The sequence below is a fragment of the Streptomyces sp. NPDC088910 genome (assembly GCF_044749865.1).
Lineage (GTDB): Bacteria > Actinomycetota > Actinomycetes > Streptomycetales > Streptomycetaceae > Actinacidiphila.
Window position 1 is genome coordinate 114,386 of record NZ_JBIVIV010000001.1, and the last position, 57,671, is coordinate 172,056.

The window sequence follows — 57,671 nt, forward strand, 5'->3', positions numbered from 1 at the left end:
GCGTCGTCCGCGACCTCCGCGTCCTCCCGGTCCTGCGCGCCGGTGTCGGCCCTGCGCGCGGTGAACGCGAGGTAGAAGCCGATCATCGTGCTCAGCGCGAAGGCGAGGAAGAGCGCCGTGGTGCCCGCGGGCTCCTTGGACCACAGGCCGTACACGATGGCCGAGGCCAGGATGAAGACGGCCAGGCCGAGGAACATCTTGCCTTGGACCCTCACTGACCGGACTCCTTACGGTCGTGGTGCAGGTCGCCACTGACGCCCGAGAGCGCCTGGTCGGGACCCCGGTTGACGAGCGAGTCGATCGCCGAGATCTCCGGGTGGTGCAGGTCGAACGCCGGGGATTCGGAGCGGATGCGCGGCAGCGTGGTGAAGTTGTGCCGCGGCGGCGGGCACGAGGTGGCCCACTCCAGCGAACGGCCGTAGCCCCACGGGTCGTCGACTTCGACCTTCTTGCCGTACTTGGCGGTCTTCCACACGTTGTAGAGGAACGGCAGTATCGACAGACCGAGCAGGAACGAGCTGATGGTGGAGATGGTGTTCAGCGTGGTGAACCCGTCCGCCGCCAGGTAGTCCGCGTACCGGCGCGGCATGCCCTCGGCGCCCAGCCAGTGCTGGACGAGGAAGGTGCCGTGGAAGCCGAAGAACAGCGTCCAGAAGGTGATCTTGCCGAGCCGCTCGTCCAGCATCTTGCCGGTCATCTTGGGCCACCAGAAGTGGAAGCCCGCGAACATCGCGAACACGACGGTGCCGAACACCACGTAGTGGAAGTGCGCGACCACGAAGTACGAGTCCGAGACGTGGAAGTCCAGCGGCGGCGCCGCCAGGATGACACCGGTCAGACCACCGAAGGCGAAGGTGATCAGGAAGCCGATGGACCACAGCATCGGGGTCTCGAAACTCAGTGACCCCTTCCACATCGTGCCGATCCAGTTGAAGAACTTCACACCGGTCGGCACCGCGATCAGGAAGGTCATGAACGAGAAGAACGGCAGCAGCACCCCGCCGGTGACGTACATGTGGTGCGCCCACACGGTCACGGACAGACCGGCGATGGAGATCGTCGCGGCCACCAGGCCGATGTAGCCGAACATCGGCTTGCGGCTGAAGACCGGGATGACCTCGGAGATGATGCCGAAGAAGGGCAACGCGATGATGTACACCTCTGGATGGCCGAAGAACCAGAAGAGGTGTTGCCAGAGCAACGCGCCGCCGTTGGCGGCGTCGAACACATGCGCCCCGAATTTCCGGTCGGCCTCCAGGGCGAGCAGCGCGGCGGCGAGCACCGGGAAGGCCAGCAGGACGAGGACACCGGTCAGCAGCACGTTCCAGCAGAAGATCGGCATGCGGAACATCGTCATACCGGGTGCGCGCATGCAGATGATCGTGGTGATGAAGTTGACCGCGCCGAGGATGGTGCCGAAGCCGGACAGGGCCAGGCCCATGATCCACATGTCGGCGCCGATGCCCGGCGAGCGGACCGCGTCCGACAGCGGCGAGTACGCGAACCAGCCGAAGTCGGCCGCGCCCTGCGGGGTCACGAAGCCGCCGACCGCGATGAGCGAGCCGAACAGGTAGAGCCAGTAGGCGAACATGTTCAGCCGCGGGAACGCGACATCGGGGGCGCCGATCTGCAGCGGCATGATCCAGTTCGCGAAGCCCGCGAAGAGCGGGGTCGCGAACATCAGCAGCATCACGGTGCCGTGCATCGTGAACGCCTGGTTGAACTGCTCGTTCGACAGGTACTGGTTGCCCGGCCGGGCCAGCTCCGCGCGCATCAGCAGCGCGAGCACGCCGCCGATGAGGAAGAAGGCGAACGACGTGATGAGGTACATCGAGCCGATCGTCTTGTGGTCCGTGGTGCTCATCCACGTGACGATGACCGAGCCGGGCTTGCGCCGACGTGCCGGGATCTCGTCCGCGTAGGAGTCGTCCGCCGCGGCGGCGCCCTGCGGTTCGTTCAGAATGCTCATGTGGTCTTGGGCTCCGAGTTCTTCGCGTTGCCCGTGGTGGCGATGCCCGCCGGGATGTACCCGGTCTGGCCCTTCGCCGCCAGGTCCTTGAGGTGCTGCTTGTACTCCTCGGGCGAAACGACCTTCACGTTGAAGAGCATCCGGGAGTGGTCCACACCGCAAAGCTCGGCGCACTTGCCAAGGAAGGTGCCCTCCTTGCTCGGAGTCACCTCGAAGACGTTGGTGTGGCCGGGGATGACGTCCATCTTCATCAGGAACGGAACGATCCAGAAGGAGTGGATGACATCACGCGAGGTGAGGACGAACCGCACGCTCTCTCCCTTGGGGAGCCAGAGCGTCGGACCGGGGTTGCCGGTGTCCGGGTTCCTGCTGGCCGGCGTGCCCACGTCGTAGACGCCCTCGGCGCCGGGGGGCAGCAGCAGCTTGTTCGCGGGGATCTCGGACAGTTCCTTCGGCACGCCCGTGGGGGTCGCCGGGTTGCCGTCCACGTCCTCGACGTAGTTGAAGCCCCAGCTCCATTGGAAGCCGACCACGTTGATCACGTGCTGCGGCTTCTTGGAGGTGTCCAGGATCTTCGACTCGTCACGGGCGGTGAAGTAGAACAGCACCGCGATGACGATGATCGGGACGATCGTGTACAGGGCCTCAAGGGGCATGTTGTAGCGCGTCTGCGCGGGGACCTCGACCTTGGTCCGGCTGCGCCGGTGGAAGATCACGCTCCACAGGATCAGGCCCCAGACAAGGCAGCCGGTCACCAGCGCGGCGGCCCAGGAGCCCTGCCAGAGCGCGAGGATCCGGGGTGCCTGTTCCGTGGCAGGACTGGGCATGCCGAGGCGGGGATAGTCCTTGTACGAGCAACCAGTGGCGGTCGCAAGGACCAGGCCCGCGGCCAGCGCCCGCGGCAGCCATCGCCGCACCGGGCGCCGCGACGAGGGGGTACCTCCCACGCCGTTCTGGCCGTGGGGGAGGTCGGAGCCGTTGGGACTCACGTAGCGCCTTCCCGAGAGTCTCGCCCGAGCGTCCGGGTGCCCGGCCGCCTGCTGGTCGGTCGGTCCGTGCACGGGCAATTAGGTGTGGATGTTTATGCGGACCAAACCCTACTGGACGCTATTTGAGGTCACGCGGGGAGGGGGTACAACGCGCCGGGGCACACCCCGAAGGGATGGAATCCCGCACTCCGGGGGCCTTCTGACAGTGCGCCCGGCCGGTCGGCGCGGGCGGGTTGTAGCGTGCTGAGGTGTCCTATTTCGATATGGCTTCGGCCGCTCCGCTGCACCCTGTCGCCCGGCAGGCGCTGCTCGCCGCCCTCGACGAGGGGTGGGCCGACCCCGCGCGGCTGTACCGCGAGGGGCGCCGGGCGCGGCTGCTGCTCGACGCGGCCCGCGAGGCCGCGGCGGACGCGGTCGGCTGCCGCCCCGACGAACTGGTCTTCACTCCTTCGGGGACACGCGCGGTGCACACGGGTGTGTCCGGCGCCATGGCGGGCCGCCGTCGGACGGGCCGTCAGGTGGTGGTCTCGGCCGTCGAGCACTCGTCGGTGCTGCACGCGGCGGAGGCGTACGAACGGGTGACGGTGGGCGTCGACCGGTCGGGGCGGGTGGCCGCCGCGGACTTCGCGGCGGCGCTGCGCGCGGACACCGCGCTGGCCTGCCTCCAGTCCGCCAACCACGAGGTGGGTACGGTGCAGCCGGTCGCGGAGGCGGCGGCGCTGTGCCGGGCGGCCGGGGTGCCGCTGCTGGTGGACGCGGCGCAGTCGCTGGGCTGGGGGCGGGTCGAGGGCGAGTGGTCGCTGCTGACGGCGAGCGCGCACAAGTGGGGCGGGCCGTCCGGGGTCGGGCTGCTCGTGGTCCGCAAGGGCACCCGCTTCGCGCCTCAGGGGCCTGCGGACGAACGGGAGTCGGGGCGCGCGCCCGGCTTCGAGAACCTGCCCGCGATCGTCGCCGCCGCCGCGTCGCTGCGGGCGGTGCGCGAGGAGGCGGCGCGGGAGGCCGTCCGGCTGACGGCGTTGGTGGACCTGATCAGGTCGCGCGTGCCGCGGGTCGTGCCGGACGTGGAGGTGGTCGGCCACGGCACGCTGCGGCTGCCGCACCTGGTCACCTTCTCCTGTCTGTACGTCGACGGCGAGGCGCTGTTGACCGGTCTCGACCGGGCCGGTTTCTCGGTGTCGTCCGGATCGTCGTGCACGTCGAGCACGTTGACGCCCAGCCATGTGCTCAAGGCGATGGGTGTGCTCTCCGAGGGGAACGTACGGGTGTCGCTGCCGCCGGGGACCGCCGCGGAGGACGTCGAGCGCTTCCTCGCGGTGCTGCCGGGGGTCGTGGCCGAGGTCCGCTCGGCGCTGGGCGCGCCGTCGGCCGCGTCGGCCGGGCCCGGCCGACAGGGCGGGCGGGAGCCGCGGGAGTCCGCTCTGGTCGTGGACTCGCTCGGCAAGCTCTGCCCGATCCCGGTCATCGACCTCGCGCGGGTCATCGACGACGTGCCGGTCGGCGGCCTCGTCACCGTGCTGTCCGACGACGAGGCCGCCCGGCTCGACATCCCCGCGTGGTGCGAGATGCGGGCCCACGACTATCTGGGGGAGCGCCCGGCGGAGCGCGGCACCGCGTACACGGTGCGGCGCAGGGCCTGACGGGCGCTCATCCGGGAGCGTTCAGCGCGCGCCGAGGTGCGTGCGGACCTCTTCGGCGGCGGTGTCGCCGTACGCCTTGCTGAAGCGCTGCATGAAGTGGCCGCGGCGCAGCTCGTACTCCTGGGTGCCGACGGTCTCGATGACGAGGGTCGCCAGCATGCAGCCGACCTGCGCGGCGCGTTCGAGGCTGACGCCCCAGGCGAGCCCGGACAGGAAGCCGGCGCGGAAGCCGTCGCCGACGCCGGTGGGGTCGGCCTTGGTCTGCTCCTCGGCGCAGCCGACCTGGACGGGCTCCTCGCCCTTGCGGTCGATCCGGACGCCGTGGGAGCCGAGGGTGGTGACGCGGGTGCCGACCCGGTCCAGGATCTCCTCGTCGCTCCAGCCGGTCTTGGCCTCGATGAGGCCCTTCTCGTACTCGTTGCTGAAGAGGTACGCGGCGCCTTCGAGCAGGACGCGGATGTCGTCGCCGTCCATCCGCGCGATCTGCTGGGAGAAGTCGGCGGCGAAGGGGATGCCGCGGGTCCTGCACTCCTCGGTGTGCCGGATCATCGCCTCGGGGTCGTCGGCGCCGATCGAGACCAGGTCGAGGCCGCCGACGCGGTCGGCGACGGCCTGGAGCTCGATCAGCCGGGCCTCGCTCATGGCGCCGGTGTAGAAGGAGCCGATCTGGTTGTGGTCGGCGTCGGTGGTGCAGATGAAGCGGGCGGTGTGCAGCACCTCGGAGATCCGTACGGACGAGGTGTCCACGCCGTGCCGCTGGAGCCAGGCGCGGTACTCGGCGAAGTCGTTGCCCGCCGCGCCGACCAGGATCGGCGAGGTGCCGAGCTGGCCCATGCCGAAGCAGATGTTGGCGGCGACCCCGCCGCGCCGCACGTCGAGACCGTCCACGAGGAAGGACAGTGAGACCGTGTGGAGCTGGTCGGCGACGAGCTGATCGGCGAAACGGCCGGGGAAGGTCATCAGATGATCAGTGGCGATGGATCCGGTTACGGCGATACGCACGGCGGCAGGCTCCTGCGGGGGATCGACGAGAAGAGCAGGCGTCCCACGCTACCGGGTGCGCCGTAGCAGTCGGACACGGCGAAACTACCCGATAGTAGGGCTTTCTCGATGGTCCGCCCGTGCCTAGGGTCGAGGTATGAGGTCTACCCCCGCCGCACCCGTGCCGTCCTCCGCTTCCGCCCTTTCGGCCACGCCTCCGGTGTCCGCGTCGTTCCCGCTCGCCGAGCCCGAGTCGCTCGACCAGTTGCTCGGCGACTGCCGCCGGATGGCCGCGCACTGGCACACCCCGGCCGCCAAGGCCCAGGCCGTGGTCGCCCCCGCCAGCCTGCGCGGCATCGTCGTCCCGCCCGCGTCCGCGCACGTGGTGCGCGGTATGGCCGAGTTCGGCGACTAGGGCCTGTCCGGCGTATCACGAACGGCCCCTTCGGCGGGGCCCGCGTCGCCGTTCCCCCGGACGGCGCAACGGGCCCGGCGGAACCGGAATCCGGCCCGCCGCGTCAGATCCGCATCTGACGTACGGAGCCGAAGGAGCACGCGGTGAGCACCGAACGCGACGACGACAACGCGGACCCGACGACGGAAGAGCCCCGCCCCGAGCGGTCCGCGCCCCGGCCACGGCTGTTGGTGGCGGCGGTGGCCGCCGCCGTCCTGCTGGCCGGTGGCGGCGGGGCGTACTGGGCGGCGACCGCGAACGAGGGCGGTCACCCGAAGGCCGGGCCGGCCCCGCTGCGGCTGAACGACGCCCCCGGCGAAGGCTCGGGCAGCGCGGACGGCGGCGGCGCGGACAACGGGACGAGCAGCGGTCCGGCGAGCGGCGGCACGTACACGCTGACCGGCTCGCTGCCCAAGGGCCCCGACTCCGCCGCGGTCTACCGCGGGGAGGGTCCGGTCGTCGCGGCCGACGCGGAACGGCTGGCGAAGCTGCTCGGGATGAGCGGCCCGGCCACCGCGCAGGGCGACTCGTGGCGGGTGGGGCCGGGCGACGGCGCGGGGCCGACGCTGCTGGTCACCAAGGCCGCGCCGGGCACCTGGTCGTACAGCCGGTACGGCGCGACCACCGTCAACCCGGCGGAACCTGCCTATCCCCCGCGGCCGGTGAACCCCGGCGGCCCGGAGAAGAGCGGACCGGGGACCGGCACCGACACCGGCACGGGCTCCAGCGATTCGAGCAACGCCGGCAGTCCCGGCAGTCCCGGCACGAACGGACCGGTGTCCTCCGCCCCCGCGAGCGGTACGACCTCGACGCAGGCGCCGACGCCCGAGCCGCCGGTGTCCGAGCAGCGCGCGAAGGCGGTGGCCGCGCCCGTACTGGCCGGTCTCGGCCTGTCGGGCGCCACGGTCGACGCGCACGAGACGGCGGGCGCGCTCCGCGCGGTGACGGCCGACCCGGTCGTGGACGGCCTGCCCACGCACAACTGGAGCACCGGCCTCGACGTCGGCTCCGACGGGCTGATCACGCTGGCGCACGGCCGCCTCTCGGCGCTCGACAAGGGCGACAGCTATCCGGTGGTGAGCGCCGCGCAGGCGCTGAAGGACCTCAACGGGCAGGTGATGCACCCCGATCACGGGATCGCCGCCTGTCCGGCGAAGTCGGCGCCCGCGCCGAAGCCGAGCGCCCTGCCGACCACGCCCGGCGAGGACAGGACGCTCCCCCACACGCTGCCGTGCGTGCCGGGCAACGGCCATCCGATGGACGTGCGCGGCGCCGAGTTCGGTCTGTCGCTCGACTACGTGTCCGGCGCCCAGGTGCTGGTGCCGTCCTGGCTCTTCGAGGTCGCGCAGCCCGGTGTGAGCCGGTCGAGCGTGGAGGCGCAGCCCGCGGTGGACCCGGCGTACATCCAGCGTGACGCGACCGGTACCGCCGTGCCGCCCTCCGGCGTGCCGGAGCAGCCGAGCGGGCCCGCCCAGCGGCACCACACGGTCGGTCTGAGCACGTACCACGCGGACGGCGGCACGCTGTCGCTGACCTTCTACGGCGGGGTGTGCAGCACGTACAGCGCGAAGGCCGCGGAGTCGGCGGACGAGGTGCGGGTGACGGTGACCGCGGCCGACAAGGGCGGCACGTGCGTCACGCTCGCCAAGGAGTTCACCGAGAAGGTGAGGCTGGACAAGCCGCTCGGCGGCCGTACGGTCGTGGACACCTCCAGCGGGCACCCGCTGAAGGCGCGCTGAGCGCACCGCGTACGCCGGGCACACGTGAAGGCGGCGGCACCCCCTCGCAGGGGTGCCGCCGCCTTCGTGCTCCGGTGCGGCCGGGCGTGGGCCCGGCCGCGGACCGGTTAGCTGAACGAGTCGCCGCAGGCGCAGGAGCCGGTGGCGTTCGGGTTGTCGATCGTGAAGCCCTGCTTCTCGATGGTGTCGACGAAGTCGATCGAGGCGCCGCCCAGGTACGGGGCGCTCATCCGGTCGGTGACGACCTTGACGCCGCCGAAGTCCTTGACCACGTCGCCGTCGAGCGAGCGCTCGTCGAAGAAGAGCTGGTAGCGCAGTCCCGAGCAGCCACCGGGCTGGACGGCGACGCGCAGAGCGAGGTCCTCACGGCCCTCCTGCTCCAGCAGGGTCTTCACCTTGATGGCGGCAGCGTCGGACAGGAGGATGCCGTCCGTCGTGGTGGTCTCGTCCTGAACCGTCATGTGCTTCTCTCCCGGGTTGTACGGACTGCTGGCTACCGACTGCTAACCGGCAACCGCGCGGATTCATTCCGTGCGTGTCGAGGTCCGCTACGACTTATTCCCCTCCATGCTCGCACACCGCGGCGGCGGCGAGGGAGGGCGCGGGGAGCGGCGAGAGCGAATGCGTCACATTGACGAAACCGGCATCGTCAATCTGACACGAACGGGCTATCATAGATAACGTCAAGTAGACGAAAAGGTCTGCGCTGCAAAGAAAGGGCTACGGGCCCGTGACCACGACGCAACCGCTGGACGTACAGCCCACGCCTCTCGCACTCCTCCTGCTCGGCCGGGAGTCCGACCCCCGCAGCGAGCGCGGAGTCGAGTGCCCCGGGGACCTGCCCGCACCGTCCGACCCGGACCTGGTGGAGCGCGCCCGCGCCGCCAAGGCCCGCCTCGCCGACAAGGTCTTCATCCTCGGCCACCACTACCAGCGCGACGAGGTGATCGAGTTCGCGGACGTCACCGGCGACTCCTTCAAGCTCGCGCGGGACGCCGCCGCCAGGCCGGAGGCCGAGTACATCGTCTTCTGCGGTGTGCACTTCATGGCCGAGTCGGCCGACATCCTCACCTCGGAGCGGCAGCAGGTCATCCTGCCCGACCTCGCCGCGGGCTGCTCGATGGCCGACATGGCCAGCGCCGAGCAGGTCGCGGAGTGCTGGGACGTGCTCGCCGAGGCGGGCGTCGCCGACGTCACCGTGCCGGTGTCGTACATGAACTCCTCCGCCGACATCAAGTCCTTCACCGGCCGCCACGGCGGCACCATCTGCACCTCGTCCAACGCCCGGCGCGCGCTGGAGTGGGCCTTCTCGCGGGGCGAGAAGGTGCTCTTCCTCCCCGACCAGCACCTCGGCCGCAACACCGCCGTACGCGACATGGGCTTCTCGCTGGACGACTGCGTCGTCTACAACCCGCACAAGCCGAACGGCGGTCTGACCGTCGAGCAGCTCCGCGCGGCCAAGATGATCCTGTGGCGCGGCCACTGCTCGGTGCACGGTCGCTTCTCGCTGGAGTCGGTCGAGGACGTCCGCGCCCGGATACCCGGCGTCAACGTCCTGGTGCACCCCGAGTGCAAGCACGAGGTGGTCGCGGCGGCGGACTACGTCGGCTCGACCGAGCACATCATCACGATGCTGGACGAGGCCCCCGCCGGTTCCGCGTGGGCGCTGGGCACCGAGCTGAACCTGGTGCGCAGGCTCGCCAACTCCCACCCCGACAAGCAGATCGTCTTCCTCGACAAGACCGTCTGCTTCTGCTCGACGATGAACCGGATCGACCTGCCGCACCTGGTGTGGACACTGGAGTCGCTGGCCGACGGCAAGCTCGTCAACCGCATCCAGGTCGACGCGGAGACCGAGCACTTCGCGAAGCTGGCACTGGAGCAGATGCTGGCCCTGCCGTAACGCGCGGCGCGATGATGGACGCGTGATCCTTCGACCGGTACGTGACGACGAGGAGGACGCCGAAGTCGTGCGGGTGATCTCGTCCGCCGCCTTCGGCGCCTCGCACGTGCTGAAGGGCGAGGCGCCGCAAGGGCCGTTACCGGTCGCGGAGATCGCCAGACAGCACAGCACCACCCGGCACCTGGCGCGCAGCGACCCCGGCGGCTGCTGGCTGATCGAGGACGGGACGGCGGGCCCGGTCGGGGTCGCGCTGTCCACCCGGCGCGAGGGCACCTGGGGCCTGTCGCTGCTGGCCGTGGTGCCCGGCGCGCAGGGCAAGGGCGTCGGAAAGGCGCTGCTCGCGCGGGCGTTGGTGCACGGCAGGGCGTGCCTGCGCGGCATCATCTGCGGCTCGCGGCACCCGGTGGCGGCCCGTACGTACCGCAGGGCCGGTTTCACGCTGCACCCCGCGATGCGGCTCACGGGCCCGGTGGACGCGGCCGGTCTCAAGCCGCCGGACGGCGCGGTGCACGAGGGCACCGCCCGCCACCGCGACCTGCTGGACTCCCTCGACCGCAGGACCCGGGGCGGCGCGCACGGCGCCGACCACGAGGAACTGCTGCGCCACCACCGGCTGTTCGTGGTCGACGACCTCGCGGGCAGCGGCTACTGCTACCTGCGCGGCGGCAGCGTCGAGCTGATCGCCGCCACCTCGCGGCGTCTTGCCTCCCGCCTCCTGACCGCCGCGCTGCTGAGCGTCCCCGAGGGCGAGACCGCCCGCGTCGACCGGCTGACCGCCGAGCAGGACTGGGCCCTGGACGTCGGGATCGCCGCCGGCCTGGAGATCGCCAACGCCGGATTCGTCTGCCTGCGCGGCATGCGCCCGCCGATGCCGTACATCCCCTCGGAGACCTTCCTCTGAGGAGTCTGACGAGGCGGCTCCGCTGCGGGCGGGCGGTGGCGGGGCGGGTGGTGGCGGGGCGGACGACGGGCCCGGCAGGGGGGCGCGGTCAGCGGGGGTGGGGGCGGACCAGGCCCGACTCGTAGGCGGCGACGACCAGTTGGGCGCGGTCGCGGGCGGCGAGCTTGGCCATGGTGTGGTTGATGTGGGTCTTGACGGTGAGCGGGCTGACGCCGAGGCGCGCCGCGATGGCCGCGTTGGACAGCCCGCCCGCCACCTCGATCAGCACCTCCCGCTCCCGGACGGTCAGCGCGTCGAGACCGGCGACCGTACGGACCCCGGCGTCGATCTGCTGCGACACGAAACGCGCGATCAGGCTCTTGGTCGCGGACGGCGACAGCAGCGCGTCCCCCGCCGCCACCGTCCTGATGCCGCCGAGCAGTTCCTCGGGCTCCGCGCCCTTGCCGAGGAAGCCCGCGGCCCCCGCGAGGATCGCCTGCACCACGTACTCGTCGGCCTCGAAGGTGGTCAGCACCAGCACCGCGACCCCGGTCAGCTCCGGGTCGGCGGTGATCTCGCGGGTGGCGGCGAGGCCGTCGGTACGGGGCATCCGGATGTCCATCAGCACCACGTCGGGGCTTGCGGTCCTGGCCAGTTCGACCGCCTCCGCGCCGTCGGTGGCCTCCCCGACCACCTCCATGTCGGGCTCGGACTCCACCAGGACGCGCAGCGCGCCGCGCAGCAGGGCCTGGTCGTCGGCGAGGACGACGCGCAGCGGTCCCCGCGCGCGCTCGTCGGCGAGGCGGCCGGTGCCGATCATCCGGCGCTCCCCTGGGCGCGCGGCGGGACGGCCGGGGCGGCGGCCGGGTGCGGGGGCGTGGAGAGCGGGAGCCGGACCCAGACGCGGAAGCCGCCGCCGGGGCGGGCGCCGGTGCGGCACATGCCGCCGAGGGCGCTGGCCCGTTCGTGCATGCCGAGCAGGCCGTGGCCGCCGGGGGCGCCGTCGTGCGGATCGGCGGGACACAGCGGGCCGCCGTCCCCGGTACCGCCCGCGCCGCCCGCACCGCCCGCGCCGCCCGTACTGCCCGTGCCGCCTGCACCGCTGCCGCGCCGGGGCCCCGGCAGCGCGCCGGAGGGCAGCAGCGAGGCGGCCTCGCCGGGCGCGCCGTCGTCGTCCACCACGACTTCGAGCACGCCCGGCTCACGGCGGATGCGGACGACGGCGCCCGCGCCGGGGCCCGCGTGCTTCTGCACGTTCGTGAGGGACTCCTGGATCACGCGGTACGCGGTGAGGTCGACGCTGGCGGGCAGCGGCGGCACGGCCGGGTCGTCCGCCGCGCTCCCGCCCCGTTCCCCCGGCCCGGCACGCGCGTCCTCGCGCACCTCGTGGCCGTCGACCGCGCATTCGACGGTGACGCGCAGCCCGGCGCGCAGGAAGCCGTCGAGGAGCTGATCGAGGACGGCGAGGCCCGGCGCCGGTTCCATCGGCGCCTCGGGCTCTCCCGACTGGCGCAACAGGCCGACGGTGGCGCGCAGTTCGTGCAGGGCGGACCGGCTCGCCTCGCGGACGTGCGCGAGGGCCTGTTTGGCCTGGTCGGGCCTGCTGTCCATGACGTGCGCGGCGACCCCGGCCTGCACATTGACCAGGGCGATGTGGTGGGCGACCACGTCGTGCAGCTCGCGGGCGATCCGCATCCGTTCCTCCGCCACCCGCCGCCTGGCCTCCTCCTCGCGGCTGCGTTCCGCGCGCAGCGCCCGTTCCTCGACGGCGGCGACGTACGCGCGGCGGCTGCGGGCCGCGTCACCGGCCGCCGCGGCCATGCCCGTCCAGGCGAAGACGCCGAAGTTGGACTGCCCGTACCAGGGCCCCGGACCGCAGGACATGGCCAGCGCGGTCAGTCCGACGCTGACCAGCAGGCCGGTCACCCAGGTGGTGTGCCGGTCGGTGCGGGCGGCGACGGTGCACAGGGCGAGGGCCACCGCGAAGATCACCGGGATCCGGCCGTCCACCGGGCGCAGCGCGATGAAGACCGCGGAGAGCACACAGGTGAAGACCAGCACCGCCCACGGGACGCGGCGGCGCAGGACGAGCGACCCGCAGGCCAGCGCCGCGAGCGCGGTGTCGACCAGGCCGAGCCGGTACGTCTGGATCCCGGCCACCGTGCCGGCCAGGATCACCGCGAAGACGAGGGCGGCGAGACCCGCGTCAGCCGTCCCCTGATGCGCCCGCAGCCAACGGCTGGGGCCCACGAGAGGATTCCTCGGCGGAAGCGGATACTGCACGGTAGGCAACGGTACGGGAAGCCCGGCGCGCCCCGTACCCGCCCGGTGCCCCGCCCTCAGCCCGGGATCAGTCCGTCGTCGTTGAGCAGTTCACGGACCTCTTCGAGGCTCGCGTCCGGCGACGGCAGGATCAGCGTCGACGGCTCCAGGGAGTCGTCGGGCACCGGCTCGCCGAAGCGGCGGACCGCGTCGAGCAGGGCGCCCAGCGTGCGCCGGAAGCCCTCCTCGTCCCCGTTCCTGACCTCGGCGAGCAGCTCGTCGTCCAGCTTGTTCAGCTCGCCGAGATGGCTCTCGTCGAGCCCGACCTGGCCCTCCCCCATGATCCGTACGATCATGACGGCCTCCTCCGTAACCCTGCTGACGTGCCGCCCGGCGGCCGAGCCTGCCTGTCCTGCGTACCCCTGCGGCGCGCGTCCTGTCCACGTCCACCGCAGTCCACATCCACCGCTGGTCACGACCTACCGCCGGTCATGACCTCCTGCCGGTGAGACCTACTGCTTGTCGAACCGCGGGGTGTCCTGCGGCTCGGGCTTGGCGGCCTGACCGCCCTGCCCGCCCTCGATCGCCTGCGGCGCGCTGCCGCCGGCCAGCTCGGCCTTCATCCGCTGGAGCTCCAGCTCGACGTCGCTGCCGCCGGAGAGACGGTCGAGCTCGGACTGGATGTCGTCCTTGGCCAGACCGCTCGGGTCGTCGAGCGCGCCCGAGGCCAGCAGCTCGTCGAGAGCGCCCGCGCGGGCCCTGAGCTGCTCGGTCTTGTCCTCGGCACGCTGGATCGCCATGCCGACGTCGCCCATCTCCTCGGAGATGCCGGAGAACGCCTCGCCGATCTGGGTCTGCGCCTGGGCCGCGGTGTACGTGGCCTTGATGGTCTCCTTCTTCGTGCGGAAGGCGTCCACCTTGGCCTGGAGCCGCTGGGAGGCGAGCGTGAGCTTCTCCTCCTCGCCCTGGAGCGTGGTGTGCTGCGTCTCCAGGTCGGCGACCTGCTGCTGGAGGGCGGCCCGGCGCGACAGCGCCTCGCGGGCCAGGTCCTCACGGCCCAGCGCCAGCGCCTTGCGCCCCTGGTCCTCGTAGGTCGACGACTTCTTCTGCAACTCCGTGAGCTGCAATTCGAGCCGCTTACGGGAGGTGGCGACGTCCGCCACGCCCCGCCGTACCTTCTGCAGCAGTTCGAGCTGCTTCTGGTACGAGTAGTCGAGCGTCTCGCGCGGGTCCTCGGCCCTGTCCAGGGCCTTGTTGGCCTTCGCGCGGAAAATCAGTCCCATCCGCTTCATGACACCGCTCATGGGCCTCGCGCGCCCCCTTCTCCGGCAACTGCTCCAGCATGCCTCAGCACCTCTACAGACCCCAGCCTACGGGCCCCGGTTCCATTACCGCACTGTTCGGGTGCGGATGCGGTCATCCGTAGGGACGATCACGGTTCGGTGACCTCAGGCCCAAGGAGTAGGTGAGGGGCTGGGGCCGGGCCCGGGAACCACGTAACCTGGAGGTGTGTTCCGACGTCGTTCCGAAGATGAGCAGGTCTCGACCACCGCGGTGATCGAGGACCAGGTACGTGACCCGCAGGCTCCCAAGGGTCGCCCCACTCCGAAGCGCAGTGAGGCCCAGAGCCAGCGCCGCAAGGCCGTCACCGCGCCGACCGACCGCAAGGCGGCCACGCGGCAGGCCCGCGACGCCCGCCGCACCGAGATGGCCAAGCAGCGCCAGGCGCTGGCCGGTGGCGACGAGCGGTATCTGCCGGTCAGGGACAAGGGGCCGGTGCGCAAGTTCACCCGCGACTACGTCGACTCGCGGTTCCGGGTGGCCGAGTTCTTCCTGCCGGTCGCGGTCCTGATCCTCGTGATGAGCATCATCGGCTCCCTCCAGAGCCTGTCGCTGCTGCTGTGGCTGGTCGTGATCGTGGCGATCGTGGTCGACTCGTTCGTCACCGCGTTCCGGCTGCGCCAGCAGTTGCGCAAGCGGCTCCCCGACAAGAGCCACAAGGGCGCCGTCGCCTACGGGCTGATGCGCACCCTCCAGATGCGCCGTCTGCGGCTGCCCAAGCCGCAGGTGCAGCGCGGCGACCAGCTCTGAACGGCGGCGGATCCTGAACGACGCGAGGGCGGCCGACGCCGCCGGTTTCGGTCCGCCCGCTCCGGGCGGGGACGACCCGTCCGCCGGGTCCTTCGGCGCGGTGACGCCGTACGGGTCGGCGTATCCGGCCGGCGCGTACGGCTTCGGGACTCCGGCCGCCGGTGTGCCCGTCCCGCCCCCGGTTCCCGCCGCGGAGCCGCCCGGCGCGGGCGGCTTCTCCGGCGGCGCGGGCAACTGGCTGGCCGGGCTCGACGGCCTGCGCAACACCGTCAGGCAGGAGCTGGTCTCGCGCCAGCTCGACGAGCGCCTCACCGCGCACTTCCCGCCCAGCGGCGGCGCCCACGCACGGCACCAGCGGTCGCTGCGCGTGCTGGACATCGGCCCCGGCCAGGGCACCCAGGCGCTGCGGCTGGCCCGCGCGGGCCACATCGTGACCGGTCTGGAGTCCGACCCGGCGATGCTCACCGCCCTGCGGGCCGCGGTCGCCGCCGAGCCGCAGGACGTACGCGACCGGATGGCGCTGCTGCGCGGCGACGGCCGCCAGACCGGCCGCCACTTCGGGCCCGCCTGCTTCGACGTCGTGCTCTGCCACGGCGTGCTCATGTACGTGCCCGACCCCGAGCCGCTGCTCGCCGCGCTCGCCAGGGTGCTGGCCCCCGGCGGCCTGCTCTCGCTGCTGGTGCGGAACGGCGACGCGCTGGCCATGCGGCCGGGGCTGCTCGGCGACTGGTCGGGCGCCCTGGGCGCGGTCGGCGCCACCGGCTACACCAACCGGCTCGGCCTGACCACCCGCGCCGACCGGCGCGAACGCCTCACGGCGACGCTCGCCGGGATCGGTGTGCCCCTCCAGGCGTGGTACGGGGTGCGGGTCTTCACCGACACCGCGCCGGACGGCGCGCGCCCTCCGCAGGACCCGCACGAGCTGGCCCAGCTGCTCGACGCGGAGGAGGCCGCCGGGCGGACCGATCCGTACCGCGCGGTGGCCGCGCTGCTGCACCTGTGCGGCGTGCGCTGCTGACCGCGCCTGCGTGAAGGTTGTCCGCACGGAGGTCCGCGTGGAGGCCCGTACGGAGATCCGCGTTATGGCCGCGGGGAGGTCCGAGTGAGGTCCCGGGTGGGGGCCCGAGTGAGGTCCCGGGTGGGGGCCCGAGTGAGGTCCCGCGGGGAGGCCCGGGCGGAGGGCGGTGTCCCGGCGGGGGCGAGACCCGTTTGGCCGTGCGGGCCGGGTCAGGGGCAGCCGCAAACGTGACAATTCAGGCATGAGTGGATCGCGTACCCCTTGGCACCGCACCCGGTTCCTGCTGCCCGGCGCCGCCGCCGTCTGCGCGACGGCGATGTTGGCCTCCGGTTGCAGCTCCGACTCCGGCTCGGCGGCGAGGTCGGCCCCCGCCACGGTGGCGCCCGCGGCCGACACGTCCTCGTCGGGGAGCAACGACCTCCAGACGTCGTACGAGAACACCGTGAAGAACGTGCTGCCGTCGGTCGTGCAGATCACGACGAACTCCGACCTCGGCTCCGGGGTCGTGTACGACGACAAGGGCGACATCGTCACGAACGCCCATGTGGTCGGCACCGCGAAGAGCTTCCAGGTCAATCTGGCCACCGGCGGCAAGGCGCTGGCCGCGACCCTGGTGGCGACCTACCCGGCCGAGGACCTGGCCGTGATCAGGCTGTCGTCGCCGCCGAGCGGTCTGCACCCGGCGAGCTTCGCGGACTCCTCGAAGGTGGCGGTCGGCCAGATCGTGCTGGCGATGGGCAATCCGCTGGGGCTGTCGAGCAGCGTCACCGAGGGCATCGTGTCGGCGACCGGCCGCACGGTCAGCGAGGGCGCCACGGGCGGCGGGACCGGCGCGACCATCCCCGACATGGTGCAGACCTCGGCGTCCATCAATCCGGGCAACAGCGGCGGCGCGCTGGTGAACCTCGCCAACCAGGTCATCGGCATCCCGACGCTGGCCGCGACCGACCCGCAGCTCGGCAGCGGCTCGGCGCCCGGCATCGGCTTCGCGATCCCGTCCTCGACGGTCACCCGGATCGCCGGCCAGATCATCAAGGACGGCAAGGTCGTGGACTCCGGCCGGGCGGCGCTCGGCATCACCGTGCGCGGCGTCGTGGACAACGGGCTCCAGCCCGCGGGCGCCGCGATCGTCTCGGTGACCAAAGGGGGCGCCGCCGAGAAGGCCGGGCTCAAAACTGGCGACGTGATCACCAAGCTGGGCTCGACGCCGATCACCACGGCGCAGACGCTGACGGAGGCGCTGGCCTCGTACAAGCCGGGCGACAAGGTGCGGGTCGGCTACGAGCAGGACGGGGCGGCGAAGACCGTGGAGGTCACGCTGGGCTCGTTGTGAGCGCGGTACGGCATGACGACGGCGGTGCCGCACCCCGTGCGCGGGTGCGGCACCGCCGTCGTTCCGGACAGGCCCCGAGGTCAGTCCTCGTCGCCGTGCAGGCTCATCGGGCCGTAGATCTTGGTGTCGCCGTCGAAGAGGTGGACCTGGTCGGTGCCGCCTTCCAGCAGTTCCTTCCAGACCTCGCCCACCCAGGACTCCGCGTCGCCCTGTGTGGTGAACTCCTCGGGCTGCACCGCGGGCTGCACCTCGGTGCCGTCGGCCTTCTCGAACCGCCACGTCCACGCCATGTGTGTCTCTCCTCGGTCCCGTCGGTCCACCGTGCCGCCCGCACTCCCGTTCCCGCCGCCGCGAGCTGCGGGGATCACCGGGCGCGTGCCGCCTGCACCGCAGCGTATCGGGAGTCCTCGCCGTATCGGGAGTCTCCGCATGGCGGACCCCGCGCGCCCGGCGCGGCAGGACGCGAGACGATCGTCCCGTGGAACTGACTCTGCTCGGCACCGGCGGCCCCGAGGGGCTGCCGCTGCCCGACTGCCCCTGCGCGGCGTGCGCGCTCGCCGTCGGCGCGGGCGCGCGCGGCGCGACCGCCGTTCTGGTGGACGGTGTGGTGCTGCTCGACCTGACGCCCGGGGTGGCGCTGGCCGCGGCGCGGGCCGGGCACACGCTCGGCGGGCTGCGCTTGGTGCTGCTCTCGCACCCGCACGACGGCCCGGCCGTGGAGATCCCGCCGGGGCTGCCCGCCCCGACCCGCGTCCCCGACGGGCAGCGGCTCGCGCTGATCACCGGGCACCATGTGCAGGCCGTCGCCATGGACGCGCCCGGCACCGGGTACGCCGTCGAGTCCCCCGACGGGCTGCGCGTGCTCTACCTCCCGCCGGGCGGCGCGCCCGCCGGGACGCCGGACGGGCAGGTGCCGTACGACCTCGTCCTGCTCGACGCCGTCGGACGGCCGGACGCCCTCGCCCGGCTGCGCGCCGCGGGCGCCGTCGGGCCGACCACCGACGTGGTCGCCGTCCACCTCGACCACGGGGCGCCGCCGCGGCCGGAGCTGGGCCGACGGCTGGCGGCCCTCGGGGCCCGCGCGGTCCCCGACGGTACGACGCTGACCGTCGGGGACTACCAGGAGGTGCCGGACATCCCGCGCCGGACCCTCGTGCTGGGCGGGGCCCGCTCGGGCAAGTCCGCCGAGGCCGAGCGGCGGCTGGCCGGTTTCCCCGGGGTCCTCTACGTCGCCACCGGGGGGTCTCGCGACGGCGACGACGAGTGGGCCCGCCGGGTGGCCGCCCACCGCGAGCGCCGGCCCGCCTCGTGGCGCACCGAGGAGACCTGCGACCTCGTCCCCCTGCTGACCGCCCCCGGCCCGCCCCTGCTCATCGACTGCCTCGGCCTCTGGCTCACGTCCGTCCTCGACAAGGCCGACGCCTGGGCGCCGGGGGCTTCCCTCGACGAGGTCCGCGGCCGTACCGCCGAGCTCGTCGCCGCCTTTCGCCGCACCCCGCGCACCGTCGTCGCCGTGTCCAACGAAGTCGGCTCCGGCGTCGTCCCCTCCCACCCCTCCGGCCGCCTCTTCCGCGACGAGCTCGGCCGTCTCAACGCCGCCGTCGCCGCCGAATCCGAATCCGTCCTCCTCCTCGTATCCGGCCTCCCCCTCCCCCTCCGCTGACCCCTTCGCCCGGACGGCGAACCGACCTTCTAGCGGCGCGGGGAACGCTCCCGCACGTCACCACCCGCCCCGGCGGGGCAGATCGGTCGTCCCCGGACCACCCGCCGATGGGGGCCGGCCGCGCAGTTCCCCGCGCCCCCCACGGGGCGCACCGTCTCTTGTCCGGGCGCCAGCCACGTGTCTTTAGGGGCGCGGGGAACTGCGCCACCAGCCACCACGCTCCCGCACGACACCACCCACCCCGGCGGGGCAGATCGGATGTATCCCGACCACCGGGCCGGTGGGTGCCGCCCGCGCAGTTCCCCGCGCCCCCCACGAGGCGCACCGTCTTTCGTCCGGGCGCCAGCCACATGTCTTTAGGGGCGCGGGGAACTGCGCCACCAGCCACCACGCTCCCGCACGACACCACCCACCCCGGCGGGGCAATGCGGCCGTCCCCGGACCACCCGCCGATGGTGGGTCGCCCGCGCAGTTCCCCGCGCCCCCCACGAGGCGCACCGTCTCTTGTCCGGGCGCCAGCCACATGTCTTTAGGGGCGCGGGGAACTGCGCCACCAGCCACCACGCTCCCGCACGTCACCACCGGCCCGGCGGGGCAGTTCGGATGTACCCCGACCACCGGGCCGGTGGGTGCCGGCCGCGCAGTTCCCCGCGCCCCTGACGGGGCGCACCGTCCTTCGCGCGGACGGCGAACCGACCTTCTAGCGGCGCGGTGAACCCGTGAGGCCACGCCGGCGAGGCGACCGGTAGGGTTCCACGGGTGAGCGGCATCGACTTGGACGACTTCGGCTCCCTCGTGGAGCGGCCCGACGCTGGGGTTCGACGCGACTCGCAGGAGCGCTGGCAGAAGCTGGTGCGTCCGGCGGGAGGGCTGGGGAAACCGGCCGAGCTGGCGGACTGGCTGGCGGCGGTGCGCGGCGAGGTGCCGACCGGGCCGATCGCGGCGCCGCGCGCGCTGATCTTCGCGGCCGACCACGGCGTGGCCTCGCTGGAGGTGTCGGCGCGGAAGGCCGGTACGGCCACCGAGTTGGTGAAGGCGGTGCTGGACGGCACCGCACCGGCCAGCGTGCTGGCGCGCCAGTACGGCGCGCACGTCGACGTCATCGACATGGCGCTGGACTGCGACCCGTCCGAGCTGCCGGACTACGTGACGGCGCACCGCGTGCGCCGCGGCTCCGGCCGGATCGACATCGAGGACGCGCTGACGCGGGAAGAGGCCGAGCAGGCGTTCCGGGTCGGCATGACCGTCGCGGACGAGCAGGCGGACTCCGGCACGGACCTCGTACTCCTCGGCGACCTGAGCGTCGGCGGCACGACGCCCGCCGCCGTACTGATCGCGGCGCTGTGCGGCACGGACGCCTCCGTCGTCACCGGCCGCGGCTCCGGCATCGACGACCTCGCGTGGATGCGCAAGTGCGCCGCGATCCGTGACGCGCTGCGCCGGGCCCGCCCGGTCCTCGGCGACCAGCTCGCGCTGCTGGCCGCGGTCGGCGGCGCCGACTTCGCCGCGATGACCGGCTTCCTGCTCCAGGCGGCGGTCCGCAAGCTCCCGGTGGTCCTCGACGGAGTCGTCAGCGCCGCGTGCGCGCTGGTCGCCCAGCGGATCGCCTTCCGGGCGCCGGACTGGTGGCTGGCGGGTCACGCCAGCGGCGAGCCGGGCCAGGCGAAGGCGCTGGACCGGATCTCCCTCGAACCGCTGCTCGACCAGGGCGTGCACCTCGGCGGCGCGGCCGGCTCCCTGCTGGCCCTCCCCCTCCTCCAGGCCGCGGCGGCGCTGTCGGCCGAACTCCCGTACCCGGCGGAGAAGCCGGCCCCGGAGCCGGAGAAGGACGCCGAGGACACCGAGGACACCGAGGAAGCCAAGGACCCCGAAGAGGCAGAACCGCAGGCAAAGGCCGAGACAGCGCCGGCGCCGCAGCCGGAAGCCGACCCCGCCTCGTAACCGAAAAGCCCCTCGGCGGAACCGTCCCCGCCGAGGTGCGAGCGGCCCGGCGCGACCCCAAATCGGGCATTACGTCATAAAATCCCCTCCTATGGGAACGGGCAGCACCACCAGCACACAGCCGCGCCCTCACGCGTGTCCGGGACGCGCGGCCACCTTCGCCGTCCGCTACCTGCGCACCGTCGCGTGCGTGAATCTCCTCGGCGCCGTCTGGGTCTCCTTCGGCCAGGACATCCGCCGCCACAACGTCGAGGACTACTTCACCCCGTACCTGCTGAGCGCGGGCTTCACCTCCGGCGCCTTCGCCCTCTTCCTGGCCGTCACCATGCGCCGCCGCAAGCGCGCCGCGTGGATCCTCAACCTCGTGCTGTGCGGGCTGTTCCTGGCCGCGCTGTCGGTCAGCATGGTGTGGCCCGACATCCACCGGCACGCGCAGAACTGGATCTCGCTGGCGCTCACCGCCGCCTTCCTGGCGGCGCTGCTCGTCGGCCGCGGCGAGTTCCGGGCGAAGGGCGACCCCGCCAACCCGCGGGACGCGGCCCTGGTGGCCGCCGCCGGTCTGCCGCTGGCCGCGCTGCTCGGCACCGCGCTGGTCACGGTCACCAACGACGACCAGGGCGCGGGCTTCGGCGACTGCCTCGGCTACGCCGTCCTGCGGCTGGTGTCCCTGGTGCCGGACGACAGCGGCTCGCTGACCATCTCCACGCCCGGCTGGGTGGACGTCGTCATCAACGCCATGAGCGCCCTGCTCTTCCTGCTCGTGCTCTTCGTCGCCTTCCGCTCGCCGCGCGGCCGGGCGCTGCTGTGCCCGGCGGACGAGGAGCGGCTGCGCGGCCTGCTCGACCGGCACGGCGACCGCGACTCGCTCGGCTACTTCGCGCTGCGCCGCGACAAGAGCGTCATCTGGTCGCCCAGCGGCAAGTCGGCCATCGCCTACCGGGTGGTGGGCGGTGTCTCGCTGGCGTCCGGCGACCCGATCGGCGACCCCGAGGCGTGGCCCGGCGCCATCGAGGCGTGGCTGGCGGAGGCGGCGGGGCACGCGTGGGTGCCCGCCGTGATGGGCGCGAGCGAGGAGGCCGGTACGGTCTACGCCCGGCACGGCCTGGACGCGCTGGAGCTGGGCGACGAAGCCATCGTGGACACCGCCGAGTTCACCCTTGAGGGCCGCGCGATGCGGACGGTCCGGCAGGCGTACAACCGGGTCGCGCGCTCCGGCTGCACCGTACGCATCCGCAGGCACGCCGACATCCCGGCCGCGGAGATGGCGGCGCTGCTGGAGCGGGCCGACCGGTGGCGGGACGGCGGCACCGAGCGCGGCTTCTCGATGGCGCTGGGGCGGCTGGGCGACGCGGGCGACGGGCAGTGCGTGATGGTCGAGTGCCACGACGGCGACGGCGTGCCCAGGGCGCTGCTGAGCCTGGTGCCGTGGGGTCCGCGCGGGCTGTCGCTTGACCTGATGCGGCGTGACCGGGGCGCGGACAACGGGCTGATCGAGTACATGGTGATCGAACTCGTCCAGCGGGCGGACGAGGTCGGCGTGGAGCAGATCTCGCTGAACTTCGCGATGTTCCGGTCGGTCTTCGAGCGCGGCTCACGGCTCGGCGCGGGGCCCGTCCTGCGGGTGTGGCGGTCGCTGCTGACGTTCTTCTCGCGCTGGTGGCAGATCGAGTCGTTGTACCGGGCGAACGCCAAATTCCGCCCGATCTGGGAGCCCCGCTATCTGCTCTTCGGCAAGTCCAGCGAACTGCCCCGGATCGGTATCGCGGGCGCCCGCGCCGAGGGTTTCCTCGAAGCGCCCAGAATGCCGTCGCCACTGCGCCGCAGAGAACGGTTCACCGCCAAGTGAGGGGCCCCGCGCGGGCCGCCGGGGGGCCCGGCCCCGCGGAGGCGCGGTGAGCGCGTCCGACAAGGTGCGGGAGTTCGCGCGCGCCGAGTGGGGGCAGATGGCGTACGACGTACGCGACCGGCTCTGGGCGCGCGGGCTGCGGGCGATTCCGCTGACGCTGTGGTCCTGCGTGGGCATCCTCTGCCTCCAGCTCGTCCAGCACGCGCAGGGGCCGAGCGACTGGGTGGACCGGCTCGGCGGCATCTACTGCACCCTGCCGTGGTGGAAGGCGCTGCTGCGCACGCCCCTGTCGCTGTTCATCCCCGATCCGACGCTGCCGATCTGGGGACTTGTCATCCAGGTCGTGGTGGTCTTCGGGATCGCCGAGACGACGCTGGGCGCGCGCCGGACGCTGGCCATCGCGCTGTACACGACGCTGGCCGGCACGACCTTCGCCCGCTACTCGTACTGGGTCGGCCCCGACGGCTTCCTCGGGCTGCCCGTAGTCGAACTCATCGGCCGCGACACCGGGCCCTCCGCCGCGGTCGTCGCGCTCGGGGTGTACGTCGCCTGCCGGTACCACGCCTGGTGGACGGCGGCGGCCGTGGCCATGTCCATGGTCATCGAGGTGCTCGCCCTCGCCAATCTCGCCGGTTACGAGCACCTGACCGCGATCATCGCCGTCCTGCTGCTCTTCGCCGTCGAGACCTGGTGGGCGCGGCGGCGGCGCCGTACCGATTCCTCCGGGGACGGCCCCTCGGGGGACGGCGGCGACGACCACGCCGACCTGGTGCGCTGAGCCCGCGACCACGCTGAACTGGCGCGATAGCCTCACGCGGTGACCGAACCCGAACCCGAACCCGAACCCGAACCCGTGTCCGGGCCCTCGCCCGAGCCTTTGCCCGAGCCCGGCGGCAGGGCGACCGTCGGCGACGCCCTGCGCTTCGCCTTCGGCACGCTCAGCGTGCTGCCGGTGACGGTGACGCGCTGGGACCGGGCGGCGGCGCGCGGCGGGATGCTGGCCGCGCCGCTGGTCGGCGCCGTCGTCGGTCTCGGCGCCGCGCTCGGCGGCGGCGTCCTGACCGCACTCGGCGCGAGCCCGCTGCTCGCCGCCGTCGGGGCGGTCGCCGTGCCCGCCGTCGCCACTCGCGGCCTGCACCTGGACGGGCTCGCCGACACCGCCGACGGTCTCGGCAGCGGGCTGCCCGCCGAGGGGGCGCTGCGCGTCATGAAGCAGTCCGACATCGGGCCCTTCGGCGTCCTCACCCTCGTGCTGGTCCTGCTCGCCCAGACCGCCGCCCTCGCCTCCTGTTACGCGCACGGCTGGCGTTACGGCTGCACCGCCGCCGTGCTGTCCGCCGTCCTCGGCCGCGCCGCCATGACGCTCGCCTGCCGTACGGGTGTACGCGCCGCCCGGCCCGGCGGCCTCGGCGCCGCCGTCGCCTCCGGCGTGTCCCTGCGGGGGGCCTGGTCGGCCGGCGTCCTCTGCTGCGCCCTCGCCTGCGCCGCCGGCCTCCCCTTCGGCGGCCTCACCCCCCTCCGCGCCGGCCTCTCCGCCGCCCTCGCCCTCCTCTGCGCCGAACTCCTCCTCCGCCACGCCGTCCGCCGCCTCGGCGGCACCACCGGCGACGTTTTCGGCGCCCTCTGCGAAACCGCCACCACCACCTCCCTCCTCCTCCTGGCCCTGCGCTGACCCCCTCCGGGCCGTGCGGTGACCCGCGACAGCGTTCCCCGCACCCCTGACCCAGGACGTGCCCCGAAGGGGCGCGAGGAACTGCGCGAGCAACCCCCCACCGGCCGGTGGCCCGGCGACAACCGAACTGCCCCCCGGGGCGTGCGGTGACCCGCGGGAGCATCGTGGCTTGTCGCGCAGTTCCCCGCGCCCCCAAAAAACTCGGCGCACCGCCCTGCGCCACGCGACGCCTCGCCCAGGACGTGCCCCGAAGGGGCGCGGGGAACTGCGCGATCAGCCCCCACCGGCGGGTGATCCGGGGACAACCGAACTGCCCCGCCGAGGCGGGTCATGACCTGCCGAAGCGTCGTGGGTGAGCGCGCGCACGCGGCGGCAGGTGGGGGGCGGGGAGGAGTGGCGGGAGAGGGGTGGGTGGGGGAGCGCGCCGCAGGCGTAGGGTCGGGGATTGGGCAACGGGCGCGTGCCGCCCCGCTGATGTGGCGGAATACGATGCCCCGGGCCGGGCCGGGCCAACCAACCGGCCGCAGCACAGGACCTCGACCGAATAGGACCCCCTCCACCGTGACTGCTCTGACACTCAGTACCTCCTCCGCCGCAGCGTTGCGTGCGGACGCCGTCGTCGTGGGCGTGACCAAAGGGGCCAAGGGCCCCAAGGTCGCACCGGGGGCGGAGGCGGTGGACAAGGCGTTCGACGGAAAGCTGGCCGCCGTACTGGAGACGCTGGGCGCCTCGGGTGCGGACGGCGAGGTGACCAAGCTCCCGGCACCCGCGGGCCTGAAGTCCGCGGTGGTGGTCGCGGTCGGCCTCGGCGACACCCCCGAGGACGGCACCGGCTTCGACGCCGAGGCGCTGCGCAGGGCCGCGGGCGTCGCCGCCCGCGCGCTCGGCGGCGCGAAGAAGGCGGCGTTCGCGCTGCCCGCCGCCGACCCGGCGGACCTGGAAGCGGTCGCCACCGGCGCGCTGCTGGGCGCGTACGCGTTCACCACGTACCAGGCCGAGAACGGCAAGGGCACGCTCGGCGAGGTCGCCGTGACCGGTGCCAAGCCGCGCGACAAGGCGCACAAGGCCGCGGCGGCCCGCGCCGTCGCGGTGGGCGCCGAGGTGAACCGGGCGCGCGACCTGATCAACACCCCGCCCAACGACCTGAACCCGAAGGCGTTCGCCGCCGCCGTACAGGCGGCGGGCAAGGAGCACGGCCTCAAGGTCGAGGTGCTGGACGAGAAGGCGCTGGCCAAGGGCGGCTACGGCGGCATCCTCGGCGTCGGCCAGGGCTCGGCGACGCCGCCGCGGCTGGTCCGGGTGGCGTACACCCACGCCAAGGCGACCCGTACCCTCGCCTTCGTCGGCAAGGGCATCACGTACGACTCGGGCGGCATCTCGCTGAAGCCGCCGGGGCACAACGAGACGATGAAGTGCGACATGAGCGGCGCCGCCGCGGTGTTCGCCGCGGTCGTGGCGACCGCGAAGCTCGGCCTCGAGGTCAATGTGACCGGCTGGCTCGCGCTGGCCGAGAACATGCCGGGCGGCGGCGCCACGCGCCCCGGCGACGTGCTGAAGATGTACAGCGGCACGACGGTGGAGGTGCTGAACACCGATGCCGAGGGCCGTCTGGTGCTGGCCGACGCGCTGGCCCGCGCCTCCGAGGAGGCCCCGGACGCGATCGTCGACGTGGCGACGCTGACCGGCGCGATGGTGCTGGCGCTGGGCGAGGGCCGGTTCGGCATCATGTCGAACGACGACGGCTTCCGTACCCGGATCCACACCGCGGCGCTGGCCGCGGGCGAGGACTCCTGGCCGATGCCGCTCCCCAAGGAGCTGCGCAAGACCTTCGACTCCCCCACCGCCGACATCGCCAACATGGGTGTGCGGCCGGGCGGCGGCCTGATCGCGGGGCTGTTCCTGAAGGAGTTCGTCGGCGAGGGCATCACCTGGGCCCACCTCGACATCGCGGGCCCCGCCTTCCACGAGGGCGCGCCCTTCGGCTACACCCCCAAGGGCGGCACCGGCACCGCGGTCCGCACCCTGCTCAGCCTGGCCCACCAGGCCGCGGACGGCGATCTCCTCTGACCGCCGCGCCGCACCCTGCTCCGAACAGGTGAGATAGGTCACTTACGGCCCCGGACGGCGCGTCCGGGGCCGTATTCGACGGGTCTCACCCCACAGGCCGATGACCCGTCCGCCGCGAACAAGTGCGAAGATGTGGTTCGGCACGACAGGGCCCCCTTTTAGACAAAGCGGCCGAACCAAAGCCGCCGCCCGGTCATGGTGGACCGGCTCCGGCGAACCCATGCATGGAGGACGTGACGTGGCGAACGACGCCAGCACTGTTTTCGACCTAGTGATCCTCGGCGGCGGCAGTGGCGGCTACGCAGCCGCGCTGCGTGCCGCGCAACTGGGACTGGACGTCGCCCTGATCGAGAAGAACAAGCTCGGGGGCACCTGTCTGCACAACGGCTGCATTCCCACCAAGGCGCTGCTGCACGCCGGTGAGATCGCGGACCAGGCTCGCGAGAGCGAGCAGTTCGGCGTGAAGGCCACCTTCGAGGGCATCGACATCGCGGCCGTCCACAAGTACAAGGACGATGTGATCGCGGGCCTGTACAAGGGCCTCCAGGGCCTGGTGGCCTCGCGCAAGGTGACGTACATCGAGGGCGAGGGGAAGCTGTCCTCCCCCACCTCGGTCGATGTGAACGGCCAGCGGATCCAGGGCCGGCACGTCCTGCTCGCGACCGGTTCCGTACCGAAGTCGCTGCCGGGCCTGACCATCGACGGCGACCGGATCATCTCCTCCGACCACGCGCTGGTCCTGGACCGGGTGCCGCAGTCGGCGATCATCCTGGGCGGCGGCGTGATCGGCGTCGAGTTCGCCTCGGCGTGGAAGTCCTTCGGCACCGACGTGACCATCGTCGAGGGTCTGCCGCACCTGGTGCCGGTCGAGGAGGAGAACAGCTCCAAGCTGCTGGAGCGCGCCTTCCGCAAGCGCGGCATCAAGTTCAACCTGGGCACCTTCTTCCAGAGCGCCGAGTACACCGACAGCGGTGTGAAGGTCACCCTGGCGGACGGCAAGACCTTCGAGGCCGAGGTGCTGCTGGTCGCCATCGGCCGCGGCCCGGTCTCGCAGGGCCTGGGGTACGAGGAGCAGGGCGTCGCGATGGACCGCGGCTATGTCCTGGTCGACGAGTACATGCGCACCAACGTGCCGACGATCTCGGCCGTCGGCGACCTGGTCCCGACGCTCCAGCTCGCGCACGTCGGCTTCGCCGAGGGCATCCTCGTGGCGGAGCGGCTGGCCGGTCTCAAGACCGTGCCGATCGACTACGACGGTGTCCCGCGCGTCACGTACTGCCACCCGGAGGTCGCCTCCGTCGGCATCACCGAGGCGAAGGCCAAGGAGCTGTACGGCGCGGACAAGGTCGTCACGCTGAAGTACAACCTGGCGGGCAACGGCAAGAGCAAGATCCTCAAGACGTCCGGCGAGGTCAAGCTCGTCCAGGTGCGCGACGGCGCCGTCGTCGGCGTCCACATGGTCGGTGACCGGATGGGTGAGCAGGTGGGCGAGGCCCAGCTCATCTACAACTGGGAGGCGCTGCCCGCCGAGGTCGCGCAGCTCATCCACGCGCACCCGACCCAGAGCGAGGCGCTCGGCGAGGCCCACCTGGCCCTCGCGGGCAAGCCGCTGCACTCGCACGACTGACCCTCCTCCACGCCACCCCATCCGCACAGATCGTTAGGAGTAACCGCAACCATGGCGGTTTCCGTAACCCTGCCGGCGCTCGGCGAGAGCGTGACCGAGGGCACTGTCACCCGCTGGCTGAAGGCCGAGGGCGAGCGCGTCGAGGCCGACGAGCCGCTGCTCGAGGTCTCGACCGACAAGGTCGACACCGAGATCCCCTCCCCCGCGTCCGGCGTGCTCGCGTCCATCAAGGTCGCCGAGGACGAGACGGTCGAGGTCGGCGCCGAGCTGGCCGTCATCGACGACGGCAGCGGCGGCGGCGCGCCCGCGGCTGCCCCGGCTGCGGCGGCCGAGCCCGAGCCCGCCCAGGCGCCCGCGGCTCCCGAGCCCGCCCAGGCACCTGCGGCTCCCGAGCCCGCTCAGGCGGCTCCGTCCACCGAGCAGGCGGCGCCCGCGCCCGCCCCGACCGCCGAGGCGGCCAGCGGTGGCGGCGGCGCGAGCGGTACCGACGTCGTCCTGCCCGCGCTCGGTGAGTCCGTCACCGAGGGCACCGTGACCCGTTGGCTGAAGGCCGTCGGCGAGAGCGTCGAGGCCGACGAGCCGCTGCTGGAGGTCTCGACCGACAAGGTCGACACCGAGATCCCGTCGCCGGTGGCGGGCACCCTGCTGGAGATCCTGGTCCAGGAGGACGAGACCGCGGAGGTCGGCGCGAAGCTGGCCGTGGTCGGCGCCGCTGGTGCCGCCCCGGCCGCGGCACCCGCGCCCGCGGCCCCGGCTCCCGCCGAGGCACCCGCCCCGACTCCGGCTCCGGCCCCCGCGGCTCCCGCCCCCGCCGCACCGGCTCCCGCACCGGCCGCTCCGGCCGCTCCGGCACCGGCCCCCGCGCCTGTCGCCGCCGCACCGGCTCCCGCGCCCGCCGCGCCCGCGCCCGCCGCTCCGGCTCCGGCGCCCGCTCCGGTGGCCCCGGCCGCCCCGGCTCCCGTCGCCACCAGCGGTGACGACGGCGCCTACGTCACCCCGCTGGTCCGCAAGCTCGCCTCGGAGAGCGGCGTGGACCTCGGCTCGGTGCGCGGCACCGGCGTCGGCGGCCGCATCCGCAAGCAGGACGTCATCTCCGCCGCGGAGGCCGCCAAGGCCGCCGCGTCGAAGCCGGCGCCCGCCGCGGCCCAGAAGGCGGCGCCCTCGGTGTCGCCGCTGCGCGGCCAGACGGTCAAGATGACCCGGATGCGCAAGGTCATCGGCGACAACATGATGAAGGCCCTGCACTCGCAGGCGCAGCTCACCAGCGTCGTCGAGGTGGACCTGACCCGCGTGATGCGGCTGCGCAACGCGGCGAAGGACGCCTTCGCGGCCCGTGAGGGCGTGAAGCTGTCCCCGATGCCGTTCTTCGTCAAGGCGGCGGCCCAGGCGCTGAAGGCCCACCCGGTCATCAACGCCCGGATCAACGAGGACGAGGGCACGATCACCTACTTCGACTCCGAGAACATCGGGATCGCGGTGGACTCCGAGCGCGGTCTGATGACCCCGGTCATCAAGGGTGCGGGCGACCTCAACATCGCCGGTATCGCCAAGAAGACCGCGGAGCTCGCGGGCAACGTGCGGGCCAGCAAGATCACCCCGGACGACCTGGCGGGCGCGACCTTCACGATCAGCAACACCGGTTCGCGCGGCGCGCTGTTCGACACGGTCATCGTGCCGCCGAACCAGGCCGCCATCCTCGGTGTCGGCGCGACCGTCAAGCGCCCGGTGGTCGTCGAGACCCCCGACGGCACGGTCATCGGCGTCCGGGACATGACGTACCTGGCGCTCTCCTACGACCACCGGCTGGTGGACGGCGCGGACGCCGCCCGTTACCTGACGGCGGTCAAGGAGATCCTCGAAGCGGGCGAGTTCGAGGTCGAGCTGGGCCTGTAAGGCCGCACACGGGCCTGTACGGCGTGTACGAAGGAGCCCCCGTCCCTCTTCCGGGACGGGGGCTCCTTCGCGTCCCGGCGGGCCCCCGCAGCGGCCTGCGGGGAGGCAGCGCCGCTTCCTGGTCGTATCGTCTATGTCACGCAAACCGTGAAGGAGCGCCCCATGGCCCCTGCCGTCGTCCAGCACCTGGTCGTCCACAGCCTGCGTGAGCAGATCCGGGAGCACATCCTCGAAGGCATCGTGAGCGGGCGCTGGAAGCCGGGCGAGCGGATCGTGGAGCGCCGGATCGCGGTGGAGCTCCAGGTCAGCCAGACGCCGGTGCGGGAGGCGCTGCGGGAGCTGGAGACGCTGCGGCTGATCGAGTCCGCGCCGAACAAGGGCGTACGCGTACGGAGCCTGACCGCCGCCGACCTCAAGGAGAGCTATCCGGTGCGCGCCGGGCTCGAACAGGTCGCCGCGGAACTGGCCGCGGCCCGGCTCGCCGCCGACCCCGCCGCCCTCGAGCGCGAGGTGGCCGCCCTGCGCGACGCCGACGCAGCCCTGGACAGCGAGGCCCAGGTCAGGCACACCGTCGCCTTCCACCACGAGCTGGTGCGCGCGGCCGACAACGCGGTGCTGCTGCACGCCTGGGAGTCGCTGGGCATCGAGGTCTGGACGACGCTGTCCATCCGCTGGCTGAGCCCGGAGCCCCGCCCGTACGCGGCCGAGCACCAGGACATAGTCGACGCCTTCGTACGCCGCGACCCGGACATCTGCGGTCTCATCAAGTCCCACGTCCTGAGCTGCGCTCCCCAGGTCTGACGACATCCCCGCGGCCCCGGCGGCCGGCGGTTTCCGTGACATGCAAGGCCACAAGGCCGAGGCACCCCGTGCCTTAAGGTCTGGCACCCCGTGCCGTCTTGGAATTACTGGCCCGGAAGCCATTGATCGATCATCGATCGTCGGCGTATCGTCGTCGGTGGGGAACAGCCCTGTCGTGCCGACAAGCGCATTCCCCACCCCCAACCTCCGTTCGAAGGCGGCACCCATGCCCGACGACGTACGCCCCCCGCGGGGCCAGCTCGACCAGATCCCGGACCGCGACCCGGAAGAGACCTCGGAGTGGCTCGCGTCGCTGGAGGCGGTCGCCAAGGCGGCCGGTCCGCACCGGGCCGCGTATCTGATGCGTCGCACCCTGGAAAGCGCCGGGGCGGGCGTCGGGCTTCCGTCGCTGCTCGAAACCGAGTACATCAACACGATCCCGACCTCCGCCGAGCCCGCCTACCCGGGCGACGAGGCACTGGAGGCGCGGATCACCGCGTGGAACCGGTGGAACGCGGCGGCCATGGTCACCCGCGGCAGCCGCCTGGGCCTCGGCGGCCACATCGCGACCTTCGCCTCGGCGGCCTGGCTCTACGAGACCGGCTTCCAGCACTTCTTCAGGGGCAAGGAGGGCGCGGGCAGCGGGGACCAGCTCTATCTCCAGGGCCACGCCTCCCCCGGCATCTACGCCCGCGCGTTCCTCGACGGGCGGCTGACCGAGGGCCAGCTCGACCGCTTCCGCCAGGAGGCGAACGGCGACGGCCTGCCCTCGTACCCGCACCCGCGGCGGCTGCCCTGGCTGTGGGAGTTCCCCACCGTCTCGATGGGCCTCGGCCCGCTGTCGGCGATCTACCAGGCGCGGTTCAACCGCTATCTGGAGCACCGCGGCATCAAGGACACCTCGGACTCCCACGTGTGGGCGTTCCTCGGTGACGGCGAGATGGACGAGCCCGAGTCGACCGCCGCCCTGGCGCTGGCCGGCCGCGAGGGCCTGGACAACCTCACCTTCGTCATCAACTGCAATCTCCAGCGGCTCGACGGCCCGGTCCGCCCCAACTTCAAGATCGTGCAGGAGCTGGAGTCCCAGTTCCGCGCGGCGGGCTGGAACGTGGTCAAGTCGCTGTGGGGCGCGGCCTGGGACGACGTGCTCGCCCAGGACGTGGACGGCGCGCTGCTCAAGCGGCTGCGCGAGGTCCCGGACGCGCAGTTCCAGACGTACGCCACGCGGGACGCGGCCTATCTGCGCGAGCACTTCTTCGGCGCGGACCCCTCGCTGCGCACGATCGGCGCCCGGCTGACCGACGCCAAGCTGACCGAGCTGTTCCAGAGCTCGCGCGCGGGGCACGAGCCGCGCAAGGTCTACGCGGCCTACCGCGCGGCCGTCGAGCACAAGGGCGCGCCGACGGTGATCCTGGCGCAGACCGTCAAGGGCTGGACGCTGGGCGCGGGCTTCGAGTCGCGCAACGCCAACCACCAGATGAAGAAGCTGACGGGCGCTCAGTTCCGTACGATGCGCGACCTGTTGGAGCTGCCGATCCCGGACAGCGCGCTGGACGCGGACGTGGTCCCGTACTGGCACCCCGGGGAGAACTCGCCCGAGGTGCGGTACCTGCGCGAGCGGCGGGCGGCGCTCGGGGGTCTCGCCCCGGCCCGCAAGGTGGTCGCCAAACCGCTGCCGCTGCCGCCGGACAAGGCGTACAAGGCACTGGAGAAGGGTTCTGGCACGCAGGAGATCGCCACCACGATGGCGTTCGTGCGGCTGGTCAAGGACCTGATGCGGGAGAAGGAGACCGGCCGCCGCTGGGTGCCGATCGTCCCCGACGAGGCCCGCACCTTCGGCATGGAGTCGCTGTTCCCCTCCGCGGGTCTGTACTCGCCGAAGGGGCAGACGTACGACCCGGTCGACCGCGACCAACTCCTGTACTACAAGGAGGCGAAGGACGGTCAGATCCTCAACGAGGGGATCACCGAGGCCGGTTCGCTCGCCGACTTCACGGCCGCCGCGACCGCGTACGCGACGCACGGCGAGCCGATGATCCCGTTCTACATCTTCTACTCGATGTTCGGCTGGCAGCGGACCGCCGACCAGTTCTGGGCGCTGGCCGACCAGCTCGGCCGCGGCTTCGTGATCGGCGCCACCGCGGGCAAGACCACGATGACCGGCGAGGGCCTGCAACACGCCGACGGCCACTCGCACTTGATCGCCTCCACCAACCCGGCGGCGCTCTCGTACGACCCGGCGTTCGCGTACGAGGTCGCGGTGATCGTCCGCGAGGGTCTGCGGCGGATGTACGGGCCGGACGCCGAGGACGTCTTCTACTACCTGACGGTCTACAACGAGCCGAAGGTGCAGCCCGCGATGCCCGAGGGCGTCGAGGACGGCATCCTCAAGGGCCTCTACCGCTTCCAGCAGGCGCAGGACCCGGCGGCGGACGCGGCCAGGCTGCAACTGCTGGCGTCCGGCACCGCGATCCACTGGGCGCTGGACGCGCAGCGGATGCTGGCGCAGGAGTGGGGTGTGGCCGCCGACGTGTGGTCCGCGCCGTCCTGGACCGAGCTGCGGCGCGAGGCGCTGGAGTGCGACGCGGCCCGGCTGCGCGGCGAGGAGCGGGTGCCGTACGTGACGCGGGCGCTGGAAGGCGCGCCGGGTCCCGTGGTCGCGGTCAGCGACTGGATGCGGGCGGTGCCCGACCAGATCGCGCAGTGGGTGGAGCAGGACTGGACGTCGGTGGGCACCGACGGCTTCGGCCTGTCCGACACCCGCGACGCGGCCCGCCGCCACTTCGGGGTGGACCCGCGGTCCCTGGTGGTCGCGGCGCTCGCCGCGCTCGCCCGGCGCGGCGACATCAAGCCCGAGACGGTCAAGGAGGCCGCCGAGCGGTACGGCCTGTAAGGCCGATGGCGGACGGGCGCGGTACGCGCCCCGTCCGCGCCCCGAACAGCCCTGGTACGGCCGCGCGCGGACCTTCGCACCCCGCGCGGCCGTATCCGCCTCAGAGAATATTCATAGGTTTCAGCAGACGTTTCCGGCCACCCGCGAGTCACCCCGTGCCACCGGCCGCGGCGGCCCTCCGCAGAGCCCGCGAAACCGCGCGCGGCCCGTACCGTACGGGATGTGCGGCGGTACGGGTGCGGCCCGGTGGAACGCGAGAGGTGCGTGAATCGGCTAGCGCCCGCTCCCGTCCTGGCCGGAAAGAGATTGCGGGCGCATACAGCTACCGGCTACGTTCCCTCGGATGCCACCAAATCCCAGCCCTCTGACGGCTCCGACCGCCGAGGATTTCCGCGCCTGGCACCGGGTGCAGTCGGCCGCTCTCGCACACGACCGGCCAGGTGAGCCCGTGCTGTCCGCCACCGCCCTCCAGGCGAAGCTGACGACGACGGGGAACCGCAGCAGGCTGCTGCTGTGGCTGGTGCGCAACGCGAACGAGGAGCCGGTGGCCACCGCGACCCTGCGGCTGTTCAGCGAACCGGGGCGCAGCCACCTCGCCGAGGTCAGGATGACCGTCCACCCCGCCTACCGGCGGCTGGGCACCGGCTCGCGGCTGCTGTCCACGGTGACCGAGGCCGCGGCCGAGGCGGGCTGCCGCAGCGTGGTCACCGAGGTCATGGCGGGTACCCCGCACGAGGGATTTCTGGCCACCCGCGACTTCCATCCGGTCCTGCGGCTGACCTGGCAGCGGCTCGCGCTCGACGACGTACCCGACCGTATCCACAAGCTCCCCGACGTCCCGCACCCCGGCTACCGGCTGACGTCCTGGGACGGGGTCGTCCCCGACGCGCTCGCCGAGAGCTTCGCGGACGCCCGGCGCGCCATGGACGACATGCCGACCGGTGCCATGGACTTCGGCGAGGTGCGCTGGGACGTGGCCGCGGTCCGCGAGGCCGCCGAGGTGATCGCCCGGCGCGGCGAGCAACTGCTGACGGTCGCCGCGGTGGACGCGCTCGACGGCTCCGTCGCCGGTTACACCGAGCTGGTGATCCCGGCGGAGGGCGCGGGCACCGCCCAGCAGTACGACACGGCCGTCCTCCCCGCGCACCGCGGCCACGGCCTCGGGCTGTGGGTGAAGGCCGAGATGCTGCGCCGGGTACGGGAGGAATTCCCGCAGCTCACCGCCGTGCAGACGGACAACGCCGACGACAACCGCCACATGCTGGCCCTCAACACGGCGCTCGGCTTCCGGCCGCTGCGCCGCACGGTCGAGTACCAGCTCACCCTCGGTCGGCGCTGACCCCCCGGACCTCGTACAGTGGGCGACCCACCCCGCACGGATGGAGTCCGTAACGACACGGGCGCATCCGGGGCACTCCGCGTGCGGGTGCGCGCGGCAACCGGGAAGCTGGACCAGTGATGGACGAGACGGAGTTCTGGGAGATCGTCGACCGTACGCGAGAGGCGGCGGACGGCGATCCGGAGGAGCATGCCGACCTGCTGATCGAGCGGCTGGCCCAGCTCGACCCGGACTCCGTGGTGGACTTCGCCCGGCACTTCGAGACCCGGTTCGTCCGGGCCTTCCGCTGGGATCTGTGGGGCGCCGCCGACATCATGCTGGGCGGCGCGGACGACGAGTCCTTCGACTACTTCCGCTGCTGGCTGATCGGCCAGGGCCGCCATGTCTTCGAGGGCGGTCTGGCCGCCCCCGACGACCTGGCCTTCCTCGTCACCGAGTTCGACCCGGAGACGGACGGCGACGCGGAGGATCTGGGCTACGCGGCGGACGAGGCGTACGAGCAGCTCACCGGGGTCCGGCTGCCGGACCTCGAACTCGCGCAGCCGGAGCAGCCGGAGGGTGAGTCGCTGGACATGGACGACGAGCGGGCGATGGCGGAGCGGTATCCGCAGCTGTGGTCGCGCTTCGGCTGAGCCGGCTCTGGCGGCGCGGTTCTGTCGGGTTCTGTCGGCGCGGCTCTGTCGCTCGGCTCGGCTCTGTCGGCGGGGCTCTGTCGGCTCGGTTCTGTCGACGGGGCACCGTCGGCTCGGTTCTGTCGGCTCGGTTCTGTCGGCTCAGACCGCCGTGAGGTCGACCGCCCGGCCCATCAGGACGTCGTCCACGTAGGCGCCGTCCAGCAGGAACTCCCCCGGCAGCACGCCCTCCACGGCGAAGCCGACCGACTCGTAGAGCCGCCGGGCCGGGGCGTTGTGCCCCAGCACCCGCAGGGTGATCCGGACGGCGCCCTGCCGCCGCGCCTCGGCGACGGCGGCGTCCATCAGCGTGCGCGCGATGCCGCGCCCGCGCGCCCAGGTGTCGACGGCCAGACCCTGTATCTGCCGCACATGCGCGTTGCAGGCCAGGGCGGTCGGCGGGACCAGCTTGAGATATCCGGCCAGCCGGCCCTCGGCCTCGGCGACCAGGACGTACCGGTGTCCGTCGGGCGAGCCGTAGAAGGCGGCGCCGGGCGCCGGGGCTGGCTGTACGGAGTGCAGCGGGGACCAGGTACGGGCGTCGAGCGCCGCGAGGGCGGAGTCGTCGGCGCGGGTCGCGGGCCGGACGGTCGCTGAGGTCATGCCGGTCACTGTGTCATGGCGCGCCGCGCGCCGGCATCGGACGTCCCGGGCCGTCGGCGGGCACAATGCGAATATGCGTATCGCAGTCACGGGTTCCTCCGGTCTGATCGGCTCCGCCCTGTCCCGCTCGCTCGCCGCGGACGGCCACGACGTCGTACGGCTGGTGCGGCGCGCGCCCGTCGGTCCCGCCGAGGTGCGCTGGGATCCGGCGCGCGGCACGGTGGACACCGCGGGTCTCGAGGGCTGCGAGGCCGTCGTGCACCTGGCGGGCGCCGGGATCGGCGACCGCCGCTGGACCGACAGCCGCAAGAAGGAGCTGGTGGACAGCCGGGTGCTCGGCACCGGCGCCGTCGCCAAGGCCGCCGCCGCGCTCGACACCCCGCCTCGGGTCCTGGTCAGCGCGAGCGCCATCGGCATCTACGGCGACACCGGCGACACGGCCGTCGATGAGGACAGCCCGGTGGGCAGCGGCTTCCTGGCCGAGCTGTGCCAGGAGTGGGAGGCCGCGGCCGATCCCGCCCGCGCGGCCGGCATCCGTACCGTCCACCCCCGTACGGGTCTGGTCGTCGCCAAGGGCGGCGGCGCGTGGGCGCGGCTGTTCCCGCTGTTCAAGGCCGGGCTCGGCGGACGCCTGGGCGACGGGCGGCAGTTCTGGAGCTTCATCGCCCTGCACGACGAGGTGGCCGCCATTCGCCACGCGCTGGACACGGCCGATCTGTCCGGGCCGGTCAACCTCACCGCGCCCGAGCCGCTGACCAACCGTGAGATCACCGCCGAGATGGGGCGCGTCCTGCACCGCCCCACCGTGGCCGCGGTCCCGGAGTCCGTCCTGCGCCTGGTCCTCGGCGAACTGGCCCAGGACGTCACCGGCAGCCAACGGGTCCGCCCCAAGCGCCTCTTGGACTCCGGCTTCCGCTTCGCCTTTCCCGAATTCGCGCAGGCCGTGACGGCGGCTCTCGCCGAATAGCCGCTGCCGCGGCGCCTACGACGGCGGGGCGGGGCGGCTCGCGGGCGGCGGGGCGTCGCACGGGCGGCGGGGCGGCTCGCGGGCGGCGGCCGGAGAGGTGACCAGGCCGGAGAGGTGACCGGGCCGGAGAGGTGACCGGGCCGGAGACATTCGGCCGGGGGTGCCGAAAAGCGCTGGATAAGGGCTGGAATCGGCGGGTTGCCCCGGCATCAGATGGCTTTGATGAGGGCATGACCTTTACCAGCGTTCTGCGACGCCTCGGGCGTGACGCCGACGTGAGCGGGGATTCGAACCCGACCTCGGGGAGGGGCACAGTGCTCTCACCAGCACGCCGTGACGTCGCGGGAATCGTGGACGTCGTCGTGATCGGCGCAGGCATATCCGGGCTGTCCGCCGCGCATCAACTCATCGGCGGCGGCCTGTCGGTCACCGTCCTGGAGGCCGCCGACCACGTCGGCGGCCGCATGGCCACCGACGTGGTGGACGGCTTCCGGCTCGACCGCGGCGCTCACCTGCTCAACACGTCCTATCCGGAACTGCGCCGCACGCCGGGGCTGCGGGGGCTGCCGCTGGCGCCGCTCGCGCCCGGCGCCCTGGTCAGAGCCGACGGGCGCGGTTACCGGGTCGGTGACGCGCGCGGCTCCCGTACCGTTCGCGGCTCGGCCCGTGCCCCGATCGGCTCCACGCTGGACCGGGCCCGGCTCGGCACCACCCTCAACCGCCTTGCCGCGACGCCCGCCTCACGGCTCGCCAGCCGCCCCGAGACGACCGCCGCGCGGGCGCTGAGCGCACGCGGTTTCGCGCCGCGGACCGTCGAGGGCTTCGTACGGCCGCTGCTGGCCGCCCTGTTGTGCGACCCGGAGCTGCAAACCTCCAGCCGCTGCGCCGACTTGGTGCTGCGCGGCTTCGCCCGCGGCCGTACGTGCCTGCCCGCGACGGGCGCGGCGTCCGTGCCGCGGCGGCTCGCCGCGGGGCTCCCGCCGGGCGCGGTACGGCTCGGCACGCGCGCGGTGCGGGTCGCCGTCAACTGCGTGCAGACCGAGGACGGCACCGAACTGCCCTGCCGGGCCGTGCTGGTGGCCACCGGGGCGCGGGCCGCGGCCGAACTCCTGCCGGGGCTGCGGGTGCCGTCCTTCCACGAGGTCACCGTCCTGCACCACGCGGCGCCCGTCCCACCCGTACGCGAGCCAGTGCTCGTCCTCGACGCCGACCGCATGGGGCCCGTCTCGCACACTCTCCCGGTCAGTGAGATCGACCCGAGCCGGGCGCCGGCCGGGCGCGCCCTCGTCACGTCCGTCGTCCTCGGGCCGCCGCCCGACGGGGCGGGCGACAAGACCGTCCGCGCTCACCTCGCCGAGCTGTACGAGACCTCCACCGACGCGTGGGAGCTGCTCGCCGTCCACAACGATCCCGAGGCCGTGCCGGCCATGCCCGCGCCCCACGATTTGCGGCGTCCCGCCCGGCTCCTCGACGGTCTCTACATCTGCGGTGCCCACCGCACCACCAGCACTCCCCAGGGCGCCCTTCTCTCCGCCCGCCGCGCCGCCCACAGCATCCTCCGCGACGCCGTCCCCCACCCCGCCGACACCCCCACCCCCCAGGCCGCCTAGCCCCTGCCCCACCGGGGCCTCTTCTTCGCCCGCGCCACCGTCAGTGGCCGAGCGCGCACTTCCCCGCGCCCCTCAAAAGACCGGCTCACCGCCCCGACGAAAGACAGTCGCCCCGCCAGGGGCGCGAGGAACTGCGCGGGCGACCCACCACCGGCTGGTGGTCCGGGGAGCCACCGAACCGCCCCACCGGGACCGGTGGTGACCCGCAGGAGCATCGTGGCTGAGCGCGCAGTTCCCCGCGCCCCTAAAAGGATCGGCTCGCCGCCCCGACGAAAGACGGCCCGCCCCGCCAGGGGCGCGAGGAACTGCGCGAGCAACCCACCACCGGCCCGGTGGACCGAACACAACCGAGCTGCCCCGCCGGGGCCGGTGGTGACCCGCAGGAGCATCGTGGCTGAGCGCGCAGTTCCCCGCGCCCCTAAAAGGATCGGCTCACCGCCCCGACGAAAGACGGCCCGCCCCGCCAGGGGCGCTGGGGGCACCTCCCGGCCGGAGGCTGGGGGAGGAACTGCGCGAGCAACCCACCACCGGCTGGTTGGTCCGGGGAGCCACCGAACTGCCCCGGCGGGGCGGGGGGAACGTCAGGGGACCGCGCCCCTGGGGGGGACCCACCTGCGGGAGGTGGGTAAGGGACCGTGACCGGAGGTCGTCATGGGGCGACCAGCCCCAAGGCGACGGCGCGCTCGCGGAAGGCGCGAACGGCCGCGGCATCGCGATACGGCTCGAGGCGCCGCCCGAAGTCCCGCACGTACTCGACGGCGCGAGCCGACCGCATCTCGGTGGCCTGCTGCATGACCTCGATGCCGAGAGCACAGGCGACGTCCACCTCCCCGAGCCCGAGGCGAGCGGAAGCGAGCACGGTGCGGCAGAAGAGCCGGCTGCGGGCGTACGCGGGGGCGCGGAGCTGGAGGGAGCGCTCGGCGTGCTGCGCGGCGGCCCGGTGCAGTTGGAGGTCCCGGTGGCAGTGCCCGAACTCGTCGGCGAGCTGGGCCTCGTCGAAGAAGCGCGCCCAGGAGGGCACCTCGTCACCGGAGCGGGCCGCCCCGAGCGAGCGTTCGGCCCGCGCGAGCGCCGCGGAACACGCGCGGATCTCACCGAGCAGCCCGTGCCCGCGCGCCTCGGCACTGTGCAGCAGGGCCTGGACGACGGCGGGCGCGCCGGAGCCGACGCCCTGTTGGGCGACCCGGGCGAGCTGGACGGCCTCGCGGCCGTGCCCGAGGTAGACGGCCTGGCGGCTCATGGTGACGAGCACGTAGCCGCCGTAGACCCGGTCCCCCGCGGCCTGCGAGAGCCGTAGCGCCTGGACGAAGTAGCGCTGCGCGAGCCCGTGCGCGCCGATGTCGTACGACGTCCATCCGGCGAGCCGGGTGAGGTCGGCGACGGAGGAGAACAGGCGGCGGCCGAGTGCCTCGCCGTAACTGCCGCGCAGCATCGGCTCGGCCTCGTGCTCCAGGTAACGGACGAGGGCCTGGCGGGCGTGGCCGCCGCCGTACGCGTGGTCGAGCCCCCGGAAGAGGTCGCCGACGGCGCGCAGGGCGGCGATGTCACCGGCCCCGACCTTGGCGCGGGGCGGCCCGGCCTTGGCCGCGAGCCCCGGCCCCGGCGCGGGTCCGGGCGCGGCGGACGGCGGGAGCCCCAGGGGGCCGGGGCCGCGGCTCTGCGCGGGCACCCGTACCGGCGTGGCGTCGGCGCCCCGCGCGACCCTCTCGTCGGCGCGGCCGATCAGCCAGTCGCGGCTGGGCACGACGAGCCCGGCCGCGGTGAAGGCGATCTTCCGCAGCTCCGTCTGGTTGCCGGTGTCCTTGCGCCACAGGCCGCTGACGATGTCCACCGCCTCGTCGGGCGACCCGGCGAATTCGAGGCCCGCGTAGACCGGCGCGCACGCGTCGAGCCCGAGGTCCTGGGCGGAGAGCCGGCGGCCGAGCCGTTGGGTGAAGACCTCGGCGATCAGCGCGGGTGTGGTGCCGCGTGGCTGCTGGCCGCGCAGCCAGCGGGTCACCGAGGTCTTGTCGTACCGCAGGTCGAGGCCGTGCTCTATGCCGAGCTGGTCGACCCGGCGGGCGAGCCCCGCGTTGGAGAAGCCTGCCTCCGCGATCAACGAGGCGAGTCTGCTGTTGGGACGGGTCGGGGTTCGCTGCGTGGAACGGTCCGTCATCGGCAGTGCGGTCCACTTCCTGGGACTGGGGAGGTAACCGGAACGGCGTGAATGTAACGGTCGGTACCGGGAAGCTCACCGTAAGACCTCGTTATTCGCCCGAATGGGCGATAAGGACCCTCAAGGGTCGGTAAACCGCCCCGGTCGGTCGGAGGCACCGTGCTATGGCGCCGCCTCAAGCCCAGCCCCCACAGGACGGGAAGCTTCGGCCCCGCTCGGGCCCCACGGACCCGCCGCCGTACAGTGGCAGAGGCGCGAAACAAGCACCGCCGGGCACGCAGAGGAGTGGTCATGGGGTTTCCGCAGGACGCCGCGCGGACGGACGAGCTGCGCTTCGTCCACCTGGGGTTCGGGGCCGACGCCGTCGAGTACACCGAGGCGTGGCAGGAACAGCGCCGGGTGCACGCCGCACGCGTCGAGGACGAGATCCCCGACACCTGCCTGCTCCTCGAACACCCGCCGGTCTACACGGCGGGACGCCGTACGACCGACAGCGAGCGCCCGCTGGACGGCACCCCCGTGGTCGACGTGGACCGCGGCGGCAAGATCACCTGGCACGGCCCCGGCCAGCTCGTCGGCTACCCGATCCTGAAGCTGCCGCGCCCGGTCGACGTGGTCGCGCACGTACGCCGCCTGGAAGAGGCGCTGATCCGTACCTGCGCCGAATTCGGTCTGGAGACCACGCGCGTGGAGGGCCGCAGCGGGGTCTGGGTGCTCGGTGACCCGGTGGCGGACCGCCCGGCGGTCAACGGCCTGACCCTCGACCTCGACCCGCGGGTGGGAGCGGGCTCCTCGTCGAAGGGGGGCGAGGCCAGCGAGTTCGACCCGCGACTGAACGGCCCCGAGTACGCGCCCTCCAACGCCGGGCAGCGCCGCGAGGACCGCAAGCTCGCCGCGATCGGCATCCGCGTCGCCAAGGGTGTGACGATGCACGGCTTCGCGATGAACTGCGACCCGGACAACACCTGGTTCGACCGGATCGTGCCCTGCGGCATCCGCGACGCGGGCGTCACCTCGCTCTCCAACGAACTGGGCCGCGACATCGGCGTCACCGAGGTGCTGCCGGTGCTGGAACGGCACCTGGCGGACGTCCTGGGCGCGGTCGTGCCGCTGCCGCGGGCCGTATAGCCGGGGCGGTGGGCCGTACGACGGGGGCTCACGGGCCGTATCGCCGGCCGTACAACCGGGGGCTGACGGCCGGGGCCGGTGGCCGTACCGCCGGGCCTCGGCGGTAGCAGGTATCCGGCCGGGAATGCGGCTACGACACGGCTGGTTGCTTCCAGAGGAAGCCGCACGGATCAAGCCGTACGAATCACGGGCGTACTCTGGTGTTCGCCGAAGAATCGAAGCTTTAGGGAGCCGGTCGTGTCCGCAGTCGCACCCGACGGACGCAAGATGCTGCGCCTGGAGGTCCGCAACAGCCAGACCCCCATCGAGCGCAAGCCCGAGTGGATCAAGACCCGCGCCAAGATGGGCCCCGAGTACACCCAGATGCAGAAACTCGTGAAGAGCGAGGGGCTGCACACGGTGTGCCAGGAGGCCGGCTGTCCCAACATCTACGAATGCTGGGAGGACCGCGAGGCGACCTTCCTCATCGGCGGCGACCAGTGCACGCGGCGCTGCGACTTCTGCCAGATCGACACCGGCAAGCCGCAGGCGCTCGACCGTGACGAGCCGCGCCGCGTCGGCGAGTCCGTCGTCACGATGGACCTCAACTACGCCACGATCACCGGCGTCGCCCGCGACGACCTGGAGGACGGCGGCTCCTGGCTGTACGCGGAGACCGTCCGGCAGATCCACGCCATGACGGCGGCGCGCGAGGGCGGCCACACCAAGGTCGAGCTGCTCATCCCCGACTTCAACGCCGAGCCCGCGCAGCTCGCCGAGGTCTTCGGCTCCCGCCCCGAGGTGCTCGCGCACAACGTCGAGACGGTGCCGCGGATCTTCAAGCGGATCCGCCCCGGCTTCCGCTACGAGCGCTCGCTCGAAGTGATCACCCGCGCCCGCGAGGCCGGTCTGGTCACCAAGTCCAACCTGATCCTGGGCATGGGCGAGGAGCGCGAGGAGATCAGCCAGGCGCTCCAGGACCTGCACGACGCGGGCTGCGAGCTGATCACCATCACGCAGTACCTGCGGCCGTCCGTGCGGCACCACCCGGTGGAGCGCTGGGTGAAGCCCGCGGAGTTCGTGGAGCTGAAGGAGGAGGCCGAGGAGATCGGCTACGCGGGCGTCATGTCCGGGCCGCTGGTCCGTTCCTCGTACCGCGCCGGACGGCTCTTCCAGCAGGCCGTGGACAAGCGGCTGCGGGAGGGCGAGCGGCTGGCCGTGGGCCCGGTGGCGGCGCCCTCCGTATGACCCGGCCGTGACCCCGTCATGGCCCCAGCCGTGACCCCCGTCATGGCCCCGTTCCGACCCTCGGTTCCGACCCTCGTCGTGTGAGTCCGCTCACCGCCGACGACGCCCCGCCGGGCGAGTGACCTGGCGGGGCGCCGTGCTGCCGGAGTGAGGCTTTCATGCGAGATTGACCGAGTGGTCACCGACTGGTAACACGTTGTGGCGACCCTGGTGTCACGCACGGGGCTCTTCGAGTCACCGGCGCTGCCCGCACCACGCGCGTCATCACGTACCGCCCCGCTTTACGTACCGCCCCGCACCTTCCTGCTCCCAGCTCCCAGCTCTCAGCTCTCAGCCGCATATGAGGGGGACGCCATGCCGTCCGAGTCCGTGCACATCCGTCCGGCCGTGGCGCTGCGCGCCGTGGAGTCCTTTCTGCTGCGCGGCGGGCAGCAGACAGCCCGCCGTAACGCCTGGGCAGCCGTCGTCGAGGACCGCCGCAGGGCCCGGGACCGGCGGGAGGCGCAGCACGAGATGGACGCCCTTGTGAGCGCCGCACGGGGAAGCGCCCTCAACGACTGAGCGGGCACCCCCCTCGCGTATCCTGAGCGGCATGGCGAGGAAGGAAACACCCGAGAACCCCGAGAATTCTGGACGACTGAAGCAGATCGTCCAGACCTACAAGATGACCAGGCAGGCCGACCCCAAGGTCGGGCTTGTCGTTGCGGCTGTGGGAATCGTCACCTTCGGTGTCATCCTCGCCCTCGGCTTCTTGATCGGTCACCCCATCTACGCAGGCATCCTTGGCTTCCTGCTGGCCTTCCTCGCGATGGCGGTCATCTTCGGCCGCCGGGCCGAGAAGGCCGCGTTCGGGCAGCTCGAAGGCAAGCCGGGCGCCGCCGCGGCCGTTCTGCAGAATGTCGGACGCGGCTGGACCGTCACCCCGGCCGTCGCGATGAACAAGAGCCAGGACGTGGTGCACCGCGCCGTCGGCAAGGCCGGTGTCGTCCTGATCGGTGAAGGCAACCCGAACCGCGTGAAGGGCCTGCTGGCCGCCGAGAAGAAGAAGGTCAACCGGGTCGTCTTCGACGTGCCGGTGCACGACTTCATCGTCGGCAACGGCCCGGACGAGCTGTCGCTGAAGAAGGTGCGCACCACGCTGCTGAAGCTGCCGCGCGTGCTGTCCGGCCCGAAGACGACCGAGGTGAACGACCGGCTGCGGGCGCTCGGGGACCTGATGAGCAACATGCCGATCCCGAAGGGCCCGATGCCCAAGGGGATGCGGATGCCGAAGGGCCGCTAGGCGGTCGGGCTCGGAGGTCGTTGTACGAAGGGGGTCCGGGGACGCTGTCCCCGGACCCCCTTTTCTGTGCCTTCTTCTGCGTCCCGGCTGGGTCAGATCCGTACCTGTACGGACTTGGCGGCCTTGTCGTGCAGGCCGCGGGTGTCGCGGTCCCAGATGACGGCGGGGACGACGAGCAGCAGCAGCGCCGTACGGATGACGACGGCGACGGCTCCCAGACGGCCGCCGTCGAGGCGTACGACGCGCAGGCCCATCAGCCGCTTGCCCAACGTGGTGCCGACGGTCAGCAGCAGGACGACGCTGACCACGCCGAAGACGACGAGTGTCCAGGTATTGGACTTGCCGGCGTCACGGTGCGCGATCAGGCCGTATGCGATCAGCAGGCAGAGGAACCAGTCGATGAAGAGCGCCACGACGCGGCGCCCCACCGGCGCGATGGAACCCGGCCCGTTCTCCGGCAGTCCGAGGCGCTGCCCGCGGTAGCCGAACTCCACGCCCATCTGCTCGGCGGCGGCACCCGGGCCCGACAGCCACGATCCGATTGCATCCCTGTTGTCCACCCGACCACGGTAACCCGGCGCCGTCCGCGGCCCTACAGCGCGGTCGCGGACGGGGCCTTCCGGACGCCCACCCGTACGGCGCTGCCCGGGTGCCGCCCCGGCGTCGCGGTTAACGCCTCGGAAACAAATGGGTCATGCTGGAGAAATCCCTGATCCCTATGGTCGGGGCAGTGTGCGCCACCGCACTGGCGCGCCTCGAGTTGTCAACCCGACCCGTGGGGCCGGGCCTAGGAGGAGTGGGATGTTCCAGAACGCCGACGACGTCAACCGGTTCATTACGGACGAGGACGTCAAGTTCGTCGACGTCCGGTTCTGTGACCTGCCCGGCGTCATGCAGCACTTCACGGTCCCGGTCTCGACGTTCGACCCGACCGATGAGCTTGCTTTCGACGGCTCGTCGATCCGCGGCTTCCAGGCCATCCACGAGTCGGACATGGCGCTGCGTGCCGACCTCTCGACGGCCCGCGTGGACCCGTTCCGCCGGGACAAAACGCTCAACATCAACTTCTTCATCCACGACCCGATCACCGGCGAGGCGTACAGCCGTGACCCGCGGAACGTGGCGAAGAAGGCCGAGGCGTACCTCGCCTCCACCGGCGTCGCCGACACCGCGTACTTCGGCCCCGAGGCCGAGTTCTACGTCTTCGACAGCGTCCGCTTCCAGACGTCGGCGAACGAGTCGTTCTACCACATCGACTCCGAGGCCGCGGCCTGGAACACCGGTGCGGTCGAGGACAACCGCGGCTACAAGGTCCGTTACAAGGGCGGCTACTTCCCGGCCCCGCCGGTCGACCACTTCGCCGACCTGCGCGCCGAGATCTCCCTCCAGTTGGAGGCCTCCGGCCTCCAGGTCGAGCGCCAGCACCACGAGGTGGGCACCGCGGGCCAGGCGGAGATCAACTACAAGTTCAACACGCTGCTCGCCGCGGCCGACGACCTGATGCTCTTCAAGTACATCGTGAAGAACGTCGCGTGGCGCAACAACAAGACCGCGACCTTCATGCCCAAGCCGATCTTCGGTGACAACGGCTCCGGCATGCACGTCCACCAGTCGCTGTGGCAGGGCGGCACGCCGCTCTTCTACGACGAGCAGGGTTACGCGGGCCTGTCCGACATCGCCCGCTACTACATCGGCGGCATCCTCAAGCACGCGCCGTCGCTGCTCGCCTTCACCAACCCGACGGTGAACTCATACCACCGCCTGGTCCCCGGCTTCGAGGCCCCGGTCAACCTGGTCTACTCGCAGCGCAACCGGTCCGCCGCGATGCGCATCCCGATCACGGGTTCCAACCCGAAGGCCAAGCGCGTCGAGTTCCGCGCCCCGGACCCGTCCTCGAACCCGTACCTCGCCTTCTCCGCCCTCCTCCTCGCGGGCCTCGACGGCGTCAAGAACAAGATCGAGCCCGCCGAGCCGATCGACAAGGACCTCTACGAGCTCGCCCCCGAGGAGCACGCGGGCGTCCCCCAGGTCCCCACCTCCCTCCCCGCCGTCCTCGACGCCCTCGAGGCCGACAACGAGTACCTCCAGGCCGGCGGCGTCTTCACCTCCGACCTGATCGACACCTGGATCGACTACAAGCGCACCGCCGAAATCGCCCCGATCCAGCTCCGCCCGCACCCCCACGAGTTCGAGCTCTACTTCGACATCTAAGCCCGGGCTGCCGCCCCGTGCGGCAACCCCCACCAGATGCACCGGAGCCCCGCCACCTCCCTCCCGGAGCGTGACGGGGCTCCCTCGCGTCGGCGGTGGAATCGATTCCCCAGGACAGCTCCCGTCAGGCCGGAGAAGGCCAGCTGGCTGCGAGGATGACGTCCGCGTGGGCATCGGGCCGCGCTGCCCGTGGTCGTGGTCGGCCGGGTGGCTTCTGCTGATGGTGGTGTGTGCGAGGGGCGTCGGTTATTCGCCGGTGGCGCCGTCGATGGCCTCGCGGAGGAGATCGGCGTGGCCGAGGTGGCGGGCGTACTCCTCGATCACGTGCTCGAGGACGAAGCGCACGTCGGTGGCGCCGAATTCCGGGTTCGGCATGATGCGGGTGAGGTCGGCGGTCACCTTCGTGAAGAGCTGCCGCGACTCCTCGCACGACGTCAGGTAGTCCTCGTAGACGTCCTCGGCGGACGTGGCGTCCGACTCGTCGTACCACTCGTCGCCGTCGGGGGTGGTGTAGGTCCGGTAGGGGAAGAAGCGAGGCGCGGTGTCGGCCAACGTCCGCTGGAACCAGGCACGTTCGACTCCTTGCAGGTGGCGCATGAGCCCCAGCAGGGTCAACGCCGAGGATCGCAGCGGGCGTTGGCGCAGTTGGGCGTCCGTAAGGCCCTCGCACTTCCACAGGAAGGTCGCCCGGTGGTAGTCGAGATTCGAGGCGATCACCTCCAGCCAGGAGCCTGACAGCACGCGGTCGGGCCGCACGATGTTCTGCACCACGATGTCGCTCACGCTGGGGTCTCCCTACCGGTCGTGCTCGGCCGAGTTCGTACGTCCCCAGGAAGACCTCACCGCGTGCCGGAACTCATCGCCCGCCCGCGATTCGAGGAGAGGCGGCCAGGAGCGCGCCGCCGATCTCCACCGCGAGACCGGCGGAAGGCTCAGTCCGCGTCCGTGTCCGCTGTTTCGCTGGGCGTCGGCGGCTTCTTCTCGTCGACGGCTTCGCTGTATGAGGCCAGTACCTCGTCCATCACCTCGTCCTCCAGGGTCTCCCTCTGGTAGAGCGTCTTGTCCTCGGCGGGGGTGGTGCCCGGCTCATCCGTCATGACCTTCGCATGTCCGCGACGACGAGGTTGATACCGGCCAAGGCCGCCTCCGATCCGCGGAAGACGCTCCGTAGGGGGCTCCCCACGCCGCCGGACACGGTCCGTGGCGGCGGGGTGGGGTTGGGGGGAAGGCGGGCGAGGGGGTGTATACCGTGTATACGATGGGGTGGGGCTTCTGGCCCATGGGTTTGAACTGATGACGGAAGGCAGGCACGTCAGCATGCTCACCACGGATTCCATTCTCGGATCGGCCACATGGATCGACATCGCGGCGAAGGACACGCTGGCCGCGGCCGGGTTCTACGGGGCGGTGTTCGACTGGACGTTCCACCCGGCGGGGCCTGACGCCGGGAGTTACGGGACCTTGCAGAAGGACGGGAAGATCGTGGCGGCGCTGGGGCCGCTGGTGGACGAGGGGGCGACCCCGGCGTGGACGGTGTACTTCGAGACGCCGGACGTGGAGGCCACCGCGAAGGCGGTCGCGCAGGCCGGCGGGGCGGTGCGGGCCGAGCCGTTCGACGCGCGGGACGCGGCGCGGATGGCGGCGGTCACCGATCCGGGCGGGGCGGAATTCGCGCTCTTCCAGCCGAAGGCCCTGAAGGGGCTGGAGACCACGTCGGTGTACGGGTCGCTGGGGTGGGTCGAGCTCCAGACGGCGGACCCGGCCGCGGCGCTGGAGTTCTACCGCGGGCTGTTCGGCTGGCGGGGGGCGGACACGCAGGTGGGTGACGCGCCGTACACGTTCGTCTCGACCTCGGAGGGCGACCAGGGGAACACGGCCTTCGGCGGCATCACGGCCGCGCAGGAGGGTGTGAGCCCGCGCTGGGTGCCGTACTTCGACGTGGCGGACGCGGACGACATCGTCACCCGCGTCCAGGGCGCGGGCGGGACGGTGCTGGTGCCGACCGTGGACGTGCCGGGCATCGGCCGGATCGCCTGGTTCGCCGACCCCTCGGGCGCGACCTTCGCCGTACTCCAGCCCGCCTGATCCCGGCTGTCCCGCGCCGCCCCGGGGCCGTACGCCCCGGGGCGGCGGTCTGTCCGGGGCGGGTCGGGCGGCGGCAGGGCAGACTGGGGGTATGCCTGAATTGCCGGAGGTCGAGTCCCTGAGCAGGTTCCTGGCCGAGCAGCTGGTCGGCCGTACGGTCGAGCGGGTGTACCCGGTCGCCGTGCACGCGCTCAAGACGTACGACCCGCCGATCGGAGCGCTGGAGGGGCGGACCTTCGACGCCGTGGGGCGGCACGGGAAATTCCTCGACCTCACGGCCGGGGAGCTGCACCTCGTGGTCCACCTGGCGCGGGCCGGGTGGGTGCGGTGGACGGAGAAGATGGCGGACGCGCCGCCGCGCCCCGGCAAGGGACCGCTGGCACTGCGCGTACGGCTCACCCCGGTAGCGGGAAACGGGGCCGGGGACGGGGCCGGAAGCGACACCGAAACCGGCACCGGAAGCGGGGCCGGAACGACCGGCGGCGAGGGAACCGGCTTCGACGTCACCGAGGCCGGCACCCAGAAGGGCCTCGCGGTCTACGTCGTACGGGACCCGCTGGACGTCCCGGGCGTCGCACGCCTCGGCCCCGACCCCTTCGCCGCCGACTTCACCCTCGCGGCCTTCACCGAACTGCTGGCGGGCAAGCGCAGCCAGATCAAGGGCGTGCTGCGCGACCAGAGCGTGATCGCCGGGATCGGGAACGCGTACTCCGACGAGATCCTGCACGCGGCGCGCATGTCGCCGTACAAGCTGGCCGCCACGCTCACCGAGGACGAGGTGGCCACGCTCTACGACGCGGTCGGTACGACGCTGGCCGACGCCGTCGAGCGGTCGCGCGGGCTGCCGCTGCGCGATCTGAAGTCGGAGAAGAAGAGCGGGCTGCGGGTGCACGGGCGCAAGGGCGAGCCGTGTCCGGTGTGCGGGGACACGATCCGCGAGGTGTCCTTCAGCAACTCGGCGATGCAGTACTGCCCGACGTGCCAGACGGGCGGCAAGCCGCTGGCGGACCGGCGGATGTCCCGGCTGCTCAAGTAGGCGCACACGTGAGCTCGCGCGACCACTCCACCAGTCGCTCAAGCAGCCGCTCAGGCAATCGCTCAGGCAGGCGCTCAAACAGGCGCTCAGGCGCTTGCCCGCGCGGCTGCCCAAGCGGCCGGTCAACTGGCGCCGCACGGGCCCGCGTCGAGGTCTCGCCCGCTCAAGTGCGGTACGCCCCGCTCCGGTTCGGCGGACGCCGGGGTTCCGAGTTGGTTGACCGGTGACGTTAACCGTTGGTAGCGTAATGAGGCAAAAATGTGATCACCTGCTACCGGCCGTGGGCTCCTGCCATGCCAGGTGGATACCAGGGGAGTACCAGGTGTGATCGAACGCGATGGGGAACACTCAGGCCCGTAAGTGCTCCCGCAGTCGCCCTCGTTGGCCCTTTTCGGCCAATCGGGGTGGCGTCGCGTTGTGGAAAGGCGCCCGCTCGGGGGCAGGCCGCCGATGTGGTTCTTACTCGGAAGAGACACGGGCGGATTTATGACTTCGGAAATTCTCCACCATTCGCGTCGCATGCCGTTTCCCGCGCGGCTCCGCGTGGTGTTGTTCATGGAGGACCAGATCCTGCGCCTCGGGGTGCAGGCGATCATGTCGGGTCTCGCGACCGGTGTGGAGACGTACTTCGCGGCGAACGAGTTCGACTTCATCGGCAAGGTGCGCGAACACGCGCCCGATGTGGCGGTGTTGACCGCGACCAACCGGCGGCTGTGGACGGTCGTCGGGGAAGCCGGGAGCACCGGGGCGACCGGAAGGGTCGGGGCCGCCGGGGGTGTCGGGACCGCCGGGGGTGAGAACCCGTCACCACGGCTGCTGTTGGTGATCGAGCAGCATCAGACGGGGGACCTGGCGGGGCTGCCCGCCGACGGTTATCTGATCCGGCAGGACCTGTCGGCGGCCGGAATGGCCCGCGCTCTCGACCAGTTGGCGGCCGGGGAGATGGCGATTCCGGTGGAGCTGGGCCGCAGCCTCATCCAACAGGCGGCGGCAGCGGCCCCGGTGAAGCGGCGCGGGGCGCTGACGTCACGTGAGAACGAGACGCTGGTGCTGCTGGTGCGCGGCCTGAGCAACAAGCAGATCGGCAGGCGTCTGTTGATCTCCGAGCACGGCGCCAAACGGCTGGTGAGCAGCGTCCTGCTGAAGCTCGACGCCACGAACCGGACCAGCGCCGTCGTCAAGGCGATCAGGATGGGGCTGGTCGACGAGGCGACGCTGGCGGACACCGCGAACTGACGGCCGCGCCCGCCCGCGTGAGACGTGAGCCCGTACGGACAGGGGCCGTACGGGCGCGGGCGGCGCTACGGCCACAGGCGGCGCGGGCGCGGGCCGTACGAGCGGAGACGGCACCAGCACTGGCACTGGGACTGGCACCAACCAAACGAGCGCCTGCCCTACGCGCCCACCTCGCCCGGCCGCAGGCCCCAACGGCTCACCTCACGCGCCCGCCGCGAACACCCGCGTAAATTCCGTTGAACATTCGGCGTACGAGGCGGCCAACCCCGCCGTACCGCGCGGGCGCGCGGCTAGTGTCAGCGGCCGTGACCTCCGTTCCCGACATCGACGACGGCGCCGGAACCTCCGCGCGGCCGGCCCCCGGAACCGACCGGGCGCCGGGCCGCGACGCCCGCCCGGAAGCGGTCCCGACACCCCGCGGCCCCGACGATGGCGACCGCGACGGCGACCGCACGTCCACCCCGTACCCCCTCCCCGTCCGCCTCGCCGCGGCCCTCCTCGGCCTCGCCGCCGTCGCCGCCATGTGCTGGAGCGGGCTCAACCACGACGTGCGGTACGTCCTCGGCGGCATGCGGGCGAGCGGGCGCGGCGGGATTCCGGCGTCCGGCACCTTCGTGCACCGGCCGCTCGCGTACCGCTGGCCGCTGTCGTGGCTCGACCACCTCACCGCCGGGCCGGTCGCCGTGCGCGAGGCGTCGATACGGCTGCTGGTGATCGTCGTCGCGGCGGCCGTCGTGTGGTGGCTGCGCCAGGGCCTCGCGCGCCACCTGCCGCGCCGCGAGGCGAACGCGGTGGCGGGAGCCGTGGGGCTCGCGCTGCTCTTCGCGCCCGCCTGGGACTTCCTCCAGCCGGAGTGGGTGGCCGTGCTGTGCGCGGTGGCCGGTCTCGCCGCCGCGCTCGCGCCGCGCCGCACCTGGGTGGCCGTCGGCCTCGGCGGCGTGCTGGTCGCGCTCGCGGTGCTGGTGAAGTACACGACCGCGCCCACGGCGCTGCTGCCGCTGGGCGCGCTCCTCGTCCTGGACCGGAGGCGCGGCTGGCTGACCACGGCAGCCGCCGCCGTCGCCGCCCCCGCGGGCTTCGCGCTGGCGATCCTCGTACAGCCGCGCGAGTGGCGCTGGTTCAACGAACTGTCGGCGCTGAACCCCAACACCCCTTTGCAGAACGGCCTGCACTCCGCCGACGTGCACGCGCTGATCACCACGGTCGGCACCGAGGCGCTGATGAATCCAGTGGTGGCGCTGCTGCCCGCCGCCGTGGTGCTGCTCGCGCGCTGCAGCGCGTCCCGCGCCGCCCGCTGGGCGTGGCCGCTGCTGACGGCGGCCGGGGTCGCGGGCGTGCTGGCCGCGCTGGTGGTGCAGGGGCAGTGGTTCCAGTACCACCTGGCCGCGCTCCCGGTGCTGGCCGCCGCCCTGTGCGGTCTCGCCGTCGCCCGCCGCCCCGACCTGCCGCTGCTCGCCGGGGCCCTGCTGCTCGGCGTCGCCGTCCCCCTGATCGCCGGGCAGTCCTGGAACTGGCGGCACGCGCACGAGACGGCCGCGTACACGCTGGTCTCGGCGGTCGTCGTGGCGACGCTGCTCACGGCCTCGCTGCACGGGCGAGCACGGGTGCAGGTACGGGTACGAGTACGGGCACGGGTACCCGGACAGGTGCCGGTACGCGCCCCCTCCCCCGGCCTCCTCCTCCGCTCCGTCCCGGCCCTCGCCCTGCTCCTCGCGCTGGCGATCCCGGTGTGGCCGACGACGCCGTACTCGTACGACACCCGGCACTCGACCTTCACCTCGCTCGAACGCGCCGACACCCGGCACGAGTTGACCCGGTGGCTGACCGGCGTCCGGCACCGTATCGGCGCGGACACCCCCGTCACGTACCTGGCGTTCGGCGACATCGGCTATCTGCTCGGCAACCCGACGCACTGCCGCTACCCGACGCCCGACTTCCTCCAACGCACGCGCTACGACCGGTCGATCACCAGTCAGGTCAGCTACCGCGAGAATCTGCGCTGCCTGAGCGACCCCGCCTCGCGCTACGCCGTGCTCGACACCTTCTGGTTCCCGCTGGGCCAGGTCGCGCCCGAGGCGGCGGACACGATCCGCGGCCGGTTCGACTGCCACCGGCCCGTCGCCGCCCTGCCCGCCTACCACTTGGTGATCTGCCCGCGCCGCTGACCCGCTGTCGGCGGCCCGGACCGGGGGTTGTCCCCACCGGGCGTTCGGGTGACAGCTCCATCGATCATGGTGCGCGGCGCGGGTTGGATGGACGCAGTCCGCACGGGGCGGGCCCGGGTCGTCCAACGGGGAGCCGTCATGAGGGTGTCGTTGTCGGGGAAGCGCACGATCGTGGCGGCGTGGTCGGTGGCACTGGCCGCGTCCGCGCTGGCGGCGGTGCCCGCGCACGGCTCGGGCGGCCGACACCACTACGGGCAGGGGGACTTGCGCGGCGACCTGGCCGCGGTGCGGGCCGCGGGGGACGGCCAGGTCAATGTCGTGGCGCGGGTCGACACCCCGGACGGGCCGCTGCGGGCGCGGTTCGGCACGGCGGGACGCGGCTCCAAGGAGCCCGTCCCGTGGGAGCCGGAATTTCGCGCGGCGAGCACCACCAAGACCTTCACGGCGGTCGTGGTGCTCCAACTGGCCGCCGAGGGCAAGCTGTCGCTGGACGACACCGTCGAGCACTGGCTGCCCGGCGTGGTGCGCGGCCACGGCAACGACGGCTCGCGGATCACGGTGCGGGACCTGCTGCGGCAGACCAGCGGGCTCTACGACTACGTGGCCGACCCGTCCGTCCAGGACCGGCTCTTCCACCACTTCGACGAGAACCGCTACGACGTGACGCCCGCCCCGCAGCTCGTCGCCCTCGCGATGAGCCACCCGCCGCTGTTCACACCGGGACCGGCGGGTACGGCCCGGCAGTGGGCGTACTCCAACACCAACTACCTGCTGGCCGCGATGATCGCGGAGAAGGCGAACGACAGGGCGGAGCGGACGGCGGGCGGATCGGGCGCCACCTGGCGGGAGTTGGTCGAGCACCGCGTCATCGCGAAGCTGGGACTGCGGCACACGTACATCCCCGGCGACAATCCGTTCCTGGTCGGGCCGCACGAGCGGGTGACCGTGGACGCTCCCGACGGCGGGGTGCTCGACGCGACCGAGCTGAGCTTCCAGCACACGGCGGACTCCGGGGTGGTGAGCACGCCGGGCGACCTCAACGCCTTCTTCCGGGCGCTCGCGACCGGCGAACTGCTGCCCGCCGAGCAGTGGCGGGAGATGCGCGAGACGGTGCCGTACGACGATCTGCCGGTGCCGCCGTCCGGCAGGCAGGGCGGTTACGGGCTCGGGCTGCGCGTGGTCCCGCTGAGCTGCGGCGGCGTCTCCTACCTGCACGAGGGCGACGGTTTCGGCGTGTACACCCGGCCCGCCGTGAGCGCCGACGGCCGCCGCGCGGTGACGGTGTCGGTGACCACCACCACCGCGCTGATCGACCAGGACAAGGTCAATCGCGCGGTGGAGGCGCTCACCGACGACGCGCTGTGCGACCGTCAGGCGCCGTGACCCGCGCCGACGGCATCACGAACGGCGCGGGTCGCACTCCGGTCAGGCGCTGTAGACCTCCAGTTCGGAGAGCTGCCCGGCGGGCCAGCCGGTGTTGGCGGTGAAGTTCAGCCGCACGTAGCGCGCGGTGACCGCCGACGGCAGGTTGATCGTCACGGAGTTCCCCGACGCGGGGTTGAACGTGTAGTTCTGCGCGGGGATCTGGGTGGTCAGCGGGACGCTGGGGCCGGCCTGTACGGAGATGGTCTGGGAGCGGGTGCTCCAGGCGGTGGGCGGCGGCAGCTTGAGCACCAGCCGCTTGACGGTGGTGGTGAGGCCGAGGTCGACCTGGATCCACTGCGGGAAGGCGTTGTTGTTGCTCTCCCAGTACGAGTTGGGGTCGCCGTCGACCACGTTGCCCGAGCCGTAGACCTGGGTGTGGCTGCTCTCCGAAGTGGCCTTGCCCAGGGCGAGGTTGGTGCCCGGCGGCACGGTCGTCGCGTCGGTGGTGACGCTGACCTGGTTGGACGCGGGGGACACGTTGCCCGCCGCGTCGACGGCCTGGACGGTGAAGGTGTAGGCGGTGGACGGGCTGAGCCCGGTGACGGTGGCGGTCGTGGCGTTGCCCGCCGCGCTGCCCGCCTGGGTGCTGGTGGAGCCGGTGACCCGCATGATCCGGTAGCCGGTGACGCCGACGTTGTCGGTCGAGGCGGTCCAGGCCAGCGCGGCGGTGGTGTCGGTGTGCCCGGTGACGTGCAGCGTGCCGGGCGCGGTCGGCGGTACGGTGTCGCCGCCGCCGGAGACCAGCGGCTGGGTGGGGCGGACCGCGGTGAGGGCGATCTGGCCCTTGAGCATCTTGCCGCCGTCGCCGGTCAGCCGCAGGTAGTAGTCCGAGGAGCAGGCCGTACCGTCCTCGTCCAGCGCCAGGAAGCCGGAGTTGGTGGGCGTCCACGCCTGGGACTCGGCGGTCTTGGCGATCTGGTTGCCCTCGTTGTACTCGTCGAACATCGAGATGTAGATGCCCTGCACCCCGGCCCGGCAGACGTTGTAGAACTGCCGCCACATGAAGTCGCCGTGCGCGCGCTGCCGTCCGGAGACGTCACCGGGCAGGACGCACGGCTGGTAGTCGATGCCGTGCGCGGCGCAGTCGGCCTCGTCGCCGACGGTGTAGGTGTTGTAGGCGTTGTCGGAGTCGCCCGCGTTGCCGATCGCGCCGACCATCCACGGCGAGATCATGTTGAACGCGTGGTAGACGTCCGAGTAGCCGGTACGGGTGCCCGCGCCGCCGGTGCGCCACTCGCGCGGCACCCCGCCGATGACGTAACAGCCCTGTCCCTTGAACCAGTTGATGACGTCGATGCAGGCGTCGGTGCTGAACGGGTGGTTGTTGTCGTTGAAGCCGAAGCCCCAGATGCAGACGACCGGCTTGCCGTTCTGCGTCGCGTACGCCGAGGAGGCCGTGTGGGCCTTCATCTTGTTGGTCCAGTCCGTCTTGATCTCGGACTGCATGTTCGTCCAGCCGGTGACGTCGTACATGATGTAGAACTTCCGGCTGTGCGACTCCGCGGCGCTGCGCACCTTGGTGGCCATCGCGTCGCGCGTCGGGCCTTCGCCGCCGGTGGGGTTGAAGCGCTGGAGCGCGGCGGTGTCGATGCCGTACTGCTGCATCCACTGGAAGTGCGTGTCGACGGTCTGCTGGTCGTAGGACGAGAAGAGCGTCGCGGGCTGGCCGTTGCCGAGGGCGGCGTATCCCGTCTGGTAGGTGTGGGTGTACTCGCGCATGTCCGGCCAGCTACTGATGCCGGTGTTGGACGGTGACGGGGTCTGGCCCCAGTTCTGCGTCCAGTGCCACCAGCCGTTGATCGGGGCGCCGTCGCCGATGCAGGCGAACCAGCCCTGATAGCCGACCGTGACCTTCCCGACCACGTCTCCCGGCCCGCTGGCCGCTGTCGCGCTGCCCGCGGCGGCGGTCTCCGCGACACCTAGGGTTCCTGCCGCAGTGGCCGCTATGGCGGCTTGCAGGAAGACCCGGCGTGTGACACCCATCTGGACTCCTCCGATCGGCTGTCAACTCCCGCCGCCCGCGCGGCCGTCGGGCACTCGGGTGAGTGCTCGGGCGAGTGCTCTGCGGCAGGGGCCGGAAGTCTGGTGCGGGGGATCGTAACGACAGGGTTACGTGAGCGCAATAGATCGTGCAGCAGGCGAAATAATTGACAGAGATGACGCAAGAACCGTTCTGTCGTGGTTTTCGGTGGTGCCGTGCGGGATGGGCGCAAAGGTTCACAAGATTGGAACCGGGATCTCAGCGGAATCCAAGAAACGATTCATACGGTCCTCCGCATGGATGACGAACAGACGTCCGGCGGAGCTGGGGGTGACGCCGGGAGCGGGGCCGGAGACGTGGCCGGAGACCTGGCCACGGACACAGCCTGGGACGATGCCGGGAACGAGACGGGGAGCGGGGCCGCCGCGCACTGGTGGACCCGGCGGCCCCTCGTGGTGTCCACCACGACACTCGCGGTGATCGCGGTGCTGACGCTGGCCACCGTCATCCAGTCGCCGTCCGCGCGGGCCGGGGCGGACGGAAAGGCGACCAGCGGCGCGACGGACAAGGCGTCCCCCTCCCCCGCCCCCACCACCGCGAAGCCCTTCACCCCGGCGCAGGCGCCCTCGACCGCCACGCCCTCGACCACCACTCCGCCGACCACCGCGCCGCCCTCCCCCTCGGCCGCTCCCCCGCAGAAGACGACGGCCACCGCCGCGCGGGACACCCAGGCCGAACTGCGCGCGGCGATCAAGGCCCTTTCCGACACCGGCTCCGGGCACTTCTCGGTCGCCGTGACCGAACTGGGCGGGGACAGCGACGACAGCGGCAGCACGGTCGCCACGTACGACAGCGGCGACACGACGGCGTACGACACCGCGAGCATCGTCA

The 57,671-nt window shown here is 72.3% G+C and carries 49 protein-coding genes (2 of these 49 running past the window's edge); 33 read left to right on the forward strand and 16 right to left on the reverse strand.

The window, feature by feature from the left end:
* The 3 genes in view from ACIP4Z_RS00500 to coxB are tightly spaced (each overlapping or abutting the next) and all read right to left on the reverse strand, a layout consistent with a single transcriptional unit that may run on beyond the window.
* Positions 1–215, reverse strand: partial view of a cytochrome c oxidase subunit 4 gene (locus tag ACIP4Z_RS00500; protein ID WP_188281472.1) — the 5' portion only. Its footprint begins 184 nt before the window's first position; only the first 215 of its 399 coding nucleotides appear in the window; the start codon lies at positions 213–215; its stop codon lies off the left edge, out of view.
* On the reverse strand, positions 212–1,969 hold the full coding sequence (ctaD, locus tag ACIP4Z_RS00505; protein WP_355334278.1) for a cytochrome c oxidase subunit I: 1,758 nt from the start codon (positions 1,967–1,969) through the stop codon (positions 212–214). The genes ACIP4Z_RS00500 and ctaD overlap by 4 nt, the downstream gene beginning before the upstream one ends.
* Positions 1,966–2,958 carry a cytochrome c oxidase subunit II gene (coxB, locus tag ACIP4Z_RS00510; protein ID WP_188281474.1) on the reverse strand — a complete coding sequence of 331 codons (993 nt, stop codon included), beginning with the start codon at positions 2,956–2,958 and terminating at the stop codon, positions 1,966–1,968. The genes ctaD and coxB overlap by 4 nt, the downstream gene beginning before the upstream one ends.
* Positions 2,959–3,206: 248 nt before the next feature.
* Here coxB and ACIP4Z_RS00515 point away from each other — a divergent pair, with 248 nt between their 5' ends.
* Positions 3,207–4,595: an aminotransferase class V-fold PLP-dependent enzyme gene (locus tag ACIP4Z_RS00515; protein ID WP_355334282.1), complete on the forward strand. Its 1,389-nt coding sequence runs from the start codon at positions 3,207–3,209 to the stop codon at positions 4,593–4,595.
* Between the two features lie 21 nt (positions 4,596–4,616).
* Here the strand turns inward: ACIP4Z_RS00515 and ACIP4Z_RS00520 are convergent, their stop codons facing one another.
* Complete coding sequence (locus ACIP4Z_RS00520; RefSeq protein WP_355334284.1) at positions 4,617–5,597, reverse strand: carbohydrate kinase family protein; 981 nt, start codon at positions 5,595–5,597, stop codon at positions 4,617–4,619.
* Between the two features lie 136 nt (positions 5,598–5,733).
* Between ACIP4Z_RS00520 and ACIP4Z_RS00525 the strand changes: the two genes are divergently transcribed.
* Positions 5,734–5,991 (forward strand): hypothetical protein, encoded by a 258-nt coding sequence (locus ACIP4Z_RS00525; protein ID WP_401303850.1) that lies wholly within the window; start codon positions 5,734–5,736, stop codon positions 5,989–5,991.
* 143 nt (positions 5,992–6,134) lie between these two features.
* Entirely contained in the window at positions 6,135–7,769 is a 1,635-nt protein-coding gene (locus ACIP4Z_RS00530) for a hypothetical protein (RefSeq protein WP_401303853.1), read from the forward strand.
* Between the two features lie 107 nt (positions 7,770–7,876).
* Here the strand turns inward: ACIP4Z_RS00530 and ACIP4Z_RS00535 are convergent, their stop codons facing one another.
* Entirely contained in the window at positions 7,877–8,230 is a 354-nt protein-coding gene (locus ACIP4Z_RS00535) for an iron-sulfur cluster assembly accessory protein (protein WP_188281477.1), read from the reverse strand.
* 269 nt (positions 8,231–8,499) lie between these two features.
* Between ACIP4Z_RS00535 and nadA the strand changes: the two genes are divergently transcribed.
* On the forward strand, positions 8,500–9,672 hold the full coding sequence (gene nadA / locus ACIP4Z_RS00540) for a quinolinate synthase NadA (protein ID WP_401303856.1): 1,173 nt from the start codon (positions 8,500–8,502) through the stop codon (positions 9,670–9,672).
* 22 nt (positions 9,673–9,694) lie between these two features.
* Entirely contained in the window at positions 9,695–10,573 is an 879-nt protein-coding gene (locus tag ACIP4Z_RS00545; protein WP_401303859.1) for a GNAT family N-acetyltransferase, read from the forward strand.
* Positions 10,574–10,661: 88 nt separating this feature from the next.
* On the opposite strand, the gene ACIP4Z_RS00550 is transcribed toward ACIP4Z_RS00545, so the two are convergent.
* The 4 genes from ACIP4Z_RS00550 to ACIP4Z_RS00565 form a co-directional block, all read right to left on the reverse strand.
* Positions 10,662–11,372 carry a response regulator gene (locus tag ACIP4Z_RS00550; RefSeq protein ID WP_391124074.1) on the reverse strand — a complete coding sequence of 237 codons (711 nt, stop codon included), beginning with the start codon at positions 11,370–11,372 and terminating at the stop codon, positions 10,662–10,664.
* A complete protein-coding gene (locus tag ACIP4Z_RS00555; protein WP_401303863.1) occupies positions 11,369–12,802 on the reverse strand; it encodes a sensor histidine kinase in 1,434 nt (477 codons plus the stop codon). The genes ACIP4Z_RS00550 and ACIP4Z_RS00555 overlap by 4 nt, the downstream gene beginning before the upstream one ends.
* 89 nt (positions 12,803–12,891) lie before the next feature.
* Complete coding sequence (locus ACIP4Z_RS00560) at positions 12,892–13,170, reverse strand: hypothetical protein (RefSeq protein WP_188282672.1); 279 nt, start codon at positions 13,168–13,170, stop codon at positions 12,892–12,894.
* Between the two features lie 156 nt (positions 13,171–13,326).
* On the reverse strand, positions 13,327–14,118 hold the full coding sequence (locus ACIP4Z_RS00565) for a PspA/IM30 family protein (RefSeq protein WP_355334301.1): 792 nt from the start codon (positions 14,116–14,118) through the stop codon (positions 13,327–13,329).
* A gap of 205 nt (positions 14,119–14,323) precedes the next feature.
* Here ACIP4Z_RS00565 and ACIP4Z_RS00570 point away from each other — a divergent pair, with 205 nt between their 5' ends.
* The 3 genes from ACIP4Z_RS00570 (at position 14,324) to ACIP4Z_RS00580 (ending at position 17,256) form a co-directional block, all read left to right on the forward strand.
* Entirely contained in the window at positions 14,324–14,905 is a 582-nt protein-coding gene (locus tag ACIP4Z_RS00570; RefSeq protein WP_355334304.1) for a DUF3043 domain-containing protein, read from the forward strand.
* Positions 14,906–15,143: 238 nt separating this feature from the next.
* A complete protein-coding gene (locus tag ACIP4Z_RS00575) occupies positions 15,144–15,923 on the forward strand; it encodes a methyltransferase domain-containing protein (protein ID WP_391124706.1) in 780 nt (259 codons plus the stop codon).
* A 241-nt stretch (positions 15,924–16,164) separates the two neighbouring features.
* Positions 16,165–17,256, forward strand: a complete 1,092-nt coding sequence (locus ACIP4Z_RS00580) for a S1C family serine protease (protein ID WP_401303867.1) — start codon at positions 16,165–16,167, stop codon at positions 17,254–17,256.
* Positions 17,257–17,336: 80 nt separating this feature from the next.
* Here the strand turns inward: ACIP4Z_RS00580 and ACIP4Z_RS00585 are convergent, their stop codons facing one another.
* Positions 17,337–17,546: a hypothetical protein gene (locus tag ACIP4Z_RS00585; protein ID WP_355334309.1), complete on the reverse strand. Its 210-nt coding sequence runs from the start codon at positions 17,544–17,546 to the stop codon at positions 17,337–17,339.
* Positions 17,547–17,734: 188 nt separating this feature from the next.
* On the opposite strand from ACIP4Z_RS00585, the gene ACIP4Z_RS00590 reads away from it, so the two are divergent.
* From ACIP4Z_RS00590 to ACIP4Z_RS00645, 12 genes are all read left to right on the forward strand, one after another.
* The gene (locus tag ACIP4Z_RS00590; protein WP_391159828.1) at positions 17,735–18,919 is read left to right on the forward strand and encodes a bifunctional adenosylcobinamide kinase/adenosylcobinamide-phosphate guanylyltransferase; all 1,185 of its coding nucleotides are present in this window, start codon (positions 17,735–17,737) and stop codon (positions 18,917–18,919) included.
* A gap of 759 nt (positions 18,920–19,678) precedes the next feature.
* Complete coding sequence (gene cobT, locus ACIP4Z_RS00595) at positions 19,679–20,860, forward strand: nicotinate-nucleotide--dimethylbenzimidazole phosphoribosyltransferase (RefSeq protein ID WP_401303871.1); 1,182 nt, start codon at positions 19,679–19,681, stop codon at positions 20,858–20,860.
* Between the two features lie 91 nt (positions 20,861–20,951).
* A complete protein-coding gene (locus ACIP4Z_RS00600; protein ID WP_355334317.1) occupies positions 20,952–22,706 on the forward strand; it encodes a phosphatidylglycerol lysyltransferase domain-containing protein in 1,755 nt (584 codons plus the stop codon).
* 46 nt (positions 22,707–22,752) lie between these two features.
* Entirely contained in the window at positions 22,753–23,484 is a 732-nt protein-coding gene (locus ACIP4Z_RS00605; protein WP_391043852.1) for a hypothetical protein, read from the forward strand.
* A gap of 99 nt (positions 23,485–23,583) precedes the next feature.
* Entirely contained in the window at positions 23,584–24,378 is a 795-nt protein-coding gene (locus tag ACIP4Z_RS00610; RefSeq protein ID WP_401304997.1) for an adenosylcobinamide-GDP ribazoletransferase, read from the forward strand.
* A gap of 561 nt (positions 24,379–24,939) precedes the next feature.
* On the forward strand, positions 24,940–26,445 hold the full coding sequence (locus ACIP4Z_RS00615; RefSeq protein WP_355334322.1) for a leucyl aminopeptidase: 1,506 nt from the start codon (positions 24,940–24,942) through the stop codon (positions 26,443–26,445).
* 238 nt (positions 26,446–26,683) lie between these two features.
* Positions 26,684–28,072 carry a dihydrolipoyl dehydrogenase gene (gene lpdA, locus ACIP4Z_RS00620; RefSeq protein WP_355334324.1) on the forward strand — a complete coding sequence of 463 codons (1,389 nt, stop codon included), beginning with the start codon at positions 26,684–26,686 and terminating at the stop codon, positions 28,070–28,072.
* Positions 28,073–28,123: 51 nt separating this feature from the next.
* On the forward strand, positions 28,124–29,965 hold the full coding sequence (gene sucB / locus ACIP4Z_RS00625) for a 2-oxoglutarate dehydrogenase, E2 component, dihydrolipoamide succinyltransferase (RefSeq protein ID WP_401303877.1): 1,842 nt from the start codon (positions 28,124–28,126) through the stop codon (positions 29,963–29,965).
* A 162-nt stretch (positions 29,966–30,127) separates the two neighbouring features.
* Complete coding sequence (locus ACIP4Z_RS00630; protein ID WP_355334328.1) at positions 30,128–30,766, forward strand: GntR family transcriptional regulator; 639 nt, start codon at positions 30,128–30,130, stop codon at positions 30,764–30,766.
* 226 nt (positions 30,767–30,992) lie between these two features.
* The gene (gene aceE / locus ACIP4Z_RS00635) at positions 30,993–33,659 is read left to right on the forward strand and encodes a pyruvate dehydrogenase (acetyl-transferring), homodimeric type (protein ID WP_391159835.1); all 2,667 of its coding nucleotides are present in this window, start codon (positions 30,993–30,995) and stop codon (positions 33,657–33,659) included.
* A 448-nt stretch (positions 33,660–34,107) separates the two neighbouring features.
* A complete protein-coding gene (locus ACIP4Z_RS00640; protein ID WP_391159838.1) occupies positions 34,108–34,998 on the forward strand; it encodes a GNAT family N-acetyltransferase in 891 nt (296 codons plus the stop codon).
* Positions 34,999–35,117: 119 nt separating this feature from the next.
* Positions 35,118–35,630: a DUF4240 domain-containing protein gene (locus ACIP4Z_RS00645; RefSeq protein ID WP_355334336.1), complete on the forward strand. Its 513-nt coding sequence runs from the start codon at positions 35,118–35,120 to the stop codon at positions 35,628–35,630.
* A 141-nt stretch (positions 35,631–35,771) separates the two neighbouring features.
* Here ACIP4Z_RS00645 and ACIP4Z_RS00650 read toward each other — a convergent pair whose 3' ends face one another.
* Positions 35,772–36,272 (reverse strand): GNAT family N-acetyltransferase, encoded by a 501-nt coding sequence (locus tag ACIP4Z_RS00650; protein WP_401303883.1) that lies wholly within the window; start codon positions 36,270–36,272, stop codon positions 35,772–35,774.
* A 73-nt stretch (positions 36,273–36,345) separates the two neighbouring features.
* Between ACIP4Z_RS00650 and ACIP4Z_RS00655 the strand changes: the two genes are divergently transcribed.
* Together ACIP4Z_RS00655 and ACIP4Z_RS00660 are read left to right on the forward strand one after the other, a co-directional pair.
* On the forward strand, positions 36,346–37,239 hold the full coding sequence (locus ACIP4Z_RS00655) for a TIGR01777 family oxidoreductase (protein WP_401303886.1): 894 nt from the start codon (positions 36,346–36,348) through the stop codon (positions 37,237–37,239).
* A 314-nt stretch (positions 37,240–37,553) separates the two neighbouring features.
* The gene (locus tag ACIP4Z_RS00660; RefSeq protein ID WP_355334343.1) at positions 37,554–38,849 is read left to right on the forward strand and encodes an NAD(P)/FAD-dependent oxidoreductase; all 1,296 of its coding nucleotides are present in this window, start codon (positions 37,554–37,556) and stop codon (positions 38,847–38,849) included.
* Between the two features lie 649 nt (positions 38,850–39,498).
* Here ACIP4Z_RS00660 and ACIP4Z_RS00665 read toward each other — a convergent pair.
* Positions 39,499–41,004 carry a regulator gene (locus ACIP4Z_RS00665; protein ID WP_401303890.1) on the reverse strand — a complete coding sequence of 502 codons (1,506 nt, stop codon included), beginning with the start codon at positions 41,002–41,004 and terminating at the stop codon, positions 39,499–39,501.
* A gap of 291 nt (positions 41,005–41,295) precedes the next feature.
* Here ACIP4Z_RS00665 and lipB point away from each other — a divergent pair, with 291 nt between their 5' ends.
* From lipB to ACIP4Z_RS00685, 4 genes are all read left to right on the forward strand, one after another.
* Positions 41,296–42,132: a lipoyl(octanoyl) transferase LipB gene (gene lipB / locus ACIP4Z_RS00670; RefSeq protein WP_401303892.1), complete on the forward strand. Its 837-nt coding sequence runs from the start codon at positions 41,296–41,298 to the stop codon at positions 42,130–42,132.
* Between the two features lie 237 nt (positions 42,133–42,369).
* A complete protein-coding gene (gene lipA / locus ACIP4Z_RS00675; protein ID WP_355334351.1) occupies positions 42,370–43,359 on the forward strand; it encodes a lipoyl synthase in 990 nt (329 codons plus the stop codon).
* Between the two features lie 354 nt (positions 43,360–43,713).
* Positions 43,714–43,920 carry a hypothetical protein gene (locus ACIP4Z_RS00680; RefSeq protein ID WP_355334353.1) on the forward strand — a complete coding sequence of 69 codons (207 nt, stop codon included), beginning with the start codon at positions 43,714–43,716 and terminating at the stop codon, positions 43,918–43,920.
* 31 nt (positions 43,921–43,951) lie between these two features.
* On the forward strand, positions 43,952–44,641 hold the full coding sequence (locus tag ACIP4Z_RS00685) for a DUF4191 domain-containing protein (RefSeq protein WP_355334356.1): 690 nt from the start codon (positions 43,952–43,954) through the stop codon (positions 44,639–44,641).
* A 92-nt stretch (positions 44,642–44,733) separates the two neighbouring features.
* On the opposite strand, the gene ACIP4Z_RS00690 is transcribed toward ACIP4Z_RS00685, so the two are convergent.
* Positions 44,734–45,201, reverse strand: coding sequence for an RDD family protein (locus ACIP4Z_RS00690; protein ID WP_188283232.1), 468 nt, complete (start codon positions 45,199–45,201; stop codon positions 44,734–44,736).
* Positions 45,202–45,442: 241 nt separating this feature from the next.
* On the opposite strand from ACIP4Z_RS00690, the gene glnA reads away from it, so the two are divergent.
* Positions 45,443–46,852: a type I glutamate--ammonia ligase gene (gene glnA, locus ACIP4Z_RS00695; RefSeq protein ID WP_188283233.1), complete on the forward strand. Its 1,410-nt coding sequence runs from the start codon at positions 45,443–45,445 to the stop codon at positions 46,850–46,852.
* Between the two features lie 246 nt (positions 46,853–47,098).
* Here glnA and ACIP4Z_RS00700 read toward each other — a convergent pair whose 3' ends face one another.
* Both ACIP4Z_RS00700 and ACIP4Z_RS00705 read right to left on the reverse strand, forming a co-directional pair.
* On the reverse strand, positions 47,099–47,635 hold the full coding sequence (locus ACIP4Z_RS00700) for a DUF664 domain-containing protein (RefSeq protein WP_391159951.1): 537 nt from the start codon (positions 47,633–47,635) through the stop codon (positions 47,099–47,101).
* Positions 47,636–47,784: 149 nt separating this feature from the next.
* On the reverse strand, positions 47,785–47,949 hold the full coding sequence (locus ACIP4Z_RS00705; protein ID WP_391043825.1) for a hypothetical protein: 165 nt from the start codon (positions 47,947–47,949) through the stop codon (positions 47,785–47,787).
* A gap of 196 nt (positions 47,950–48,145) precedes the next feature.
* On the opposite strand from ACIP4Z_RS00705, the gene ACIP4Z_RS00710 reads away from it, so the two are divergent.
* From ACIP4Z_RS00710 to ACIP4Z_RS00730, 5 genes are all read left to right on the forward strand, one after another.
* Positions 48,146–48,937 carry a VOC family protein gene (locus ACIP4Z_RS00710; RefSeq protein WP_391159955.1) on the forward strand — a complete coding sequence of 264 codons (792 nt, stop codon included), beginning with the start codon at positions 48,146–48,148 and terminating at the stop codon, positions 48,935–48,937.
* A gap of 91 nt (positions 48,938–49,028) precedes the next feature.
* The gene (locus tag ACIP4Z_RS00715; protein WP_401303900.1) at positions 49,029–49,973 is read left to right on the forward strand and encodes an Fpg/Nei family DNA glycosylase; all 945 of its coding nucleotides are present in this window, start codon (positions 49,029–49,031) and stop codon (positions 49,971–49,973) included.
* 555 nt (positions 49,974–50,528) lie between these two features.
* The gene (locus ACIP4Z_RS00720; protein WP_401303902.1) at positions 50,529–51,209 is read left to right on the forward strand and encodes a response regulator transcription factor; all 681 of its coding nucleotides are present in this window, start codon (positions 50,529–50,531) and stop codon (positions 51,207–51,209) included.
* A gap of 305 nt (positions 51,210–51,514) precedes the next feature.
* Positions 51,515–53,374, forward strand: a complete 1,860-nt coding sequence (locus ACIP4Z_RS00725; RefSeq protein WP_401303905.1) for a hypothetical protein — start codon at positions 51,515–51,517, stop codon at positions 53,372–53,374.
* 138 nt (positions 53,375–53,512) lie between these two features.
* Positions 53,513–54,757, forward strand: a complete 1,245-nt coding sequence (locus ACIP4Z_RS00730; protein WP_401303908.1) for a serine hydrolase domain-containing protein — start codon at positions 53,513–53,515, stop codon at positions 54,755–54,757.
* A 42-nt stretch (positions 54,758–54,799) separates the two neighbouring features.
* Here ACIP4Z_RS00730 and ACIP4Z_RS00735 read toward each other — a convergent pair whose 3' ends face one another.
* Positions 54,800–56,782: a discoidin domain-containing protein gene (locus tag ACIP4Z_RS00735; RefSeq protein ID WP_355334376.1), complete on the reverse strand. Its 1,983-nt coding sequence runs from the start codon at positions 56,780–56,782 to the stop codon at positions 54,800–54,802.
* A 294-nt stretch (positions 56,783–57,076) separates the two neighbouring features.
* Here ACIP4Z_RS00735 and ACIP4Z_RS00740 point away from each other — a divergent pair, with 294 nt between their 5' ends.
* Positions 57,077–57,671: the 5' portion of a serine hydrolase gene (locus ACIP4Z_RS00740; RefSeq protein WP_401303912.1), read on the forward strand. Its footprint extends 578 nt past the window's final position; only the first 595 of its 1,173 coding nucleotides appear in the window; the start codon lies at positions 57,077–57,079; its stop codon lies off the right edge, out of view.

What these genes read in the sequence shown, in the direction of transcription:
- ACIP4Z_RS00600 (WP_355334317.1), top strand. Translation starts at nt 20,952, where the DNA reads ATGGGAACGGGCAGCACCACCAGCACACAGCCGCGCCCTCACGCGTGT.
- ACIP4Z_RS00710 (WP_391159955.1), top strand. Translation starts at nt 48,146, where the DNA reads ATGACGGAAGGCAGGCACGTCAGCATGCTCACCACGGATTCCATTCTC.
- ACIP4Z_RS00685 (WP_355334356.1), top strand. Translation starts at nt 43,952, where the DNA reads ATGGCGAGGAAGGAAACACCCGAGAACCCCGAGAATTCTGGACGACTG.
- ACIP4Z_RS00730 (WP_401303908.1), top strand. Translation starts at nt 53,513, where the DNA reads ATGAGGGTGTCGTTGTCGGGGAAGCGCACGATCGTGGCGGCGTGGTCG.
- lipB (WP_401303892.1), top strand. Translation starts at nt 41,296, where the DNA reads ATGGGGTTTCCGCAGGACGCCGCGCGGACGGACGAGCTGCGCTTCGTC.
- ACIP4Z_RS00550 (WP_391124074.1), bottom strand. Translation starts at nt 11,372, where the DNA reads ATGATCGGCACCGGCCGCCTCGCCGACGAGCGCGCGCGGGGACCGCTG.
- ACIP4Z_RS00630 (WP_355334328.1), top strand. Translation starts at nt 30,128, where the DNA reads ATGGCCCCTGCCGTCGTCCAGCACCTGGTCGTCCACAGCCTGCGTGAG.
- ACIP4Z_RS00720 (WP_401303902.1), top strand. Translation starts at nt 50,529, where the DNA reads ATGGAGGACCAGATCCTGCGCCTCGGGGTGCAGGCGATCATGTCGGGT.
- ACIP4Z_RS00525 (WP_401303850.1), top strand. Translation starts at nt 5,734, where the DNA reads ATGAGGTCTACCCCCGCCGCACCCGTGCCGTCCTCCGCTTCCGCCCTT.
- ACIP4Z_RS00560 (WP_188282672.1), bottom strand. Translation starts at nt 13,170, where the DNA reads ATGATCGTACGGATCATGGGGGAGGGCCAGGTCGGGCTCGACGAGAGC.
- ctaD (WP_355334278.1), bottom strand. Translation starts at nt 1,969, where the DNA reads ATGAGCATTCTGAACGAACCGCAGGGCGCCGCCGCGGCGGACGACTCC.
- ACIP4Z_RS00585 (WP_355334309.1), bottom strand. Translation starts at nt 17,546, where the DNA reads ATGGCGTGGACGTGGCGGTTCGAGAAGGCCGACGGCACCGAGGTGCAG.
- ACIP4Z_RS00735 (WP_355334376.1), bottom strand. Translation starts at nt 56,782, where the DNA reads ATGGGTGTCACACGCCGGGTCTTCCTGCAAGCCGCCATAGCGGCCACT.
- ACIP4Z_RS00680 (WP_355334353.1), top strand. Translation starts at nt 43,714, where the DNA reads ATGCCGTCCGAGTCCGTGCACATCCGTCCGGCCGTGGCGCTGCGCGCC.
- ACIP4Z_RS00565 (WP_355334301.1), bottom strand. Translation starts at nt 14,118, where the DNA reads ATGAGCGGTGTCATGAAGCGGATGGGACTGATTTTCCGCGCGAAGGCC.
- aceE (WP_391159835.1), top strand. Translation starts at nt 30,993, where the DNA reads ATGCCCGACGACGTACGCCCCCCGCGGGGCCAGCTCGACCAGATCCCG.
- ACIP4Z_RS00580 (WP_401303867.1), top strand. Translation starts at nt 16,165, where the DNA reads ATGAGTGGATCGCGTACCCCTTGGCACCGCACCCGGTTCCTGCTGCCC.
- ACIP4Z_RS00650 (WP_401303883.1), bottom strand. Translation starts at nt 36,272, where the DNA reads ATGACCTCAGCGACCGTCCGGCCCGCGACCCGCGCCGACGACTCCGCC.
- sucB (WP_401303877.1), top strand. Translation starts at nt 28,124, where the DNA reads ATGGCGGTTTCCGTAACCCTGCCGGCGCTCGGCGAGAGCGTGACCGAG.
- ACIP4Z_RS00645 (WP_355334336.1), top strand. Translation starts at nt 35,118, where the DNA reads ATGGACGAGACGGAGTTCTGGGAGATCGTCGACCGTACGCGAGAGGCG.
- ACIP4Z_RS00665 (WP_401303890.1), bottom strand. Translation starts at nt 41,004, where the DNA reads ATGACGGACCGTTCCACGCAGCGAACCCCGACCCGTCCCAACAGCAGA.
- ACIP4Z_RS00715 (WP_401303900.1), top strand. Translation starts at nt 49,029, where the DNA reads ATGCCTGAATTGCCGGAGGTCGAGTCCCTGAGCAGGTTCCTGGCCGAG.
- ACIP4Z_RS00655 (WP_401303886.1), top strand. Translation starts at nt 36,346, where the DNA reads ATGCGTATCGCAGTCACGGGTTCCTCCGGTCTGATCGGCTCCGCCCTG.
- ACIP4Z_RS00535 (WP_188281477.1), bottom strand. Translation starts at nt 8,230, where the DNA reads ATGACGGTTCAGGACGAGACCACCACGACGGACGGCATCCTCCTGTCC.
- ACIP4Z_RS00705 (WP_391043825.1), bottom strand. Translation starts at nt 47,949, where the DNA reads ATGACGGATGAGCCGGGCACCACCCCCGCCGAGGACAAGACGCTCTAC.
- glnA (WP_188283233.1), top strand. Translation starts at nt 45,443, where the DNA reads ATGTTCCAGAACGCCGACGACGTCAACCGGTTCATTACGGACGAGGAC.